General features: G+C 26.2%; 51 protein-coding genes and 1 riboswitch (1 of these 52 cut by a window edge). Of the genes, 37 read left to right on the top strand and 14 right to left on the bottom strand.

Going from position 1 to position 57,671, the window contains the following annotated elements; translation table 11 throughout:
* Nucleotides 1-44: 44 nt before the first annotated feature.
* The 7 genes from prdC (at nucleotide 45) to BN346_RS19000 (ending at nucleotide 7,641) form a co-directional block, all read left to right on the top strand.
* Nucleotides 45-1,343 carry a proline reductase-associated electron transfer protein PrdC gene (gene prdC / locus BN346_RS19035; RefSeq protein WP_040330655.1) on the top strand — a complete coding sequence of 433 codons (1,299 nt, stop codon included), beginning with the start codon at nucleotides 45-47 and terminating at the stop codon, nucleotides 1,341-1,343.
* A gap of 415 nt (nucleotides 1,344-1,758) precedes the next feature.
* Entirely contained in the window at nucleotides 1,759-3,846 is a 2,088-nt protein-coding gene (prdA, locus tag BN346_RS19030; RefSeq protein WP_040330654.1) for a D-proline reductase (dithiol) proprotein PrdA, read from the top strand.
* A gap of 28 nt (nucleotides 3,847-3,874) precedes the next feature.
* On the top strand, nucleotides 3,875-4,141 hold the full coding sequence (locus tag BN346_RS19025; protein ID WP_040330652.1) for a CBO2463/CBO2479 domain-containing protein: 267 nt from the start codon (nucleotides 3,875-3,877) through the stop codon (nucleotides 4,139-4,141).
* Nucleotides 4,134-4,859, top strand: coding sequence for a D-proline reductase (dithiol) protein PrdB (prdB, locus tag BN346_RS21270; protein ID WP_081771077.1), 726 nt, complete (start codon nucleotides 4,134-4,136; stop codon nucleotides 4,857-4,859). Before BN346_RS19025 ends, prdB begins: the two co-directional genes overlap by 8 nt.
* A 499-nt stretch (nucleotides 4,860-5,358) precedes the next feature.
* Complete coding sequence (gene prdD / locus BN346_RS19010; RefSeq protein ID WP_040330649.1) at nucleotides 5,359-6,117, top strand: proline reductase cluster protein PrdD; 759 nt, start codon at nucleotides 5,359-5,361, stop codon at nucleotides 6,115-6,117.
* A gap of 41 nt (nucleotides 6,118-6,158) precedes the next feature.
* Nucleotides 6,159-6,629 carry a glycine/sarcosine/betaine reductase component B subunit gene (locus BN346_RS19005; RefSeq protein WP_040330648.1) on the top strand — a complete coding sequence of 157 codons (471 nt, stop codon included), beginning with the start codon at nucleotides 6,159-6,161 and terminating at the stop codon, nucleotides 6,627-6,629.
* 4 nt (nucleotides 6,630-6,633) lie between these two features.
* On the top strand, nucleotides 6,634-7,641 hold the full coding sequence (locus tag BN346_RS19000; RefSeq protein ID WP_040330647.1) for a proline racemase: 1,008 nt from the start codon (nucleotides 6,634-6,636) through the stop codon (nucleotides 7,639-7,641).
* 52 nt (nucleotides 7,642-7,693) lie between these two features.
* Here BN346_RS19000 and BN346_RS21820 read toward each other — a convergent pair whose 3' ends face one another.
* Nucleotides 7,694-7,837 carry a hypothetical protein gene (locus BN346_RS21820; protein WP_158644519.1) on the bottom strand — a complete coding sequence of 48 codons (144 nt, stop codon included), beginning with the start codon at nucleotides 7,835-7,837 and terminating at the stop codon, nucleotides 7,694-7,696.
* Between the two features lie 209 nt (nucleotides 7,838-8,046).
* Nucleotides 8,047-8,228: riboswitch (cobalamin riboswitch) on the top strand.
* Between the two features lie 720 nt (nucleotides 8,229-8,948).
* Here BN346_RS21820 and BN346_RS18995 point away from each other — a divergent pair.
* Together BN346_RS18995 and BN346_RS18990 are read left to right on the top strand one after the other, a co-directional pair.
* A complete protein-coding gene (locus BN346_RS18995; RefSeq protein WP_040330646.1) occupies nucleotides 8,949-9,806 on the top strand; it encodes a YitT family protein in 858 nt (285 codons plus the stop codon).
* 87 nt (nucleotides 9,807-9,893) lie between these two features.
* Nucleotides 9,894-10,175 (top strand): cysteine-rich small domain-containing protein, encoded by a 282-nt coding sequence (locus BN346_RS18990; protein ID WP_040330644.1) that lies wholly within the window; start codon nucleotides 9,894-9,896, stop codon nucleotides 10,173-10,175.
* 56 nt (nucleotides 10,176-10,231) lie between these two features.
* Here BN346_RS18990 and BN346_RS18985 read toward each other — a convergent pair whose 3' ends face one another.
* The 3 genes from BN346_RS18985 to BN346_RS21060 form a co-directional block, all read right to left on the bottom strand.
* Complete coding sequence (locus BN346_RS18985) at nucleotides 10,232-11,107, bottom strand: polysaccharide deacetylase family protein (protein WP_040330643.1); 876 nt, start codon at nucleotides 11,105-11,107, stop codon at nucleotides 10,232-10,234.
* Between the two features lie 23 nt (nucleotides 11,108-11,130).
* Nucleotides 11,131-11,397, bottom strand: a complete 267-nt coding sequence (locus tag BN346_RS18980) for a hypothetical protein (protein WP_040330642.1) — start codon at nucleotides 11,395-11,397, stop codon at nucleotides 11,131-11,133.
* Between the two features lie 460 nt (nucleotides 11,398-11,857).
* On the bottom strand, nucleotides 11,858-12,034 hold the full coding sequence (locus BN346_RS21060) for a DUF1540 domain-containing protein (RefSeq protein WP_074432744.1): 177 nt from the start codon (nucleotides 12,032-12,034) through the stop codon (nucleotides 11,858-11,860).
* 260 nt (nucleotides 12,035-12,294) lie between these two features.
* Between BN346_RS21060 and BN346_RS18975 the strand changes: the two genes are divergently transcribed.
* Together BN346_RS18975 and feoB are read left to right on the top strand one after the other, a co-directional pair.
* On the top strand, nucleotides 12,295-12,537 hold the full coding sequence (locus BN346_RS18975; protein ID WP_040330640.1) for a FeoA family protein: 243 nt from the start codon (nucleotides 12,295-12,297) through the stop codon (nucleotides 12,535-12,537).
* A 15-nt stretch (nucleotides 12,538-12,552) separates the two neighbouring features.
* Nucleotides 12,553-14,673 (top strand): ferrous iron transport protein B, encoded by a 2,121-nt coding sequence (feoB, locus tag BN346_RS18970; RefSeq protein ID WP_040330639.1) that lies wholly within the window; start codon nucleotides 12,553-12,555, stop codon nucleotides 14,671-14,673.
* Between the two features lie 71 nt (nucleotides 14,674-14,744).
* Here the strand turns inward: feoB and BN346_RS18965 are convergent, their stop codons facing one another.
* Genes BN346_RS18965 through atoD form a run of 3 tightly spaced genes read right to left on the bottom strand, consistent with a single transcriptional unit; the run spans nucleotide 14,745 to nucleotide 16,361 of the window.
* Nucleotides 14,745-15,038, bottom strand: a complete 294-nt coding sequence (locus tag BN346_RS18965) for a late competence development ComFB family protein (protein ID WP_040330638.1) — start codon at nucleotides 15,036-15,038, stop codon at nucleotides 14,745-14,747.
* 7 nt (nucleotides 15,039-15,045) lie between these two features.
* On the bottom strand, nucleotides 15,046-15,705 hold the full coding sequence (locus BN346_RS18960; RefSeq protein WP_242838458.1) for a 3-oxoacid CoA-transferase subunit B: 660 nt from the start codon (nucleotides 15,703-15,705) through the stop codon (nucleotides 15,046-15,048).
* A gap of 2 nt (nucleotides 15,706-15,707) precedes the next feature.
* Nucleotides 15,708-16,361, bottom strand: a complete 654-nt coding sequence (atoD, locus tag BN346_RS18955; protein WP_040330636.1) for an acetate CoA-transferase subunit alpha — start codon at nucleotides 16,359-16,361, stop codon at nucleotides 15,708-15,710.
* Between the two features lie 495 nt (nucleotides 16,362-16,856).
* Here atoD and addB point away from each other — a divergent pair, with 495 nt between their 5' ends.
* The 5 genes from addB (at nucleotide 16,857) to ybaK (ending at nucleotide 27,075) form a co-directional block, all read left to right on the top strand.
* Entirely contained in the window at nucleotides 16,857-20,267 is a 3,411-nt protein-coding gene (gene addB, locus BN346_RS18950; RefSeq protein ID WP_040330635.1) for a helicase-exonuclease AddAB subunit AddB, read from the top strand.
* 12 nt (nucleotides 20,268-20,279) lie between these two features.
* Nucleotides 20,280-23,987, top strand: a complete 3,708-nt coding sequence (addA, locus tag BN346_RS18945) for a helicase-exonuclease AddAB subunit AddA (protein ID WP_040330689.1) — start codon at nucleotides 20,280-20,282, stop codon at nucleotides 23,985-23,987.
* Between the two features lie 67 nt (nucleotides 23,988-24,054).
* On the top strand, nucleotides 24,055-25,380 hold the full coding sequence (locus BN346_RS18940; protein ID WP_040330634.1) for an MATE family efflux transporter: 1,326 nt from the start codon (nucleotides 24,055-24,057) through the stop codon (nucleotides 25,378-25,380).
* Nucleotides 25,381-25,699: 319 nt separating this feature from the next.
* Complete coding sequence (locus BN346_RS18935) at nucleotides 25,700-26,416, top strand: hypothetical protein (protein WP_040330633.1); 717 nt, start codon at nucleotides 25,700-25,702, stop codon at nucleotides 26,414-26,416.
* A gap of 182 nt (nucleotides 26,417-26,598) precedes the next feature.
* On the top strand, nucleotides 26,599-27,075 hold the full coding sequence (ybaK, locus tag BN346_RS18930; protein WP_040330632.1) for a Cys-tRNA(Pro) deacylase: 477 nt from the start codon (nucleotides 26,599-26,601) through the stop codon (nucleotides 27,073-27,075).
* Between the two features lie 57 nt (nucleotides 27,076-27,132).
* Here ybaK and yjeM (BN346_RS18925) read toward each other — a convergent pair whose 3' ends face one another.
* Both yjeM (BN346_RS18925) and yjeM (BN346_RS18920) read right to left on the bottom strand, forming a co-directional pair.
* Entirely contained in the window at nucleotides 27,133-28,638 is a 1,506-nt protein-coding gene (gene yjeM, locus BN346_RS18925) for a glutamate/gamma-aminobutyrate family transporter YjeM (protein ID WP_040330630.1), read from the bottom strand.
* A gap of 647 nt (nucleotides 28,639-29,285) precedes the next feature.
* Nucleotides 29,286-30,791 carry a glutamate/gamma-aminobutyrate family transporter YjeM gene (gene yjeM, locus BN346_RS18920; protein ID WP_040330629.1) on the bottom strand — a complete coding sequence of 502 codons (1,506 nt, stop codon included), beginning with the start codon at nucleotides 30,789-30,791 and terminating at the stop codon, nucleotides 29,286-29,288.
* Between the two features lie 845 nt (nucleotides 30,792-31,636).
* Here yjeM (BN346_RS18920) and BN346_RS18915 point away from each other — a divergent pair.
* The 7 genes from BN346_RS18915 (at nucleotide 31,637) to BN346_RS18885 (ending at nucleotide 37,806) form a co-directional block, all read left to right on the top strand.
* Entirely contained in the window at nucleotides 31,637-32,677 is a 1,041-nt protein-coding gene (locus BN346_RS18915; RefSeq protein ID WP_040330627.1) for a zinc-binding metallopeptidase family protein, read from the top strand.
* Complete coding sequence (locus BN346_RS18910; RefSeq protein ID WP_040330626.1) at nucleotides 32,668-33,699, top strand: M42 family metallopeptidase; 1,032 nt, start codon at nucleotides 32,668-32,670, stop codon at nucleotides 33,697-33,699. The genes BN346_RS18915 and BN346_RS18910 overlap by 10 nt, the downstream gene beginning before the upstream one ends.
* 76 nt (nucleotides 33,700-33,775) lie before the next feature.
* A complete protein-coding gene (locus BN346_RS18905) occupies nucleotides 33,776-34,762 on the top strand; it encodes a hypothetical protein (RefSeq protein WP_040330624.1) in 987 nt (328 codons plus the stop codon).
* Between the two features lie 34 nt (nucleotides 34,763-34,796).
* Nucleotides 34,797-35,798: an ABC transporter substrate-binding protein gene (locus BN346_RS18900; RefSeq protein WP_040330688.1), complete on the top strand. Its 1,002-nt coding sequence runs from the start codon at nucleotides 34,797-34,799 to the stop codon at nucleotides 35,796-35,798.
* Nucleotides 35,773-36,537: an ABC transporter permease gene (locus tag BN346_RS18895; RefSeq protein ID WP_040330623.1), complete on the top strand. Its 765-nt coding sequence runs from the start codon at nucleotides 35,773-35,775 to the stop codon at nucleotides 36,535-36,537. The genes BN346_RS18900 and BN346_RS18895 overlap by 26 nt, the downstream gene beginning before the upstream one ends.
* Before the next feature lie 37 nt (nucleotides 36,538-36,574).
* Nucleotides 36,575-37,255 (top strand): ABC transporter ATP-binding protein, encoded by a 681-nt coding sequence (locus BN346_RS18890; protein WP_051540522.1) that lies wholly within the window; start codon nucleotides 36,575-36,577, stop codon nucleotides 37,253-37,255.
* Nucleotides 37,256-37,269: 14 nt separating this feature from the next.
* On the top strand, nucleotides 37,270-37,806 hold the full coding sequence (locus BN346_RS18885; protein WP_040330622.1) for a GNAT family N-acetyltransferase: 537 nt from the start codon (nucleotides 37,270-37,272) through the stop codon (nucleotides 37,804-37,806).
* 49 nt (nucleotides 37,807-37,855) lie between these two features.
* Here the strand turns inward: BN346_RS18885 and BN346_RS18880 are convergent, their stop codons facing one another.
* Nucleotides 37,856-38,767, bottom strand: a complete 912-nt coding sequence (locus BN346_RS18880; protein ID WP_040330620.1) for a patatin-like phospholipase family protein — start codon at nucleotides 38,765-38,767, stop codon at nucleotides 37,856-37,858.
* A gap of 105 nt (nucleotides 38,768-38,872) precedes the next feature.
* Here BN346_RS18880 and BN346_RS18875 point away from each other — a divergent pair, with 105 nt between their 5' ends.
* Both BN346_RS18875 and BN346_RS18870 read left to right on the top strand, forming a co-directional pair.
* Nucleotides 38,873-39,826, top strand: coding sequence for a hypothetical protein (locus tag BN346_RS18875; RefSeq protein ID WP_040330619.1), 954 nt, complete (start codon nucleotides 38,873-38,875; stop codon nucleotides 39,824-39,826).
* A 259-nt stretch (nucleotides 39,827-40,085) separates the two neighbouring features.
* Nucleotides 40,086-40,592, top strand: coding sequence for a GNAT family N-acetyltransferase (locus BN346_RS18870; protein WP_040330618.1), 507 nt, complete (start codon nucleotides 40,086-40,088; stop codon nucleotides 40,590-40,592).
* 106 nt (nucleotides 40,593-40,698) lie between these two features.
* Here the strand turns inward: BN346_RS18870 and BN346_RS18865 are convergent, their stop codons facing one another.
* Nucleotides 40,699-40,872: an HTH domain-containing protein gene (locus BN346_RS18865; protein WP_040330616.1), complete on the bottom strand. Its 174-nt coding sequence runs from the start codon at nucleotides 40,870-40,872 to the stop codon at nucleotides 40,699-40,701.
* 705 nt (nucleotides 40,873-41,577) lie between these two features.
* Here BN346_RS18865 and BN346_RS18860 point away from each other — a divergent pair.
* On the top strand, nucleotides 41,578-42,438 hold the full coding sequence (locus tag BN346_RS18860) for a 4Fe-4S binding protein (RefSeq protein WP_040330615.1): 861 nt from the start codon (nucleotides 41,578-41,580) through the stop codon (nucleotides 42,436-42,438).
* Between the two features lie 52 nt (nucleotides 42,439-42,490).
* On the opposite strand, the gene BN346_RS18855 is transcribed toward BN346_RS18860, so the two are convergent.
* Nucleotides 42,491-43,876, bottom strand: a complete 1,386-nt coding sequence (locus BN346_RS18855) for a radical SAM/SPASM domain-containing protein (protein WP_040330614.1) — start codon at nucleotides 43,874-43,876, stop codon at nucleotides 42,491-42,493.
* 749 nt (nucleotides 43,877-44,625) lie between these two features.
* On the opposite strand from BN346_RS18855, the gene BN346_RS18850 reads away from it, so the two are divergent.
* A complete protein-coding gene (locus BN346_RS18850) occupies nucleotides 44,626-45,177 on the top strand; it encodes a nitroreductase family protein (protein ID WP_040330613.1) in 552 nt (183 codons plus the stop codon).
* 57 nt (nucleotides 45,178-45,234) lie between these two features.
* On the opposite strand, the gene BN346_RS18845 is transcribed toward BN346_RS18850, so the two are convergent.
* Nucleotides 45,235-46,026, bottom strand: coding sequence for a nitrilase-related carbon-nitrogen hydrolase (locus BN346_RS18845; protein ID WP_040330611.1), 792 nt, complete (start codon nucleotides 46,024-46,026; stop codon nucleotides 45,235-45,237).
* A gap of 403 nt (nucleotides 46,027-46,429) precedes the next feature.
* On the opposite strand from BN346_RS18845, the gene BN346_RS18840 reads away from it, so the two are divergent.
* The 3 genes from BN346_RS18840 to BN346_RS21985 all read left to right on the top strand — a co-directional run bounded on the left by BN346_RS18840 (nucleotide 46,430) and on the right by BN346_RS21985 (nucleotide 48,614).
* Nucleotides 46,430-47,278 (top strand): YihY/virulence factor BrkB family protein, encoded by an 849-nt coding sequence (locus BN346_RS18840; RefSeq protein ID WP_040330610.1) that lies wholly within the window; start codon nucleotides 46,430-46,432, stop codon nucleotides 47,276-47,278.
* Nucleotides 47,279-47,428: 150 nt separating this feature from the next.
* A complete protein-coding gene (locus BN346_RS18835) occupies nucleotides 47,429-48,361 on the top strand; it encodes a type I phosphomannose isomerase catalytic subunit (RefSeq protein ID WP_040330609.1) in 933 nt (310 codons plus the stop codon).
* 82 nt (nucleotides 48,362-48,443) lie between these two features.
* Nucleotides 48,444-48,614, top strand: coding sequence for a hypothetical protein (locus BN346_RS21985; RefSeq protein ID WP_187372150.1), 171 nt, complete (start codon nucleotides 48,444-48,446; stop codon nucleotides 48,612-48,614).
* Between the two features lie 45 nt (nucleotides 48,615-48,659).
* On the opposite strand, the gene BN346_RS18830 is transcribed toward BN346_RS21985, so the two are convergent.
* Nucleotides 48,660-49,571 carry an LCP family protein gene (locus tag BN346_RS18830; protein WP_158644518.1) on the bottom strand — a complete coding sequence of 304 codons (912 nt, stop codon included), beginning with the start codon at nucleotides 49,569-49,571 and terminating at the stop codon, nucleotides 48,660-48,662.
* An 884-nt stretch (nucleotides 49,572-50,455) separates the two neighbouring features.
* Here BN346_RS18830 and BN346_RS20740 point away from each other — a divergent pair.
* The 7 genes from BN346_RS20740 to acpS form a co-directional block, all read left to right on the top strand.
* Complete coding sequence (locus tag BN346_RS20740) at nucleotides 50,456-52,396, top strand: sensor histidine kinase (protein WP_051540521.1); 1,941 nt, start codon at nucleotides 50,456-50,458, stop codon at nucleotides 52,394-52,396.
* A gap of 186 nt (nucleotides 52,397-52,582) precedes the next feature.
* Nucleotides 52,583-52,924, top strand: coding sequence for a single-stranded DNA-binding protein (locus BN346_RS18820; RefSeq protein WP_040330607.1), 342 nt, complete (start codon nucleotides 52,583-52,585; stop codon nucleotides 52,922-52,924).
* A 227-nt stretch (nucleotides 52,925-53,151) separates the two neighbouring features.
* Nucleotides 53,152-54,102, top strand: coding sequence for an AAA family ATPase (locus tag BN346_RS18815; RefSeq protein ID WP_040330606.1), 951 nt, complete (start codon nucleotides 53,152-53,154; stop codon nucleotides 54,100-54,102).
* 12 nt (nucleotides 54,103-54,114) lie between these two features.
* Nucleotides 54,115-55,239, top strand: coding sequence for a DUF58 domain-containing protein (locus BN346_RS18810; protein ID WP_040330605.1), 1,125 nt, complete (start codon nucleotides 54,115-54,117; stop codon nucleotides 55,237-55,239).
* Entirely contained in the window at nucleotides 55,236-56,489 is a 1,254-nt protein-coding gene (locus BN346_RS18805; RefSeq protein ID WP_040330604.1) for a hypothetical protein, read from the top strand. The genes BN346_RS18810 and BN346_RS18805 overlap by 4 nt, the downstream gene beginning before the upstream one ends.
* A gap of 258 nt (nucleotides 56,490-56,747) precedes the next feature.
* A complete protein-coding gene (locus tag BN346_RS18800; RefSeq protein WP_040330603.1) occupies nucleotides 56,748-57,083 on the top strand; it encodes a DUF6514 family protein in 336 nt (111 codons plus the stop codon).
* Nucleotides 57,084-57,464: 381 nt separating this feature from the next.
* A protein-coding gene (gene acpS / locus BN346_RS18795; protein ID WP_040330602.1) for a holo-ACP synthase crosses the window boundary here: on the top strand, nucleotides 57,465-57,671 show its 5' portion. The gene runs 168 nt beyond the window's last position; the window shows 207 of its 375 coding nt (coding positions 1-207); its start codon is at nucleotides 57,465-57,467; its stop codon lies beyond the right edge, outside the window.

Here is a 57,671-nt window from a genome sequence, read left to right as displayed (position 1 = left end):
ATAAATTTATGAGTTGTTATATCAATACTCAAGGGGGAGAAAAAATGACTACTATGGTTAAATTTCCTTTAAAAATGCACATAGGAGCTAATTGTGAACCTATTGTTAAATTAGGACAGTTAGTTAAAAGAGGAGAATGTATTGCAGCTCCTAATAATGGTCTAGGTGCTAAGATACATACAAGCATTAATGGAGAAATAAAAGAGATAAATGAGAATGAAATAGTAATCTTAAAGGGTGAAAATCAAAGCACTGATTATGTAAAGATAAAAGAATGTAATAGCATCAAAGAATATGTGTTTGAAGCTGGAATTGTTGGAGCTGGTGGAGCTGGATTTCCAACTCATGTTAAGTTAAATGCAGAAATTCCAGATGGTTGTATAATAGCAAATTGTGCAGAATGTGAACCGCTTTTAAAACACAATATAAAACTTTTAGAGGAAAATCCTCAAGAAGTAATAAAAGGAATAAAATATGCAATGGAAGCAACTAAAGCACCAAAGGCATATATAGGAATAAAATCTAAAAATAAAGATGCAATAGAATCAATAAAAAAAGCATTAGTAAATGAAGAAAATATAGAAATAAAAGAGCTTAAAGATATATATCCAATGGGAGAGGAAAGAGCATTAATACATTCAGTATTAGGTGTATGGTTAGAGCCAACACAACTTCCATTAGAAGCAGGTGCTGTAGTTTTAAATACAGAAACACTTGCAAATATAAAAAGAGCAGTTGAAGATAGAAAACCAGTTATAGATAAAGATATAACTATAGCAGGAAAATTAAAAGATACAGAAAGTAGAATATTTTTCAATGTTCCTATTGGAACAAAGATTGAAGAACTTGTAAATGAATGTGGTGGAATTGATGGAGAATATGGCGAATTAGTTATTGGTGGACCTTACACTGGAAAATCAGCAAAACTTGAAGAAGCTATAGTAACAAAGATTTCTGGAGGAGCAATAGCAACAATAGAGTTCCCAGAGTTTAAGGGAAATGTAGGTCTTTTAGTTTGTGCATGTGGTGCAAATGAAGATAGACTTAGAGATATTGCTTCAAAAATGCATTCAAATGTAGTTTCTGTAATGGATTGTAAGAATATAGTTAAAATAAAAGGTGCTAATAAATGCAAAACTCCTGGAGATTGTCCAGGACAAGCAGCCGTAGTAATGCAATTTAAAAAGGATGGAGCAGAAAGAATAATAATATCAAATTGTAGTGATTGTTCTAATACTGTTATGAATTCTGCACCAAAATTAGGGTTACCAGTTTATCATCATACAGATCATGTATTTAGAACTGTTAATCATGAATTAACAAGAAGGTTAGAGATAGAATAAAAAAATAATGTGCTAAATAAAGCTTTATAAAGATATGGGTTCAAGTTTAAAAATTAAATTACTCTTATTTCAGTTGAGAAAGAGAAATTTTAAATATAGTACCAAAATTAACAATTAACCATGAAAACTATGGTTAGTAAGAATATTATAATGGGGAATTTATTCTCCAAAATAAACTTTTTATGGATAAATATTATATTAATTTTATTTGGAGTACAAATAAAACATTGTAGCGGGGATTTCAATCCCCGGTGATATTCATCATCATTATTAATTCATCATTGTTAATTGATTCCAAACATGATAATAAAATAAGCTGTAAGATTAGTAGTATCAATTGATAAATTTATTATTTTAAATTTGAACTTGTAACCCTATAGATTTAGATAACATGTATATAGTAGGAGGAAGAATTATGTCAATGAGCAAAGAACATGCAGAAGCTTTAAAAAATGAAGCGGCTGTTGTATGTTGTAGAACAGAAGCTGGAACTATAATTTCAGCAGATAACCTGGAAGATCCAGATATATTCCCAGATATGGTTGATTCAGGATTATTAAATATTCCGAGCAATAATTTAAAAGTTGGAGAAGTTATAGGTGCAAAACTTTTAAAAACTATAGATTCATTAACTCCAATAACACCTGATTTAGTAGAAGGTGCTAAAAAAATTGAAGGATCAGTAGAAGAAAAAGAAGTTTCAATAGATGAAAATGCTAAGGCTGTTTTAAAATTAAATAAAAAAGCTGGAGACACTATAAAATTAAGTGATTTAGAAAACCCTATGTACTTTGGACAATTAGAAGATTCATTACTTATAAAATTAGATGATAGTGTATTAACAGTGAAAGAAGCTATAGGAAAAGTTTTAAAAGTAGATGCTCCAGCATTAAGTACAGTATGTAAAAATATAGTTGAAGGTTATGAAGAAGAATGTTCTGCAGAACAAACAATAGTTTCTTCTGTAAGCAATGGAGTATTAAAAATAAAAATTGCTGAAGGAAAAGGTATTGATATAGAAGTTCCTCTAATGGCTGGAACAGTATCAAATTCAGTAGCAAAAGAAGTAATAAAAGAAGAAAAAATTAATGATTTAAAAGTTGAAAATAAAGAAGAAAAGAAAGCTGTATTAGAGCCTAGAGCTGTAAGAAGCTTAACTAAGAAACATTTTAAAATAGAGAAAGTTGAATTTGGAAAAGAAACTAAAATAGATGGAACAACATTATATATAAGAGAAAATATATGTGATGATGCAGTAAATGAAAGCGATTTAGTTAAATCAATAAAAATTGAAATAATAACACCAGATAAGTATCATACATATTCAGAAACAATTATGGACGTTCAACCAATAGCAACTAAAGAAGGAGAAGCTAAGGTAGGTAATGGAGTAACTAGAACTTTAGATGGAGTAATAGTTATGGTTACAGGAACAGATGTTGATGGAGTTCAAATTGGTGAATTTGGTTCTTCAGAGGGAATCTTAGATGAAAATATTCTTTGGAACAGACCAGGTGCTCCAGACAAAGGAGATATATTTATAAAATCAGAAGTTGTTATAGCTAGAGGAATGAACATGGAAAGACCAGGTCCATTAGCTGCACATAGAGCAACTGATTTTATAACACAAGAAATAAGAAATGCACTAAAAGTTGCAGACGAAAGCTTAGTTGTAGATACAGAAGAGTTAGTTGAATATAGAAGACCAGGTAAGAAAAAAGTTGTTATTGTTAAAGAAATAATGGGACAAGGTGCAATGCATGATAACTTAATATTACCACAAGAACCAGTAGGTGTTTTAGGTGGAAAACCAAATGTTGACCTTGGAAACGTTCCAGTTATGTTATCTCCACTTGAAGTTTTAGATGGTGGTATTCACGCATTAACTTGTATAGGACCTGCATCTAAAGAGTGTTCAAGACACTACTGGAGAGAACCACTTGTAACAGAAGCTATGAATGATGAGAATATAGATTTAGCAGGAGTTATTTTTGTTGGGTCACCACAAATAAATGCTGAAAAATTCTATGTTTCTGAAAGACTTGGAATGATCGTTGAATTTATGGATGTAGATGGTGCAGTAGTTACAACAGAGGGTTTTGGTAATAACCACATAGATTTTGCATCACATATTGAACAAATTGGTATGAGAGATGTTCCATGTGTTGGTATGTCATTCTGTGCAGTTCAAGGAGCTCTAGTTGTTGGAAATAAATACATGAAATACATGGTTGATAACAACAAATCAGAAGCTGGAATTGAAAATGAAGTTTTAGGATGTAATACTTTATGTAAAGAAGATGCATTAAGAGCTTTAGGAATGCTTAAATCAGCAATGCATGGAGAAGAAGTTAAAAAAGCAGAAAGAAAATGGAATCCAAATGTTAAAGCAAATAATTTAGAAGAAATAGAAAAAAGCTGTGATATAAAAATAGATAGAGCTTTAAATGAGACTTCAATACCAATGAGTCAAAAAAGATTAGAAAAATATTCTACAAAATAATATTTAAATCTATTTGTGAAAAGAGGATATAGATATGAAATATGGCGATAAGATTATAGAAATGCAAGGAATAATAGTTGAGATACAAGATGGAGCAGTAGCTATAGATTTGAAAGGTAGACTTGGATATATGAAGGTACCTATGAGAATGCTTATAACAGACTATCCTCTACAATTAGGACAAGAAGTAGGCTTTAATATGAGTTTCTTAGAAGTATTAAAAGAGGAGCCTAATGAAAAGTATGTAAGCAATATAGATAGAAAGAATAGAAAGGAAGGACAAAATAATGGATAAAACTGTAGTTAAAAATTTACAGTCAGAAATATTTGTACCTATAACACCACCACCAGTGTGGGCGCCGGTAACTAAAGAATTAAAAGATATGAAAATTGCTTTTGCAACAGCTGCAGGAGTACATTTAAAAAGTGATAAAAGATTTAATTTAGCAGGAGATTTCACTTTTAGAACTATACCAGGAGATGTAAAAACAGAAGATTTAATGGTATCACATGGTGGATATGATAATGCTGATGTAAATAAAGATATAAACTGTATGTTTCCAATAGATAGATTAAGGGAATTACAAAAAGAAGGATTTATAAAAGAGATAGCACCAACTCACATAGGATTTATGGGCGGTGGCGGAAACCAAGAAAAATTTAAGCATGAAACAGGTCCAGCTATAGCTAAAATCTTAAAAGATGAAGGGGTAGATGCTGTAGTATTAACTGCTGGATGAGGAACTTGTCATCGTTCTGCTGTATTAGTACAAAGAGCGATAGAGGAATCAGGGATTCCTACGATATGTATAGCTGCATTACCACCAGTTGTAAAACAAACAGGTACACCAAGAGCGGTAGCACCACTTGTACCAATGGGAGCAAATGCAGGTCAACCACACAACAAAGAAATGCAATTAGGTATTTTAAAAGATACATTAACTAAATTAGTAGAGATAGATAGTCCTGGAAAGGTTATATCTTTACCATATGAATATATAGCAAAAGTATAGTTTGAGTTTTAAGTATAATCTATTACTAAATATGTTAATTTATATATTTTAGTGTAGATTATACTTTTAATTAGGATTGTATAAAATTTAACAAAATAAAAATAGTAACTACATATAGGAATACAAGTTGAAACTTTAAGTTATTCATATTTCAGTTGAGAATTCTAATTAATTTAATTGAAAATGGAAAATTGAAAGTTGAAAATGAATGTAAAATTTGGATTTCCAATTTTAAAGAATGATTTTTTATCAAATTTGCAGAGCAAATTAGTTGAAAACAATATAAAAACGTAGTTTTTAAGCATTTCTATTTTTAGATATTAGGAACGAAGTGAGTAATATCAACTATAACTTTTCACTTTTTACTCTTAACTCTTACTTGGTTCCAAATATAAATATAGAAATAAATTGTAAGATTAGTAGTATCATTTGAGAAAGACATTACTTTAAATTTGGAACCCTATAGTAAAAAATTAAATTGTTTTTAAAGGAGTATAGTATGGACGAAGTTATAGAATTAAGAAAATTAGTTATTAAAACTTTTCATATTGAAAGTATAAAGTTTTCTGATGATACTAGAATTGATGGTAGAACTTTATATATTAAAAATAATATAGCTTTAAATAAATATAACAAAGATTTTATAAAGTGTTTAGAAGTTAATATTATAAATTCAAATGAAAGAAATATTTTTGTTAATTCCATACTAGACTTTGAGCCTATAGCAACTAAAGTTTTAGGTGAAATAGGAGAGGGGATAACTCATGTATTAACTGGAGTTACAGTTATGATTAATGGTAAAGATGAAAATGATGTACAGATTGCAGAGTTTGGAAGTTCAGAGGGAATATTAAAGGAACAAGTAATTTTTGATAGAGCAGGAACACCTTCAAAGGATGATATTATATTACAATTTAATGTAGTTTTAAATGCAGGTATGGGAGTAAAGAGGGAAGCAATAACAGAAATTCATAAAAGTTGTGACTTAATAGTTCAAGAAATAAGAGAAGTGCTTAAAAAGCTTAATGGAAATAACTGTAATGAAAGACATGAGTATTATGACAAGGTAAGAAAGAATCAGAAGAAAGTTTTAATTGTAAAGCAAGTTGCAGGACAAGGTGCAATGTATGACACAGGATTATTAGCGAGTGAACCAGGTGGAGCTATGGGAACTCATTCAATAATTGATATGGGAAATGTACCAGTTATATTGACACCTAATGAATACAGGGATGGTGCGTTAAGAGCTATGCATTAAAATTTTCGGAATCTTTTTAATAAGGTGTGGAGGGATTAAAAATGGGTGTAGGACCATCAACCAAAGAAACAACATTACATCATTTTAGAGATCCACTTGTTGATTTAGTTGATAAGGATTTAGATACTGATTTAATGGGAATAGTTATAGTGGGTACACCTCAAAGTAATAATGAAAAAATGTTTGTAGGAAAAAGAGTGGCTACATTGGCTGAAGCTATGAGAGCTGATGGAGTGATAATTTCAGTAGATGGATGGGGAAATAGTCATGTTGATTTTTCTAATACCATTGAAGAAATAGGAAAACGAAATATTCCAGTTGTAGGCATGAGTTTTGTAGGAGCTCAAGGACAATTTGTAGTTACCAATAGATATATGGATACAATAGTTGATTTTAATAAATCTAAAGAGGGAATTGAGACAGAGATTGTAGGAGAAAACAATATAACAACTTTGGATGCAAAAAAGGCATTAGCATTTTTAAAGTTAAAAATGAGAAAGATGGGGGAATAAAAAAATGAAAATAGCAAGATCTATTCAAGCCATAGATTCACATACAATGGGAGAACCAACACGTATAGTTGTAGGGGGAGTGCCAAGAATTCCAGGAAAAACTATGCCAGAGAAAAAGACATATTTAGAGGAACATATGGATAACCTAAGAACGGCAATTATGCTTGAACCAAGAGGACATAAAGATATGTTTGGTTCAATAATTACACAACCAACTAGAAGTGATGCTGATTTAGGAATAATTTTCATGGATGGTGGTGGATACCTAAATATGTGTGGACATGGATCTATTGGAGCAGCAACTGTTGCAGTAGAAACAGGAATGGTTGAAGTTACAGAACCATATACAAATATTGTATTAGAAGCACCAGCTGGACTTATAAAAGCAAAAGTTAAAGTTGAAGATGGAAAAGCTGTTGAAACATCTATAGAAAATGTACCAGCATTTTTGTATAAACAAGATGTAAAAATAAATCTACCACAAATTGGTGAAGTTACAGTAGATATAGCTTTTGGTGGAAGCTTTTTTATTTTAGTTAAGGCTGCTGATTTAGGAATAGAGATTGACGCTAAAAATTCTAATAAAATTACTGAAATAGGATTGCAAATAAGAGATATAGTAAACAGTACTATAGAAATAAAACATCCAACATTAGAACATATAAAAACAGCAGATTTAGTAGAAATTTATGGACCTGCTAAAAATCCAAAAGCGACATTACAAAATGTAGTAGTATTTGGAGCAGGACAAATAGATAGATCACCATGTGGAACGGGAACAAGTGCAAAAATGGCTACACTTTATGCTAAAGGATTATTAAAAGAAAATGAAGAGTTTGTTTATGAAAGTATACTAGGAACAATGTTTAGAGGAAAAGTTTTAGGAACAACTAAAGTTGGAGATATAGATGCTGTAATTCCAGAAATAACAGCAAGTGCATATGTAACAGGATTTAATCATTTTGTTATAGATGAAAGTGATCCTGTAAAATATGGATTTAAATTAGATTAAGTTTTTTTATATAAAAGGGGTAATAAGCATATTTTTATTATCCCTTTTTACATTAATTAAAGTTAAAAAATAAAATTCTAAGAAAATTAATTACTGTTACTATAATAAAAATTAAAAATACTACATTTAAGATTTTTTTCAATGCAATATCAATTTTACATAGTTTTTCATAGTTTAAGTTTTTTATGAAGTTCATATTTATGCCTCCTTGTTAAAAATACATACATATATTTGAAAAAATATATATACATTACAATAAATTTGCCATAAAAATATAACAGGTTAGTTAAACTTATATTTAAAGAAATATTATAAAATATAGTAGAAGATTTAAAAAATAAAAATTATTTGTTAAAATAAGTTGAAATATATTTAGAATACTGATACAATATGTTTGTCGAGAAAATTTAATAATTGGTTTTAGGTACCTTATTTTTAAGGTTTAATAGGGAAAGTGGTTAAAATCCACTACAGCCCCCGCTACTGTATACGAAGACGAAGCCGTAATATCCACTGGATTGATTTCTGGGAAGGATGGCTTAGGATGACGCGTGAGTCAGGAGACCTGCCTAAAATAGCATGGAGCTTCGGAGGGAAGTGTATACCATTGAGAAGACATATGAATTTGAAGTTCATATATTTTTAGAGTGGAATATTATATACATTTAATATAAAAAAGCCTTCGCAGATGCGGAGGCTTTTTATTTTGAAATCATATAAATTATATCTTCCTTATGATGAGTCCATATCGAAAAGTGCTAGCTAGTTATTATGCTTCAGCCTAAGTATTCCCGTGTATAAAAAATTAGAGTTAACCTTAAAAGAATAATAATAGTTTGCTTATATTAAAAAAGTCCTTAATTTTAACTCACGGCTGAAGCATAGTATTTATATAAAGATTTATGATTACACTTAAAGGTATAAATATGAATGTTCTTGAAATATTAACCCAAAATAATAATTTGCTTATATTATTTAAAAATTAAAAAGTCCTCGAATTTAGTTCAGACTTTAGGTGTAATATAAAATATATCAAGCATTATGCTTTAGCTCCCGAATATATTTGAGATTTAATATGATAAACATTGGAGTTTATTATAAAGTATCAACATTAAATTTAATAAACGAAGAAGTTTATTAAATAATTGCAGTGAATTAAATCTTAAATAAAACTAAAGCATAATGCAAATTTAATTTACATATTAAATTACTTTTATAATAACATAAAAAGGAAAATAAATATACACTATAATGTAAAAATTTTACTTAAAAGTATATTTTTATAAATAAAAGGGAGGAATCAAAAGATGAAAACATCAAAGAAAGAATTGCTATTAAAAATAGTAAAAATTATAATTGGTAGTATAATTTATGCTATAGCAATAAATGTATTTATTTCACCAAATAAGCTTTTAAGTGGAGGGATTGCAGGCATATCACTAATACTTCAGTATATAACAGATGTATCTTCAGGATATTGGGTCTTCATAATAAATTTACCTCTGTTTATAATAGGGTATAAATTTTTGAAAGACAAAGAATTTATATTTTTAAGTTTTATGGGAATGATTTCAATGTCAGGTGCATTGATAGCAACTAAAAATTTAGTTAATGGTTTAATAGTAGAAGATATAGTTATTGCAACATTATTCGGAGCTGTGATTAGTGGAATAGGAATGGGGATAATCTTTAGGCAGGGTGCATCACAAGGCGGAACGGATATTATAGCTATAATAATTAGGAGAAAAAATGGAGCAAAAATGTCTACTTTATATTTTGCATTAAATGGAGTAATTGTTGTTTTAGGTATTGTTGTAACAAGTTTAGAAGTAACACTATACACAATGGCATTAATGTATATTAAATCTATAGTTATTGATAAAGTAATTAATATGTTCAACAATAAGAAAATACTAATGATTGTTACTGAAAAGGAAGAGTTAGTATCAAAACAGATAATGGATAAAATAGGAAGAGGAACAACTTTTCTTTATGGAGAAGGTGCATATACTGGTATAAAAAGAAAGGTTATCTATTGTGTGGTAACAGAAAATGAATTAAATAAAGTTCAAAAACTTATAAAGGAAATTGATGAAAAATCATTAATATCAGTTTCAGAGGCATTAGATGTTCAAGGAAATGGCTTTTTGAAGGCGGCAATTTAATAACATAATTATATTAGATTATTTCTCTTGTCAGTGTTACAATAAAAAAGTAAGATTTAATTATTGTTTATAGGGGGAGAATAAAAAATGACTACAAATTATAAATTTTTTCAGCATAAAGATTGTGAGTATTTTCCATGTCATAAAGTAAAGGATGATAGTAATTTTAATTGCTTATTTTGTTATTGTCCATTATACTTTTTAGAAGATTGTGGGGGAAATAACAAAAATATAAGTGGAATAAAAGATTGTAGTAATTGTATGATACCACATTCAGAAAATGGATATGATTATATAGTTAAGAAAATAGTGGACGTTAATAATAAAAGAGTAGATGACTTCTTTAAAAAGAAAAAAGAAGAAGAATAGAAAAAGATTGTGTTTCAAAGTAACTAAACTTATATTGAAACACAATCTTTTTTATTTTAATTAACTTTAGTAAATTGAATTTTAACTGAATCATGAGATAAACTATCAAATATAAAACCTTGTGATTTTAAACCTTCAATTATTTCTGGTAACGCATTTACAGTAGTATCTTTTGGATCTAAATCATGCATTAATATATTGGCTGTATTTACTGAAGGAGTATTATTTAAAATACTTTTAACAATGATATCCTTTTTTTGTCTAAAAGCAGCAGCATCAGTTGAATCAATGTTCCAATCGAAGAAGGTATATCCAAGATCAGTCATTTTCTGAGCTAGATCAGGCATAAAGTTAGCATTGTTATTATAAGATTTATTTACTAAATTGTTAGAACCACCAGGAAATCTAAGAACTTTAGAAGGTTTTTTTCCTGTTATATTTTCAATAAAGTCATCTAATGCTTTTACATCTGCAATAAAGTTATCTTGATTTTTGTATATTTTTTTATAATTATGAGTAGCTGTATGATTAGCTATAACATGTCCACGATCACTAATTTCTTTATATATCTTATCCATATTGTCTTTTTTATTAACAAAGAAAGTAGCTTTTATATTATATTTATCAAGTATATCTAAGATTTTTAATGTATGATTAGATGGACCGTCATCAAAAGTTAAATATGCTCTTTTTGAAGTTTTAATTACTTCATTTATTTTAGCTTCATTTTGGGATATCTCATTTTTTAGCTTTTCATTTTCAGATAACAATTTAGTCTTTTCGGTTTGAATGCTTTCTATATTGCTTTCTAAAGTTTTATATTTAGATTTATTAAAAAATAGTTGAGATGTAAAATATATATTTATAAAAAAAACAACTAAAATAAGTCCGAGTAAAGATTTTATTATAAAAGAATTTCTTTTAGAATTCATTGTAAAATGTCCCCCTAAATAAATTAATTAGATAGAAAAGTTTTTAATTTTTCATCGATAGTTTTTTTGTTTTCATTAAGCTTTGAGTTTTCTTCTTTTAATTTAGAAATATCGTCATTTAGGACATTTACATCTTTATTAAGCAAGTCCACTTTTGTTGTATAATTCTTAATTTTATTTGATGTGAAAAAAGAAAAAAATACAGAAATTATTAGTAAAACACTTAATAAAATTATAGAATGAATTTGTTTTTTGTAAATTAATTTTCTATTACGTGATGATTTTGTCATTTAGAATTCTCCTTATGTAAATTAGATTATAGATTTAATTAGTAAGATGAAAATATTTTATATAAATTAAATCAAATATGTATATGGAAATAAGCTCAAGTTTAAAATTATTTTTAGATATAAATATACTTGTTAAAAAAAGTTGTTAATTTTAATATGCTTTTGAGCTAGTCTCGCTTGTAGTATCCAAGGTTTAAATTTAATAATTTTGAATATAAACTTTGGAATCTTATATAAAATAATATAAAATAATATAAAGTATATATATATAAAATATATGATAAATCTACACTTTAAATTATAAAATAAAAAAGGTAATCTTTTTTTACAAAGAAGTTACAATGTAAAATATCAAGCCTAATTTAAAATTAGGCTTGATATTTTTAATGAACAATTAAATTTTTACCATGATATTTACACTAATTATAAATTAAAATACTATTTAGTATTTTAAATATTATTAGTGTGAACAACAACAAGATTTTTTTTCAAAACTAGCACAATCTGTACATTCTATTTGTGTAGGATTAGACTCATGAGTACTAACATTTATTTGTGTTAATGTACAATAGTTTTCACTTCCATCGTGATGTTTACATTGATTTACAGTACATCCTATACTTTTATTTGCTGACATTTTAAAATCCTCCTTAATAATATAAATATTTTTTTATCACAGATATTTAATTTAATAATTTAGCGCTAAATTAATTTAATAATTTTGATAATAAATTTGTCATCAAAATCCTTACACAAATAGTATGGCAATTATAAAATTTTATATGTTGCATAAATTTTGGTTAATAAAAATAAAAAAATACAATTATGTAAAATAATCACTTATAAAAGAAAAAAACATAATATATATTAGAGAAATACTAAAAAAAGGAGAAAAAAATGGAGGAAAAAATAATAAAATTAAGTGATACAGATATTGGTGATGAAGTAATTATAAAAGAAATATTATCTACTGGACTTAATAAACAAAGGCTTCTAGATTTAGGATTTGTTCCAGATACAACTATATTTGTGTTAAGAGATTCTCCACTTGGTGAGCCAAGAGCATATTTTATTAGAGATACTTGTATAGCGCTTAGAAAAGAAGAAAGTGAAAAAATAATAGTATATAAGAAGCAATGATTATAGAGGTGTGAAATGGGGTTAACATTTAGTTCAACTAAAAAGGAAAGCTTACAAGATATTAAAATAGTAGAAAAAACAAAAGAAAATCAATTTGTGATTGCATTAGCAGGAAATCCTAATACTGGGAAAAGTACAGTATTCAATAGTCTTACCGGATTGCATCAGCATACAGGAAATTGGCCAGGAAAGACAGTAGTAAATTTTCAAGGAAATTTTAACTATAAGAAAGATGAATTTATATTAGTAGATTTGCCAGGAACATATTCATTACTTGCTACATCAGCAGAAGAAGAAGTGGCAAGAGATTATATATGTTTTGGAGAAGCAGATTTAGTAGTAGTAGTTTTAGATGCAACATGTTTAGAAAGAAATTTAAATTTATTGTTGCAAATAATGGAGATAACTTCTAATGTTTTGGTATGTGTAAATTTAATGGATGAGGCTAAAAAGAAAAATATAACTGTTAATATAGAGAAGTTATCAGAAATTTTGAAGGTACCAGTAGTATCTACTTCAGCAAGAAATGGAAAAGGTATCAATGAATTAAAAGAAGCAATTTATGAATATAGTAAAAAGGAAAACAATAATAATTTTAAAATTCAATATGATGATTTTATAGAAAAAGAAGTAGAAAGATTAGAATTAATTTTATCTAAAAAGTATAATGAATTAAATTATAGATGGATAGCATTAAGATTGTTAGATGGTGATAAGACAATAATAAATTCAATAAGAAAGTATGTAGATGAAAGTTTTTATATAGAGGATAAAGACTTAAGTAATGAAGTTGAATGTTTTATAAAATCAAACTCAAAAATAAGAGATGATATAGCAAAAAAGATATACAATGAATGCTTTGAAGTTTCTAATAAAGTAGTTGAAAAAAGTGGAAATAAAATATTGGAGCAACAAAAAATAGATAATATATTAACATCAAAAAAAACAGGAATACCAGTTATGTTAATATTTTTAACTATAATTTTATGGTTAACTATTCAAGGAGCAAATTATCCATCAGCATTACTTGCGTCTATGTTTGACTCTTTAGAGGTAAAATTATTACAACTATTTAATTATATAGGTGCACCTTTATGGCTTAAAAATATATTAGTGTTAGGATTATACAAAACAGTTGCATGGGTAATTTCGGTAATGTTACCACCAATGGCAATATTTTTTCCAATATTCACTTTGCTTGAAGATAGTGGGTATTTACCAAGGATTTGTTTTAATCTTGATAAAGCTTTTAAAAAAGCACATTGTCATGGAAAACAAGTATTAACAATGTGTATGGGATTTGGATGTAATGCAGCAGGTGTTATAGCTGCTAGAATAATAGATTCGCCAAGAGAACGGCTTGTTGCTATTTTGACAAATTGTTTTGTACCCTGTAATGGAAGATTTCCAACACTTATAGCATTATCTATGATATTTGTAGGTGGAACTTTTGCATCTAGTACAGCTGATTCTATGTTAGCAGCACTTATGGTAATGCTATTAGTAGTTTTAGGAATAGTTATAACATTAGTAGTTTCATATATATTATCAAAAACGATATTAAAAGGAATGCCATCATCATTCACATTAGAACTACCACCTTATAGAAAACCACAAATAGGAAGAGTTATATATACTTCAATTATAGATAGAACTATATTTGTTTTAGTTAGGGCTATAAAAGTAGCTGCACCAGCTGGCATAATAATATATGTGCTAAGTAATGTTATGATAGGTGATATGAGCTTAGTTGCGCATATAGCCAGTTTTTTAGATCCATTTGCAAAAGCGATTGGGTTAGATGGATATATATTAATGGCATTTATATTAGGACTTCCTGCCAATGAAATAGTACTACCGATATTAATAATGGGATATTTATCTAATGGGGTTATGACAGATTTTACAAGTTTAGATATGTTGAAAAATGTTCTAGTTAATAATGGATGGACTTATTTAACACTTTTAAATACCATGTTATTTTCATTATTACACTTTCCGTGTGCAACAACTATATTAACTATAAAAAAAGAAACAGGAAGCAGGAAATGGGCATGGTTTTCATTTATTATGCCTACCATAGTTGCTATAATAGTATGTTTTTTAACAGCAACTATATATAGAATTTTTGCATAGGATGTCATAATGACAATAAAAAGGACTGAGTTATCAGTCCTTTTTTATACTAACACATGAAATATAAAAATTTAATGATGAGGATTAGAAGAAACTTTTTCTATAGCTTGCATTACAGTACATGTAAGAGTAGCAAGTTCTTGTGGGTTTACTTGAAATGCAACTTTTGCATATACAGCCCCTGAATCGGAAGTCACATAATGGGGTTTAACATTATTGAGTGACAATGCCAGCATATCATTTATACATTTTTCACATTTACATATATCTTTATAATCCTCTAAAAGTTTATTTAGTAAACTGCTTACAATAATTTCAGCTACATTAAAAACACCAAGATTTCTTGAGTTTAAAGTAGAACACATTTAAACTTTAGATGTCCATTTTCTTAACATCATCAGGAATGATTAAATCTGCTAATGTAGCATTTTTAACATCCTCAATAGTAGCTTCAGGTCCAAGTTCTCTTAAAACAAGACCATCTTTAGTAACTTCCATAACTGCCATTTCAGTTATTATTAAATTTACTTGATGAGCTGCAGTTAAAGGTAAAGTACATTTTTTTAATATTTTTGGTCTTCCTTTAGCAGTATGTTCCATTGATACGATAACTTTTTTTGCACCAACAACTAAATCCATAGCTCCACCCATACCAGGAACCATTTTGCCAGGAATCATCCAGTTAGCAAGATTTCCTTCTTGGTCTACTTCTAGTGCTCCAAGGATAGTTGCATCAACATGTCCACCTCTTATTATAGAGAAAGACATTGAACTATCAAAGAATGCAGCACCAGGAACTACAGTAACAAATTGTCCGCCTGCATTTATTAAGTCCTTATCTTCTTTGCCTTCTTCAGGAGAAGAACCTATTCCTACGAATCCATTTTCAGATTGTAGAGTTATGTCAACTCCTTCAGGTATATAATTTGCAACAAGAGTTGGAAGTCCTATTCCAAGATTTACTACGTCTCCATCTTTAAGTTCTTTAGCAACTCTTTTTGCTATAATTTCTCTCATCATACTCTTATCCATGATTATTTATCCCCCTTTACGATGTAGTCAACAAAAAGACCAGGTGTAACAACTATGTTAGGGTCTAATTCTCCTGCTTTAACAAGAGTTTCTGCCTCTACGATTACAGTATCAGCAGCTGTTGCTATTAAAGGATTAAAGTTCCTAGTAGCTTCATGGTAATAAATATTACCTTTTTCATCTACTTTAGAACCGAATAATAAAGCGATGTCTGCTTTTAAAGGAAGCTCAAGTAAATATTCTTTTCCGTTAACAGTAAGCTTTTGTTTACCGTCTTCAATTATAGTTCCAAGACCAGTCTCAGTCAAGAAACCACCAAGACCAGCACCACCACATCTAATTCTTTCAGCTAATGTACCTTGAGGATTAAGTTCTACTTCCATTTCCTTTGTGTTCATTAGTCTTCCAGTTTCAGGATTAGTTCCAATATGAGAAGCAATAACTTTCTTTACTTGCTTATTAACAACTAATTTACCAATTCCTTTATCAGGATATCCAGTATCATTAGCGATGATAGTTAAATCTTTTACCCCTTTTTCAACTAGAGCATCAACTAATTTTTCAGGTGTACCAGCAGCTAAGAAGCCACCAATCATTACAGTCATGCCGTCTTTAATATGAGAAATTGCTTCCTCAATGTTAACAATTTTGTTCATAACACATACCTCCAAATTTTTACTAAGCATCTTCAAAACAATAGATTAGAGTATTAATTGTTATGTTAGGTGCATTAAGTAAAATCAAAATATATAAATATATTTTGACATAAGTATAAAATAATAAATTTATAGAAAATTTATTATTTTTAAACTATACTTAATAAATATACTATTCTATAAATATAATTAAAAATCCTTCTTTTATGTCAAATTTTATAAAAAAAATATTATATTTTTTAAAAACATAGTATTTCATTAAAAATAGATAAGGTAAGTAAATTAAACTAATGTCGAATAAGACAAGGATTTACAGCGAATTAGTACTGTTGTTTCTATAGAATTTAAAGATATAATTAGATAGAAACAATAATAGCTTTAGTTTATTTATATATTAAAATATAAATATTACAATTTGATAATTGTATGAGTTGAAGTTTAAAGGAAAGGTGGTGTTGTTGTTACAATAATACATATTATTGTAACAAGTATAGTATGACACTAAGATTGATATTAGGAAGAGCTGGTAGTGGTAAAAGTTATACTTGTATAGATGAAATAAAGAAAAGAAATAAAGAAAATAGTAAATCAAAGTTAATACTTTTAATTCCAGAACAGTTCTCTTTTAGAGCTGAAAAAATGCTTATAGAGAATATTGGTTGTACAGGAATAAATAATGTATTTGCACTTTCTTTTAAGAGACTTGCATATACAATATTTAATGAAGTGGGTGGTGTTACACATAATAATTTAACACCTACAGGAAAAGCAATTATAATAAATAAAATTTTAAATGAAGAGAGAGAAAATTTGAAAGTATTTTCTTTGTCAGCTAGAAAAAATGGATTTGTAGATACAGTTGTGTCTATGATAGATGAATTTAAAAATTATAATATTGCACCAGATGAGATTTCACTTTTAAAAGATAGTTTAAGTGAAAACCCATTACTGTGTGATAAGATTTCAGATACTGCACGTATATATGGAAGGTATAATTCCTATTTAGAAAAAGGATACTTTGATCCAGTAGATGATTTAAGTTATTTAAAATCTAAGATAAAGGAAAGTAGCTTTTTAGAAAATGCAGAAATTTGGATAGATGAATTCTATGGTTTTACGCCTCAACAATATGGAATAATAGAGGAATTATTAAAAAAATGTCCTAGAGTAAATGTAACATTACCTTATGGTGGGAAGAATAGTGTGATTTCAGAAAGTAATGATTTAGCTGAAAGTGATGCTTTTTATCCAGTATTCTATACAGAAAATCAACTGTTAAAAATAATAGCTGAAAATAATATAGGATATGATAAACCAGTAATACTAAAAGGTAATGATAAAAATAGTAACAATTATAGATTCAAAAACAATGATGAACTTGGGTATTTAGAGAAAAATTATTTTAATGTTTTAGCTAAAAAATATGATAATGAAGTAAATAATATAAAAGTATTTAAAGCAATGAACACTTATTCAGAAATTAAATATATAGCAAAAGAAATATTAAAATTATGTAGGGAAAAAGATTATAGATTTAAAGAGGTAGCTGTTATAGCAAGAAACTTGGAATCTTATGAAGACATAATAAAAGTAGTATTCTCAGAATACAATATCCCATATTTTTTAGATGAGAAAAAAGATATAAATACAAATCCTATAGTAATTTTAATAAAGTCAGTGCTAGAAATTTTAAGTAATAATTTTTCATATGAAACTGTTTTTAGATATTTAAAAAGTGGGCTTTTAGGAATAGATAAAGAAGAGATAGATTTATTAGAAAACTATGTTTTACAATATGGTATAAAAGGAAAGAAAAAATACTTAGATGATGAGTGTTGGAGTGATGAAAGATTAAGAGAATGTAAGCATAACTTTTTACTTCCAATATTAAACTTGAAAAGTAAAATAAAATCTAAAAATAAAATAGATGATATTTGTAAGTTTATATTTGAATACTTAGAGGAAATTAATTTAAAACAAACAATAGAATATGAAATTAAGAAATTGGAAGAAGAGAACAATTTAAATGCAGCCAGTGAATATAGTTCAATTTGGAATTTAATACTAGGATTATTAGATGAACTAGTTGAAATTTTAGGTGAGGAATTATTATCATTGGATGATTTTGTTGAGATATTTAATATGGCAATTTCTACTCATGAGATTGGATTAATACCTCCTACATTAGATAGTGTAACAATTGGAAGTATTGAAAGAATAAGAACAGAGGAATTAAGAGCTGTATATGTAATTGGTGTTAATGATGGTGTATTCCCAATGGCTACTATAGAAGAAGGAGTATTTAGTGATTTAGATAAAACTATATTAAAAGATAATGGAATAGTTTTATCTAAAGATACAAAAGCATTAATGTTTGAGGAACAATTTTTAATTTATGCAGCATTAACACTTCCAAGTGAAACTCTTTATATTTCATATCCTATTGCAGATTTTGAAGGTAAATCAATGAGGCCATCAATGATAATTTCAAGGATAAAAAGTTTATTTAATATAAATGAAAAAAGTGAAATCGTTGAGAGTTTAAAGGAAAAAGATATTGATGATATAGTAGCTAAAGTTCCAGCATTTAATGACATGATTATAGAAATAAGAAAATACTTAGATAGTGAAAAAATTTCAGAGGAATGGAAAGAAGTATATAGATATTTTAAAGATGACTTAGAATATCAATTGATTATAGATGGAATATTTGAGGGATTTTCATATAAAAATATTGCAAGTTCTATTAGTAAGGAAAAGGCTGAAAAACTATATGGTGATGGAAACTATTTTAGTGTATCAAAAATAGAAAATTATGTGCGTTGTCCATTTGGTTATTTTGTACAATACGGATTGAAGGCTAAAGAAAGAAAATTATATAGTTTTACTGCTCCAGATTTAGGTAGTTTTATGCATAGTGTTTTAGATAAATTTTCCAAACAAATAGAAAAAGAAGGCATAAAATGGAGTGATTTAAACTATGATGAGTGTAAAAATAGGGTTGAAAATATAGTAAATGTAATTATGAGTGAGGATAAAAACTTCATATTAAATAGTTCATACAGATATAGATATATAAGTGAAAGATTAAAAAGAGTTTTAATTAGAGTTGTATCTGTAATAGCTAAGCAGATTACTTTAGGATGTTTTGAACCGTCTGGATATGAAATATCTTTTGGATTAAACGATAGTGACTATCCGCCAATAGAAATAGAAATTTCAGATGGAAGAATTATAAAGCTCATAGGTAGAATTGATAGAATTGATAAATTAGTTGAGGGTAATCAAGCTTATTATAGAATAATTGATTATAAGTCAGGTATTAAAAGCTTTAAATTAAGTGATGTGTATTATGGTTTACAAGTACAACTATTAACGTATTTAGATGCAATATTAAATAATCAAGAGGCTAGAAATGAACATGCTAAAGCAGCTGGTGTACTATATTTTAAGTTAGATGACCCTATAATAAAAATAGATGAAAATGAAAGTGAAGAAAAAATAAGAGAACAGATATTAAAAGAGTTAAAGATGAATGGGTTATTACTTAAAGATGTAGAAATATTAAAAGATATGGATAAGACATTAGATGAAACTGGAAAATCACTTATAATACCTGCATCCATAAAAAAAGATGGTGAAATTTCATCTACATCAAGTGTTATATCAAGTGAGGGATTTAATACACTAAGGAAACATGTTAGAAATGAAATAAGCAAAAATTTTGAGAAAATGTTAAGTGGAAATATAGAAATTTCACCATGTAAGACAGATAGTGAAATTCCATGTGAGTATTGTAAGTTATCTTCAATATGTCAATTTAGCTTAGAATTTGAAGAAAACAAGTACAGAGTAATTGGTGGAAAAGATGATAAAGAAATACTTAAAATTTTGGAGGAGGATTAGAAAGTGGCAAGTATGAAATTTACTAAGGAACAAGAAGCAGCTATATATACAAGAGATGCTAATTTATTAGTTGCAGCAGCTGCAGGTTCAGGTAAAACAGCTGTATTAGTAGAAAGAATTATAAAAATGATAACAGATAAAGATAGGCCTATAGATATAGATAGGTTGCTAGTAGTTACATTTACTAATGCAGCGGCCTCAGAAATGAGAGAAAGAATAGGAAAAGCAATATCAAATGAAATTAGTAAAAATCCAACTTCAATATATTTACAAAGACAATTAACATTATTAAATAAAGCTAGTATTACAACAATACACTCTTTTTGTCTAGATGTTATAAAAAGAAATTTTCATATGATAGATTTAGATCCTAATTTTAGAATTGCAGATGAAACAGAAACCTTAATTTTAAAGCAAGAATCTCTAGATGAAGTTTTTGAGGAAATGTATGAAGAAAAGGATGAATACTTTCTAAAATTAGTTGAAAGTTATTGTAATAATAAGAATGACTTAAGTTTGTTTGAAATGGTTTTAGATTTATATAATTTTTCAATGAGTAATCCATATCCAGAAAAATGGCTTAATGAAAAAAGTGAACTTTTAAATATAGAAAAAAGTGACTATTTAAATAGCGAATCAATAATAGAAATGTTAAAAATTGATATTAAAACAAAAATAAGTGAAGCTTTTAATAATATAAATGATGCAAAAGAAATAGTGGATAGAACAGAAAGCTTATTAAAATATCAATCAGTAATAGATTGTGATTTTTTCTTTTCACAAAATATAAAAGATAATAGTAATGATTTAGATAAAATTAGAGATTTATTTTTGCAACTAGAATTTAAAAAGATGCCAACAATAAGCAAATGTCCAGATGTAGAATTACAGAAATATGTTAAAAAGAATAGAGATAACTATAAAGCTTTAATGAATGAAATAAAAGAAAATATAGAAAAAATTTATTCAAATTCTAATTATGATGATTTGGAATATATTTATCCACTAATTAAAAAGCTTTGTGAGTTAGTTATAAAGTTAAGAGATAGATATAGTGAAAAGAAAAAAGAAAAAGCTATAATTGATTTCAATGATTTTGAGCATTTTGCACTTAAAATATTGACTGAAGAAGTAGATGGGAAGATAGTACCATCTAAAGTTGCAGAAGTTTTAAGGGAAGGTTATGATGAGATACTTATAGATGAGTATCAAGATTCAAACTATATTCAAGAATATATATTAAATATGATTTCAAAAAAACATATTGGAATTAATAATATATTTATGGTTGGAGATGTAAAACAAAGTATATATAGATTTAGAATGGCTAAACCAGAATTATTTTTAAATAAGAAAGAAACCTATAGTTTAGAAGAAGGAAAAGAAACTAGATTAATAAAATTATATAAAAATTTCAGAAGTAGAAAAGTAATAATAGATTCTGTAAATTATGTTTTTAGAAATATAATGAGTAAAGAATTAGGTGAACTTGATTACAATGAAGAAGAAGAATTAAATTTAGGTGCTGATTACAAGGAAATAGAAAGTGGTACTTGTGGAGGGCCAACAGAAGTTATATTAATCAATAAAGATGAACTTTTAGAACAAGTAGAAGACGGTGATGATGAAGAACCTTTAAGTAGCATAGAATTAGAGGCTAAAGTAGTTGGAAAAAGAATACTAGATTTAATTGATGAAAAAAATCAATTTAAAGTATTTGATAATGATTTAAAAGATTATAGAAATGTTAAATACAAAGATATTGTTGTATTATTACGTTCTACAAAAAAATGGGCTCCAGTATTTGCAGAAGAACTTAAAAATTTGGGGGTTCCTGTTTATAGTGACGCAAATGATAGTTATTTTAATAGTTTAGAAATAAAAATTATGTTAAGTCTTTTAGAGATAATTGATAATCCAATACAAGATATACCATTACTTTCTGTACTTAGATCACCAATAGTTGGCTTTACATCAGAAGAAGTTGTAGATATTAGATTAAACAGCCCAGAGACATCTATATTTGAAGCATTAAAACAGTATATTGAATTAGGAGAAAATGATGAATTAAAAAATAAAGTTAAAAATTTCTTAAGTAGATTAAAAGTATGGAGAGATAAATCGTTGATAATGCCAATATATGAACTTGTATGGAGTTTATATATGGAAACAGGATATTATGGATATGTAGGAGCTATGCCTGCAGGCATAAAAAGACAAGCAAATTTAAAGATGTTATTTCAAAGGGCCAAACAATATGAAAGCACAAGTTATAAAGGATTATTTAATTTTATAAACTTTATAAATAAATTAAGAACTAGTAGTGGTGATTTAGGTTCTGCTAAGATTATTGGCGAGAATGAAGATGTAGTTAGAATAATGAGTATTCATAAAAGTAAAGGTTTAGAATTTCCGGTTGTATTTTTAAGTGGAGCCGGAAAAAAACCAAATACAATGGATATTAGAAATAAAATATTAGTTCATCAAGAATTAGGATTTGGTCCACAAATTGTAGATATAGAGAAAAGAGTATCACATTCTCCACTGATAAGAGAGATTTTAAAAAGTAAAATAGAAAAAGAAAATTTATCAGAAGAAATGAGAGTATTATATGTTGCTTTTACTAGAGCAAAAGAAAAATTAATTATTACAGGCGAAGTAAAGTCTATAGAAAAGTCTTTAGAAAAGTGGAATAATGCCGCTAAAAATGGAAAAGAAAAAATTCTTGAAGGTTACTTATTAAAAAATAATACTTATTTAGATTGGATTATGCCAACTATAATAAAACATCCAGATGGAAAGTTTTTGACAGAAGATTTAGATAGGGTAACAGGTACTGTTATACTGAATAATGATGTACTTTGGAATGTAAGATTTGCTAAACAAGATGATTTATATAAAGAAGATAAAATTTTAGATGAGCTTGATATAAAAGAAAAGTTAAATAAATTAAATTCAAAAGAATGTAATGATGAATTAGCAAGTGAAATAATTAATAGATTAGATTTTAAATATAAGTACCAATTAGCAACAAATATAAAAACTAATATTACTGTTTCGGAGATAAAAAGGTTAAATAATTTAGAGTTAGAGGAAGAATTTGTAGAAAATAAAAAGCTTACTTCTGAATATATAAAACCAATAGTTAATAGACCAAGATTTTTAGAAGAAAAAAAGGAACTAACTCCAGCTGAAAAAGGAACTGCAATGCATGCGGTTATGCAAAGATTAGACTTTAACAAGATAAGCAAGCATGAAATTGAAGAGCAAATAGAATTTATGGTTTTAAAAGAATTACTTACAACTGAGCAAGCTAAATCTATAAGAATTAATAAAATAGAAGCATTTTTAAAATCTAAATTAGGTAAAAGAGTTATAGAAGCAGATAGTAGAAGTGAATTATTAAGAGAAGTTCCATTTAGTATTGAAGTAAGTGTAAAAGAGGCTTATAAAGAACTTGAAGGAATAGAAAGTGATAATTACAATAATGATTATCTAAAAGTTCAAGGAATAATAGATGGATATTTTGAAGAAGATGGGAATATAATACTATTTGATTATAAAACTGATTATGTTACAGAGGAAACTAAGAATCAAATTATAGAGAAATATAATATTCAATTAGAGTATTATAAAGATGCTATAGAAAGAGGAACAGGGAAAAAAGTAACAGCTAAATATTTATATCTATTTTCAATTGATGAAGCAGTTGAATGTTAAGATGGAAAAGTTTTAATATTATCAACTAAGTTTAATATACAAATATAGTAGAAAAAGAGGGAAAGAGATGAGAAAATTAGATTTATTAGAAGGGGATATAAAAAAAATCCTATTACACTATTTAATTCCGTCGGTGTTGTCTATGTTAGCAGTTTCAGCTTATGTATTTGTGGACACTGCATTTGTTGGATATGGAGTAGGAAGTACAGCACTTGCAGCACTAAACATATCAATACCAATATATAGTGTATTTACGGCATTACATTGTACTATAGGAATAGGGGGAGGAACGTTAGTTTCAATAGCTATAGGAAAAGGTGATGAAAAAGAAAAAAATAAAGTTTTTTCAATAGCAGTAATTATGGCAATAATTGTTGGAATTATATTAACGATTATAGGGGTTATATTTCCTAAAAATATTGCTTCACTTTTAGGTGCTACTGAAGAAATTAAACCTTTAGTTTCAATATATATAGGGATAATTAGTGCAGTATCATGGGCTTTTTTATTAGTGGGAGTATTAAGCGCGTTCATTAGAAATGATAAAAATCCTAGACTTGTTATGATTGCATCAATAGTATCAAATTTAGCAAATGTAATTCTTGACTATGTATTTATATTTATTTTTGATTTAGGTATAGCTGGGGCTGCATTAGCTACAGCTATATCTCCAATAATAAATTTATTAATTCTTTCTACGCATTTTTTAAGACAAAGAGGAACTCTTAAATTTTCAAAAGTAGCTATGGAAAGTAAAATTATAAAACGAATAGTGAAAAATGGATTTGGAAGTTTTATACTTGAAATATGCGGAGGAATTATCATATTCATATTAAATAATATTTTTATGAAGCTGGGTGGAGAATTATATGTAGCTGCGTATGGCATAATTGCTAATATTGCATTTTTAGGCATAGCTGTGTTTGAAGGAATAGGTCAAAGTATACAACCAGTTGTTAGTGTTAATTTTGGAGCTAAAAAAAGAAAAAGAATCTTAGAAAGTTTAAAGTATGCAGTAATATTATCAATGAGTTTTGGTATATTTATATATGTGATTTTCCTATTATTTCCAGAAACAATTCTTAAACTTTTCACAAAGGATGATTTACAATTAATAAATATAACAGCGAAGGCAATGAGAATATATTTCTTTGGATATGCACTTATGGGTGCAAATATGGTATTTTTATATTTCTTACAATCTATAGAGGAATCTAAGATGGCAATATTTATATCACTAAGTAGAGGTATCATATTTGTAATTTTAGGATTAATAATACTTACACCTGCATTTAAAATAAATGGAGTATGGTTTAGTGTTTCATTTTCAGAAATTTGTACTTTTATATTAGGTATATTTATTTTAAAAAAGGATTTAAAAAGGAATAATTAAGTAAATTTATTTAGGGAGATAATAATCTCCCTTTTTTATTATACGTTATAGTATGAAGTAATCTAAGCAAATATGCGTAATATAGTTTTAAAATTAGTACATAGAGATAATAAGTAGAATTTGAAGGGTAACATTAGGTATTTAACTTTGAACTAAATAGTGTAATAACATATAATGAAGATAGTTTATGGAAAATATATGAATAAATATGATTATATTTACAGTACTGAAATTATGATTTTATTTTGATGATATATGAAAAGTCTTATTAATAAGTTAAAAAAATACTACTTAATATAAGTAGTAGTGAGGTGAGAAAATGGAAAAAAGCTTGTTAAGTATAGATTGGGATTACTTTATTAAAATAAGACCAGAATGGTGTGGCTCATATATTGAAAATGAAAGATGTTTAGTAGATATATGGTATAAAAGATACATAGAAGAAAATATAAGAGGTATAAATTTAGAAAAAGAGATTTATATCAATACAAATACTAAAAGATTTTGGAATTTTATTAAAGAACGATTTAACTTAAAGAAAGACATTGAGGTATTTATATCTGATTCACATAAGTTTTCATACAAAATTGCAAAGGACAATAAATGTGATAATATAATTTTATTTGATGCCCACAGTGATTTAGGGTATGGAGGTTTATCGTCTTTAGAATTTGAACTAAATTGTGCAAATTGGTTAGGTAAATTATTTAAAGATAATATAATTAATAAATCAACTATAATATATAGTCCATATACAATGGAACAACCTAATGATTTTAGTGAACTTAATAGTAAGTACAATATTGAATATGTTATGAATAGATGGGATATAGAGTATGAACAATTTAAAAATAGTGAAATATCAGCAATTCATATTTGTAGATCTGGGGCGTGGAGTCCACCATGGTTAGATAAAAAATTTTACGAGTTTATAAGAAATTCAGAATTAAAGGTTAGAAAGCTAGAGGATATTACAAGAGACTGGAATCCAAAAAAATTAACATTCTCTGATGAAATTAATTACTTAATAGGGTAAGAATTTGACTTTAAACCCTACAATAAAGTGCTTCCTTAACAATTAATTATAAAATGAGATATTAATCTATCTCTATAAAATTAAAAGGATTAGACGTATAATATGTTTAATCCTTTTAATTTTACTTTTTAAAAAAATATTTGGTAAAATAATAGTACTTATAGGATTAAGGAGGTAACAAGATGGCTCAAGCAAAAACTAATGCAATGAGAATATTAGATAAGGAAAATATAAAATATAATATTAGTACATATGAAAATAAAGATGGAAAAATAGATGGTGTATCTGTAGCCAGTAAAATAGGAAAAAATGTAGAAGAAGTGTTTAAGACGTTAGTGCTACAAGGACAATCTAAAGAAATATATGTTTTTGTTATTCCAGTAAATGAAGAATTGGATTTGAAGAAAAGTGCTAAAGTTGCTGGAGAAAAAAAGGTTGAAATGATTCATGTAAAAGATATAAACAAATATACAGGTTATATAAGAGGTGGTTGTTCTCCAATAGGTATGAAAAAACTGTATAAAACATTTATACATAGTACAGCAGAAAATCTAGAAACTCTAGTAGTAAGTGGTGGAAAAATAGGTATGCAAATAGAACTTTCACCAAAAGATTTAACAAATATTATAAATGGGAATTTCCAAGATATAATAAAATAAAGTTGGATATAAAAAGTAAAAGCATTGACTTATATAAGTCAATGCTTTTTATTTATTTTATAATTGTCCAGCCTTTTTCTTTTTGTCATATCTAGAATATAAAACTAGAGCAACAATTGTAAAGAATATAGGTCCAGCTACACTCCATATAGTTGTGAACCAATCTCCGTTAAGAGCAGGTTCTACAATTGAAAATACGTTAGCAAAACCAACTGTAGCAGTAACAACTATAGTAAAGATTGTTATTAATCCTTTACCTTTAAACATTTCAAATGGTCTATCTAAGTTTTGTTTTGACTTAAATGCAATGAATGCACCAGATAAGAACATATAAGGTATAGTCATTGAAACGTTAGTCATAGCTATAAGTACATCAAGGAATTTGCTTGCTGCTTTTCCTCCGAAAGATACTAGAAGTATAATTACTATAACAATCGCAGCTTGTACTAGCATAGCTGTTTTAGGCATTCCATTTTCTATTTTACAAAGTTTTTCAGGTAATAATCCTTTTGGAGAACCTTCTATTAATTGTTTTAAAGGAGCATAGCTTAATGTGAAGAATGCACCAAGTAAAGCAAGTAACATTGAAAGTCCAACAAATCTAGCAGTCCAGTTACCTACTTGGATAGCTACTGCTTCTGTAGCACCAAATACAGATGCTAAAGTAAATCCTAAGTTGTTCATTACAACATAACCAACGTTAGCTTTATTAACTGTGTCTGGTGATAGAGTTGCAGACCAGTTAGTGAATACTCCTATACAGAAAATTCCAATAGAGTATCCAACAGCAATTACGATAGCTGCTATAGTTAATCCTTTAGGGAAGTTCTTTTCAGGATTTTCAGTTTGGTCAACAAGACCACCAACAACTTCTGTTCCTCCAAATGCAAATATTGCATAAACTAAGAATGAAAGCACTGCTATAGGTGATGCATATGCTGGATTTGGAGATTTCACGAATGAAGCCATAGATTCGATTGGTTGAGCTAATTGTCCTTTATTCATTATTAATACAATTATAGCTCCTCCAATAAGTAATATATTAAGTAAAGCAACTGCTGTACCACCAACAGATGTTATTTTCTTTATTTTATCTAATCCTTTAGATCCGAAATAAGTTATTGCTATTATTATTAATATACCTAATATACCTAAAGTTTTAGTTGTATCTAGTCCAAATAATGACCAGTTACTAGTATTATCGTATCCAGAAATTGCATTTGATACTGGAATCCAAATACTTGATGATACGTTAACCATCCATATTATTTGAGCTGAGTACCACATAAAAGTAGCAATGAATGCATATCTTGGTCCAACAGATTTTTCCATCCAAGAGTAAATTCCACCTTTTTCACTTTTAAAAGTAGAACCATATTCTGCAATCATAAATGCAAATGGTATAAAGAATATTATTGCTGATATTATGTAGAAGGGAATTGCACCATAACCCATTAAATAAAACGATCTTGGCATGTTGTTAAATCCGTAAACAGATGTAAAGATCATAAGGATTAAGGCCATAAGTGATAACTTTTTAGAGTCATTGTTATTTGATGACATTTTTGTTTCCTCCTTAACAGTTTATTAATTTATTATTACAAAAATAAATTATACACCATTCGACAAAAAATACAAGAAAAATTTTTCTCTTGCACTAATTGATTTAATTTAAAATATTCAAAAAAAAGAATAAATAAAATCAAAACAAATCAATCAAAACGAAAAATATGCAACTTTTTAAATGAATATATAGAAAAATACAATATAAAAGTAGTATTTCTAAAAGTTTAAAAAATAATTCTTAAAAATAATTACCAAAAATTACATGGACGTAAACATGAGCTATTTGAAGGAATAGGATGAAAATGCGTCAAAATTTTATTCAAAAATTGAAACAAATACATGTTTATTTAAGAAAGGAAAAGATAAAGTTGAAATTATTGATGAAGAGATAATTCAACTAATTGTCGAATAATTTAAAATTGAAAATAAATAGAGATAATAATTTCAATATTAAATTATAGAACAAAATTACAAAAAAAATATAATTATACTTTAAAAAAAATGAAAGTTTTATGTAATATTGATTTTCTAATTTTTATAGAAAGTAAAGGTATAAAATCAAGTAAATATGAATATTTCTTTAATTTATAGTAATATACAAAAAATAAATGCACTAGATTTATTTAATCTAGTGCATTCTTATTTTAAAGTTTTCCTAATTTTTTATTTCTTTCATATCTGCTATGAAGAATTAGTGCAATAAGTGTAAATACTATAGGACCTGCTACACTAGCTATGGTTGTAACCCAATCTCCATTAATAGCTGGTTCTATTATTGAGAAGAAGTTTGCAAAGCCAACAGTAAATGTAACTATTACAGTGAAGAATACTATTAAACCATTTTTATTGAATATAGAAAATGGCTTGTCAATTTCTTTTTTACGTTTAAATGCTATAAATGCACCAGAAAGAAACATATAAGGAATAGTCATTGAAACATTAGTCATAGCAACAAGTATATCAAAAAACTTATTCATTTTACTTCCGCCAAATGAAACACAAGCAATCATTATTATAACTATAACAGCCTGTACTATCATTGCGTTTATAGGCATTCCGTCTTTAAATTCACAAATTTTTTTAGGAAGTAATCCTTCAGGACAACCTTCTATTAATTGTTTTAATGGTGCATAACTCATTGTAAAAAATGCTCCTGTTAAGCAAAGAAGTAAAGAAAGTCCAACAAATCTAGCAACCCAGTTTCCCATTTGAATGGCTACAGCTTCACTTGCACCAAATGCAGCACCAATTTGATAGCCTAAGTTATTCATAATTACATAAGAAACATTTGCCTTATTAACAGTTTCACCAGAAAGAGTAGCATCCCAATTAGTGAACACACCTATACAGAATAATCCAATTGCATAACCAATAGCAATTATGATTGCAGAAACAGCAATTCCTTTTGGAAAATTCTTTTCAGGATTTTCAGTTTCATCAACAAGACCACCAACAACTTCAATACCACCATATGCAAATATTGCATAAACTAGAAATGATAACATTGAAATTGGAGTTAAATATGATGGATTTGGTGAATCAATAAATGAACGCATTGATTCTATTGGTTGAGCAAGTTCTCCATGATTTCCAATTAAAACAAGTATAGCTCCTACGAAAAGTAATATGTTAAGTAGTGCAACAGCAGTACCACCGATAGATGTTATTTTCTTAATTTTATCAAGACCTTTAGTTGACACAAATGTTATAACAATAATTAAAATAATAGCGAGTATTCCTAAAGTCTTAACACTATCTAATCCAAATAATGACCAAGTATTAGTCTTATCTTTTCCATAAATAGCATTTGAAAATGGTATCCAAATACCAGATGATACATTCAACATCCAAATAATTTGAGATGTATACCACATAAATGTAGCAATAAAGGCATATCTAATACCTACGGATTTTTCCATCCAAGAGAAAATACCACCTTTTTCACTTTTAAATGCAGCCCCATATTCTGCAATCATGAAAGCAAAAGGTATAAAGAATATAATTGCTGAAATAATGTAGAATGGAATAGAACCATACCCCATTAAATAAAATGATCTTGGCATGTTGTTAAACCCATAAACAGATGTAAAGATCATAAGAATTAGTGCCATTAAAGATAGTTTTTTAGTTTCATTACTTTTTGATGACATTTTATTTCCCCCCATTTTGATACTTATAACTTTTAGTTAATTATATATTTAAAGAAATAAGTTAGTAAGTTTATATAAATGTAAGATATGTACGATTAATCATTTTAAATTTATATGTATAAAATTTTATGATAAATATACAGTTACATTTAAATATAAAGCTAAAATATTTCAATAAATGCATCCCAAAGTAAAAATATTTTATAAAAAATTTTTTTGAAAACTTAAGAAAAATATAGGAATATAAAAAACTCCCAAAACAAAAATCACATTAAGTTTTAATTAATATTTTAATAAGTATTATATTTTAAACAAAATCTGTTAAAGGATTAACTTCAAAACTATGATCTATTGTAAATATTATACACCTGTTATTACAAAAAACAATACAAGATTTCCAAAAATTCAAATTTTTCAATTTATATAATATTCAATTGAAAAAAAATAATAAATTATAAAATAATAATAAAAAATCATATATAAATACGTATAAAATATTAAAAGTGTTAAAAAGTTGTTAAGTTTTTTAATACTAATATATGTTTATGTTGATTAAATGTGAATTTATTTTCTTAATATGAAGGGAAAATAGGTAATAAACAATAAAAATTTAATAAAAGTTTGATTTGAATAAAATTGAATGAAAAAAATATAGAGATTTGTTGTAATATATGAAAACATTAGAATATAATTAACAATTTATTAAAAATAAAAGTTAAACAAATAACAAACTTAAATAAAAAATGGTAAAAAATAAAAAAAAATAGTGATATGTATTTAATAATGGTATTATGATAAAATTAATTTATTAGAAAATTAAGAATAGTAAGAAGGGAGAGGGGATTATGGAGGAAAAAATTTTACTAAAAGAATTATGTGAAAGTCATGGACCAAGTGGAAGAGAACATTGGCTTTTTGATATTATTGATAAATCTTTTGGAAAGTTTGGAAGTGTTACAAGAGACAATTTGAACAATGTAATTATAGAGAAAAAAGGCAATGGAAAAGGAAAAATAATGATTATGGCTCATGCAGATGAAATTTTCATGGTAGTTACAGCTATTGGTGAAAATGGATTTTTAGAGTTTACTGGTAGAGGGATAGATCCTAAAGTGCTAGTATCTCAAGAAGTTATAATACATGGAAAAGAGGAGATTATTGGTATTATAGGGGTAAAACCTCCTCACTTAATGGATGCAGAAGATAAAAGTAAAGCTGTTGAAATGAAGGATTTAAGAATAGATACAGGATATAGTAAAGAAGATATAGAAAAAAAGATAAATGTTGGAGATTTTGTTACTATAAAAAGAAAGTTTGTAGAACTTTTAAATGATAATGTTTCAGGAAAAGCATTAGATGATAGAGCATCAATTGCATCATTATATACCTGTGCAAAAGAACTTGAAAATATAAATCATGATTTAGATGTTTACTTTGTTTGTTCGTCACAAGAAGAAGTTGGACATAGAGGGGCAAAAACAGCAAGTTTTGGAATAAGACCAGATATAGGGGTAGCTATTGATGTGGGATTTGACAATAGTATATTAGGCGATAGTGATTCTAATACAGGATTAGGTGATGGAGGAATGATTTCCATAGGACCTAATATACATCCAAAATTAAGAAAATATGTAGTAAATGTTGCAAAAGATTATAATATTCCTTATGGGGTAGAGGTTTGTCCAGGAGCAACAGGAACTGATGCTTGGGATATACAAACAGCAGCAGATGGAATTCCAACATTACTATTTTCTATTCCTCAAAGATATATGCATACATCAGTAGAAGTAGTTAATATGAAAGATGTTCAAAATGTAGGAAGACTATTAGCTAAAGTTATAGGAAAAATAAAATATGAAGATTTGGAGGGGATATTATGTTTCTAGCTAAAGAGCTTGAAAAGGGAAATTTGTTAGATAAATTAACTTCTGCATCTGGACCTTCAGGATATGAAGGTGAAGTAAGAAAAATAATAAAAGATGAAATAAGTTCTTTTGTAGATGAACTAAAAGTAGATAAAATGGGAAATATAATAGCCCATAAAAAAGGAAATGGACCTAAAGTTATGATAGCAGCTCACATGGATGAAGTTGGCTTCATAATTACTGGATATAATAGTGATGGAACTTTAAAGTTTAGCGGGCTTGGTGGAGTAAATCCATTATCAATGCCTTCAAAGTTGGTTTTTATTGGAGAAGAGAAAATACAAGGAATTATTGGTGCAAAAGCAATACATCTTCAAAGCAAAGATGAAAGAAAAAAAGCATTTACTTACGGAAATTGCTGTATAGATATTGGAGCTAAAAGCAAAGATGAAGCAATGAAAATGATAGATTTAGGAGAATTTGTAGTATTTGATAATGAATATGATTGTTTTGGAGACAAGCTTATAAAAGGCAAGGCTTTTGATGATAGAATGGGATGCTTAGTTCTAATTCAGGCATTAAAAGAAAATTATAATTGTGATTTGTATTGTGTATTTAATGTACAAGAAGAAGTTGGAGAAAGAGGCGCTTATGTATCAGCTTTTAATGTTAAGCCAGATGTAGCAATTGTTTTAGAAGGAACAATATGTGCTGATATGTGTAATATAAGCAAAGAAAATAGGGCAACAGAAATAGGTAAGGGACCAGCTATATCAATTATGGATAGAACAAGCATATTTAATGAAGAAATGGCAAGAAACATTATTGAGGTAGCTATCAAAAATAATATACCATATCAAAGGAGAAAAGCCATAGCTGGTGGGAATGATGCTGGTATAATTCACACTGTTGATGAAGGAACAAGTAAAATAGCAACTATTTCAGTTCCATGCAGATATATACATTCAGCTATATCAGTAGCATCACAAGAAGATTATTTAAATACATTAAAACTTTTGAAAACATATTTAAAGACAATGTAATTAAATTTATATGTAAAATTATTAATTTATAAAAATGATTAGTTAATATACTACATTTAAAATAGGGAGGAAAATTATGGACATGTTATTAGAAAAAATGATAAATACATTTACAACAAGTAGTCATGAAGAAAGTATGAGAAATAAGATAATAGATGAAATAGATATATTAGGATTAACTTATGAAATAGATAAAATGGATAACTTAATAGTTAAATTAGGAACAAAATCTAAAAATAATAAAGATATAATGTTAGTAAGTCATATGGATTCTGTTAGTTTAATAGTTACATTCATAGATGATAATGGATATGCAAGGGTTGGAACAATAGGTGAATTTAATTTTGAAGATTGGATTGGCAATATAGTTGAGTTTGCAAATGGAACTATAGCTAGAGTTTGTGCAAGTAAAAAAGAACCTAAAATATCAGATATATATTTGGATGTATTTTCTAGTAGCAAGGAAGAAACTCTTAAAAAGATACAAGAGGGAGATGTTGCTATACTAAAAAAAGATGTAGTTAAAATTGAAGATAAAGTTATTGGTTCAACATTGGATTCAAAAATTTCTTCATATATATTATTAAATACACTAATAGAAATAACTAAGGATAAAGAAAAAATAGAAAACTTAGATCATGAAATCTCATTTGTTTTTTCAACAGAAAAACAATTAGATGGAAGAGGTGCAAGAGCTGCTGCCTATAAATTAGATCCAAGTTATTGTATTGTTATTGATGTAGAAGAAGCAAATGACACATTAGGTGGAGATAGCAAAGTAAAACTAAATAAAGGTGTAGGTATACATGTTTTAGATAGAGATTTAATTGTACATCATGAAGTAAAAGAAATGTTAGAAGAATCATGTAAGGATTTAAAAATAGATAATCAATATATTTTTAATGAAAAAGGAACTAATGGAGGAAGAATTCATAAAGAAAGATGCGGTATAAAAACAGGGGCATTATCAATACCAATGAGATATAAAAATACATTAAATGAGGTAGTTAAAATAAAAGATATAGAAGATGCTATAAAAGTTTTATTAAAAGTTGTTGAATAATATTCATAATTCAAAGGAAGAAGGATTTGAAAGTATGGTAAAAAAAAGAGTATTATTAGCATTATTAGCAGGGGTAATGATATTAGGTGGATGTCAATCAGAAAATAAGGGTTCGCAAAATAAAGAAAAACCAAATGAAACTCAAAAATCAGTTGTTCAAGTTGTGGTTCCAGATGGACTACCTGCAATAACCATATCAAAAATGATAAAGGAAAATCCAGTACTAGATGAAAATGTTGAAGTAAAGTATAGTGTAGAAAAAGGTCCTGATGGACTTGCATCTAAAGTACTAGGTGGAGAAGCGGATATTGCAATAGTACCATCTAATTTAGCAGCACAAAGTTACAATAAGGGATTAGGATATAAATTAGCAGCTACAGGTGGATTTGGTTCATTTTCATTAATTGGACAAGGTGAAATAAAAACATTAGAAGATGTTAAAGGTAAGGAAATAACAAGTATTGGTAAAGGGTTAACTCCAGACATAGTATTAAAATCAATACTTAAGGAAAAGGGAATAAATCCAGACAGTGATGTAACATTAAATTATTTAAGTGGGGCAACAGAACTTGCACCAACATTTTTAGCTGGAAAAACTCAAGTAGCACAAATACCAGAACCAATGCTTACAAAAGTGTTAAAGAAAAAAACAGATACAAATATAATAATGAATTTAAATGAGGAGTGGAAAAACACATTTAAAAGTAAAAATGGATTTCCACAAAGTAGCTTAATAATAAAAAAAGATTTAATTGAAAATAATAAAAAGTTTGTTGAAAAATTTATAGATGAATATGAAAGTAGTATAAAATTTGCAAATGAAAATACTGATAAATTAGGTGAATATGTTGAAGCAGCTGGTATATCTATAGAAAAAGAAATATTAAAAGATGCAATAAAAGGTGCTAACCTTAAATTTGTAAGTGCTGAAGATGGAAAAGAAGATTATGAAAAATATTTTGATGTATTAATGAAATATGATTCAAAAGTTATAGGTGGAAAACTACCAGATGAAGAAATATACTTTAAAAAATAATAAAACCAAAACATTAGGAGTAGTTTTACTCCTAATGTTTTGGTATTTAATATATTATTTTGTTGGCAATAGTATAATAATTCCATCACCAATTGAAACGGTTATAGAAATTAAGAGTATAGTTTTAGGTGAAAAATTTTTATTTATTATAGGAAGTACTTTTGCTAGAACTATAATAGCATTTATAATGGCAGTTGCATTAGCAGGAATTCTAGGCATTTTATCAGCAGTTAGCAATGTTATATATAATTTTTTAATTCCAATTTTAAAATTGCTAAAGACTATGCCAACTATGGCAATGGTAATATTAGCACTTATATGGTTAAAAAATGATAAAGCACCAATATTAATGGCTATATTAGCTATATTTCCAATAATATATGAAGGAATTCTAAATAATATTTTAAATGTAGATAAAAAGATTATTGATATGTTAAATTTATACAATGTAAGAACTATAGATATTATAAAAAAAATATATATTCCGAAAACAATTAGTGGAATAAAACAAATATTCTCATCAACACTAGGGTTATGTTTTAAAATTATAATAGGTGGAGAAATACTAGCATCACCAAATAATTCTATTGGTAGTGAAATACAATTACAAAAAATATATTTAAATACAGCAGGTGTATTTGCATGGATATTTATAATTATTGTTTTGTCTATGATACTGGAATTAATCATTTTTTATTTTCAAAAGATGTTAATATATAAATTAAAAAATAGAAACTAAAAGTTATTATTTTAAAAGAATTTTGGGAGAAGTTGGAGTGGATGGAATTTTAATAAACAATATTAGTAAGAAGTTTAATGATATAGAAGTATTAAAAAATGTTTCTATGAAATGTGAAGCTAATAATGTAACATGCATACTTGGACCATCAGGTTGTGGAAAAACGACGTTATTAAATATTATTACCGAAAGTATAAGTGATTATGATGGGAAAGTACAGGGATATGATAAGAATAAAGTAGCGTTTATATTTCAAGAAGATAGATTGATAGAGTGGTTAACTATATATGAGAATTTAAGTTTAGTATTAAAAAGGAAGTTTACAAAAGAAAGTTTAAAAAAAGATATTGAAGATGGATTAAAGAGTATTGGAATGGAGAAATACTTAGGGTTTTATCCAAAAGAATTAAGTGGTGGAATGAGACAGAGAATTAGTATATTGAGGGCTTTTTTATATAATGGAGATTTATTAATAATGGATGAGCCATTTAAATCATTAGATATTAGAAATAAGAAACTGCTTATAGATGATTTTAAAAGGTTAAGAATTAAAAATAAAAATACAGTAATATTTGTAACACATGATTTAGAAGAAGCAATAGAATTAAGTGATAAAATATATGTTTTTTCAGATAAACCTACTAAAGTTAAAGCAGAAATCATGAATGATAGTAATAAAGATGTTAAAAATTATATAAGAAATTTAATGTTAGAATAAAAGGAGAAATTGATATGTATTATGGAGAAAAAGTTAAATTAAGAGCATTTGAAATAGAAGATGCAAAAGTACTACATAAATTTATAAATGATTTTGAAGTAAAGAATAATTTAAGTTTAAAAACACCATTACCAATAAGTTTAATAGAAGAGGACGAGTTTATAAGAAAAAATAAATGTAATATTAATGGTAGTTTAAATTTTGCAATAGAGGATTTAGAAAGTTCTAAATTAATAGGATCTTGTGGACTTGCAGATATAGATTTAGTCTCAAGACATGCAAAATTAGGCATAATGATAGGAGACAAAGAATACTGGAATAAAGGATATGGAAAAGATATAATAAGAACATTGTTAAATATTGCATTTAATCAAATTGGATTAAATAAAGTAAAACTTGGAGTATTTGAGTATAATAAGAGAGCAATAAAGTGCTATGAAAAAGTTGGCTTCAAAATTGTAGGAGTAGAAAAAGAAGATATATATAGAAATGGAAGATATTATGACCATTATATTATGGAAATATTTAAGAGAGATATAAGAGAAAGATAAAATTAAAAAATATAAAGCATATTTAATATTTAAATATGCTTTATATAGGCTATTTTAAAAAATAATTTTCAATAAATGAATAACAATCAGATAAATCTATACTATCACCTATAAGTTTTAGCAAAGGAACCTTGGTATAGTCATCTAATTGAATATCATGTTTTATTATTGGATTTAATCTAAAGTAATTTTTTGAGAGCAACTCTTTACAATAAAAATCTTCTAATGGTTGATTATTGTCAAGAAGTATTGAAATAAGAGGAGTTTTAACTTTAGAAAATGGACTAAAAATCCATTGAAGGGATCCCCAATTATGAGTATTTGCATTAATTTTCTGAGGATATACTCCAGTACCTATAGATAAAATTCTAAAATCAGAAATTTTATGAGCATTACTTTGATTATGAATAACAGAAAACATAGAAGCTGCTGTAGGACTGTTTAAAATTACACCACCATCAATAAAATTATTGTGTGATGGAAAATATGTTGGTGCAGCAGAACTTGAAAGTGCCACATCGATAACTTTAAAATTTGATGTAGGATTTTGGGTTAAATTATTAAAAAATACAATTTGCCAATTATTGTTGAGAAGGCCATCTGTTTTAAATGCAGGCACTAGAACATATTTTTTTAAATCTGATAATAATAAGTCTTTAGGAAAAGCTGTATAAAGACTTTTTTTAAGATTTTTGTTAGAATATTTAGGTCTAAATAGATTTAAGTGAGATGGAGTAAAAATTTTTTTTGAGTTAATAGGGTTATAAAAAAAATCAATTTGGGAAGGATCACGGCCATAAGCTAAAGCCAGTGCTATTAATGAACCAGTGGAAGTTCCTGCAAACATATTTGTATCTTCAATTAGTGTAGGATATTTATCACAAAGTCTTTTAAAAAGTTTAGCTGAAAGAGCTCCACGTATACCACCACCATCAAATGAAATAATTCTAAAAGTAGACAAGACAAAAACCTCCTAAATTTATCAATTATATATATGTTATTAAACGTGAATAATAATTGTGATAGATTTAAACTAGATATTTAAATGTGAAGGGAGATGAAATGAGTGTTTGAGGAATTAAATATAAAACTTAGAGAAGAAAAAGAAAAAATTATTTTAAAGAAAAGATTAGAAAGTGATTTATTCACATTAAAATATGATTTGATATGTAAATTAGATATGCTAGAAATTTTAAAGCAAGATTTAGAAAAAGAATATCTTGATATAAAGAGACTGGAAGGAATATCGTTAAGTGGTTTTGTAGCAAGTATACTTGGCTATAAAGAAGAAATGCTAAAAAAAGAGGAAAATGAATATTTAGTTGCAAAAATAAAGTATGATGAAATAAATCAAGAAATAGAAAGTTTAAATAAGGATATCGAAGCTCAGGAGAAAAGGTTAGAAAATTTAAGTGATTGTGAAATAAATTACAAGGTGCTTTTTAAACAAAAAGAAGAAGAAATAATGTTAATGGGAAATGAAGAAATAAAAGAAAAATTAAATAGATTAAATAGGAATATAAATAATAAATTAACTGAAGTTATAGAAGTAAAAGAAGCAATAGTAGTTGGTGAGCAAACTCTAGATACAATTCATGATGTTGAAAAATATTTATACAATATAGAAACTTTAGATCATGAAGAAAAACGAAGTATAGGATTATTTTCAATAATAATAGAACAAGAGAATATAGATGATGTACAAAATAAATTTAATAAATTGCAATATTTGATAAATAAATTTATAAAAGAACTGAGAGATATAAATAGTAATATAGATTCATATATAGAAAAAATTAGAGAATTTTGCTCATATGGTTCATTTGAAGTATTCTATAATAATATTTCTAACAATACAAAAATAGAAAATAAAATCAAGGAATTTTCAAATAAAATTATATTATTAAAAAATAGTGTTGAAAATACTATGAAGTTTTTACATGATAGAAAAACAAGAGAAGAAGTAAAAATTGAGAGATTAAAAAAATGTCATGAGGAATTTATAGAGAAAAGCATATAAAAATAGAAGTTTATATATTTTTTAATTGAATTAAGGAGATAAGTTGAGGTTACAAGTACAATGTAGTGAGAAAGTCAATTAAATCTCGTTAAAGCATATAAACATGATTTTGAAAAAATACATAATCATGTTACAATTTACACGATTTGGAGACTTGCTATAAATTTAGTTTATAGCAAGTCTTTTCAATACATGCAAGAGATAAAACATAAATTATTTTTTGTATGCGATTTACTATGATTTGGGAGGATTTGTATTGATGAATTGTAATGATTTAGAACTGCGTCAAGAAGTTTTTAAATCTGATGCTTTAAAAATTATTAGTTGGCTAGATGATGAAGAAGTTTCAAAATACTTAAATGAAAGTAAAAATGTTACTAAAAGTATAGAACGGGTAATTTATACAACTAATATACCAATATTAACTCATTTATTTAACCGAAATGGGAGTTTTTATATGATAACTATAGAGGACGAACCAGTAGGGTATTTAAAGCTTGTACCTAAAGGGAAAACTGTAGAAATGGTTATAGTTATAGGTGATAAAGAAAAATGGGGGATGGGATTGGGAAGTAACGCAATTTTTCAAGGCTTAAAAGAAGCATTTTTTAATTGGCGTTTTGATGAAGTAATAGCAAAGATACATTTTGAAAATGAAAGGTCTAAAAATGCATTTAGAAAAGTTGGATTTAAAGCAGATAAGAAGCTACCAAAAGAAATGCAATATTCAATGAATATGAAAACGTTTTTGAAAAGTATTTGTTAGAGTTTAACTAAGAGCTATAACAATAAAATAAATTAAAAAAGTACTATGCATAACAAGCAAAGTACTTTTTTAATTTAAATTATATAAATGAAATAAAATATGAAAATTATTTAGCTGCATAAAAACATCTTTTTGGAGATTCTATTTTCTCATCAGCTTTTAAAGCTTTTATTGCTTTATCAATTTCCTTTTTGTCTATACCTGTTTTTTCAGCTATTTCTCCAGCTTTCATAGCTCCATTTTCTTTTAATGTCACTAAAACTTTTTCCATGATTTCCATAAAAGCACCTCTCGATAATGATTATTATTTAATAAGAATTATAACACAATTAAAATATTTATCAAGAAAAATATTTTAATTGTTATTGAAATTAGTATGTATAATTTTTATACATTGATAAAAACAGAAATATGTATAATTATTTAAGTTACTATTTTAATCTAAAAATTTTAATAGAATATGAATGTCTACAAGGTTGCAATTATCCATAATATCTAAAGTTTAGAAATAATAACTTTTAAAGAAATATATTTATATCAAAAAATTTTAGATTAAAATCTAATTTCATGGATTAGTAAATTTAATCATAGCCTTAAATAAATCATTAATAAAAATAATGATTATAATTAAGAAATTTCATTGAGAAATAAGTAAAAAAAATTAAGAAAAGATAGTTAATGTCTATGAAAAGCATATCAAAAAATTTATAATTATTATGAAATTAGGAATTTATAGGTAAAAACCAAGAGATAAAATTTTTAAATCTTGTAGGAATCCAAAGCTGAAAATAAAATTACTGTTATGATAATTAAAAATGAAAAAATTATTCTCAAAAATGAAATCACATGAATAAATATTATATTGATTTTATTTGATATACAAATAAAACATTGTATGTAACAAAATATCATATTGGAAACCTATAACAAGTTGAAAGTAAGGTTTTAGTTTAAAAGCCTATAGCGTGAGGAAGGGGAGTTAAATATGTCACTAAAAATAACAGATAAAGAAAAGAAGGAATTAAAAGGACAAGCCATATTAGCCCAAAAACAAGAAGGATATTTTGCAGTAAGAATACTTAGTAGAGTAGGTAACTTTACATCAAAAGAACTTGTATCAATTGCCAACATAGCTGAGAGTTATGGAAAAGGATATGTTTCTGTAACAAATAGATTAACAGCTGAAATTCCATATATTAAATATGAAGATATAGAAAAAGTAAAAGAAGAAATAAAGAAAAATAATTTAGTTAATGGTGGAACAGGAAAGAAAATTAGACCTATAATGGCATGTAAAGGAACAGTATGTGTTCATGGACTTATAGATACTCAAAAACTAGGTGGAGAAATACATGATAAGTTTTTTGCTAAAGAATTAGCTGCAAAATGTAAAATAGGTGTAGTTGGATGTCCTAATAACTGTGGTAAAGCACAATTAAATGATATAGGAATTATGCCACAAGTTAAAACTGAAATTAATCATGAAAAGTGTGTTGCTTGTGGTAAGTGTACTACAGTATGTAAGGAAAAAGCATTAATTAAAGAAGGTAAAGAAATTATATATGATAAAGATAAATGCGTAAATTGTGGAAAATGTGCAGATGTATGTCCATTTAAAGCAATAGATAAGATAGAAGAAGGAATAGCTATTTATTTAGGTGGGAGATTTGGAAGAAAAGCAATGCTTGGAAAGCCATTAAATAGATTATTTAAGGAAGATGAAGTAATAGATACTATAGAAAAAATATTAAATTATTATAAAGAAAATGCAAATTCATTAGAGAGAATAGGAAAAATGATAGAAAGAATTGGATTTGAGGAAGTTGAAAAAAACATATTAAAATAAATATAAAAACTTATTGTGATTTTCACAATAAGTTTTTATATTTATTATTATATTATCCACGAGCCATTTCATAATTACCAGTACCATTAAACTCTTCTTCAAAAGCTTTATCAGCAAGTGGTTTAAATTCAGCAGCGTGTTTATCTATTTTTTCCATGAATTCTGGGCTACTTATCATTATTTCAGCACTTGGATGAGTAGGTTTAGCACCAGTAACTTTTACTATTTCTCTAATTTGAGTAGTATTATCTATCATAGGACAAGGCATTAATAAATTTTTATTATAAGGGTGACGTTTTCTCAATTCCCTGAAATAGTCACAACTTAAAGCTTCTACTAAAGGTTTTCCTTTTACATTTTCAGTTGCAAAGTGAGAGAAAATACATGGTTCTAAGTCTTCTTTTGAGTTTATATGGCAATAGTATTTTCCTGCTACACAACCACCTACATAAGGTGCATCATTAAAGAAATCTATAGGGAAAAGTTTCATTTGACTTCTAATTTCTCGAGTACGTTTGCCAAGTTTTAATCTTTCTTCAGGTGTAAGCATATATTGAATATCATTAACAGGATTATCACCTACAGGCATAAACATAAAGTACCATGCCATTTTAGCACCTTTAGAAGATAACATATCTATAAATTCATCAGATGTAACAACATCTATATTATTATTAGCAGTAGCACTAGAGGTTCCAAATGGAATGCCTTTTTCTCTTAATAAATCCATTCCCTTCATTACTTGATCAAAGATACCCTTACCTCTTCTACTGTCAGTTTCAGTTGCAAAACCCTCTACAGAGAACATAGGCATAACATTGCCAAGTTCTTGAAGTTTAGTAGCTAAATCTTCATTAAATAATGTACCATTAGTAAATGGCATGAAGTAAACATCGTTATATTTTTCATAAATGTCTAACATATATTTATTAAAGAAAGGTTCACCACCTAAAATTACCATATAATAAATGCCCATATCTCTAGCTTCTTTAACTAATCTTTCTACTTCTTCAAAAGGAATGTCATCCTTTTTGCTATAATTTGCAGCATAACAGCCTGTACATTTTAAGTTGCATCTCATAGAAGGGCTTATAAGAATAGTAAAAGGAACTTTCATATTATGTTCTTCACCAACTTTAGCTCTTTTTTCAACTCCATACCAAAGTGCATTAGCAACAATGTTTTTAAAGAACTTTTTCAAACAATTTTTATTAGTTGTTTTTAATATGTTTACTACATAATCTTGTATTTCTTTTGAATTAGAATAATGATAATAAACATCTTCAATAACCTTAGCAGTATATTCATCACGAATATGTTTCCTAATTAATGAGAAGATTTTTTCAATGTTTTGTTCAGGATTTTTATCTAATAGTTCTAACACTCCGGAAACTAATTGTTCTTTTGCTTTTTTTTCTAAATTATCTTTAAAGCCCATAACTATACCCCCTAATATAATTATACAAAGACATTAAAATGTAACTTTCATTTTTAATGTCTAAATAAATTAAATGTAAAAAATAAATTCTATTTATTATAAGTAAAATAGTATATATGTTAGTAATTTATTATATGAATTAAAAATATCAAAATATTCCGAAATAATCCCTGAAATATACCTTATATTCAATTTATAAGTTAAAATATAAAATTGGAAAATATATTTTAAAATTAAAATAAGCTACAATTAATATATCTATTTTAAAATATAATAAAAACCTTTATGATAATTGATAAAATTTAGTTGTTACTATAGCATGTCCTCATTTAAGCATAATCAAAATTAATAATATAATATTATTTATATATATAAAAAAGAACTAAAAAATATAAATAGCTATAAAAAAAAGTGTGGCGGCTAAATTAATTTAATTATCAATAAAGATAATATATATACTTACAATTATATTAACATGTATAATATTAAATATTAATTATCGTTTTTGGTGCAAAACAACCAATTTATTTGAAAAATAACCAAATTATTGAAATAAATCAATAATTCACAGAATTGCTTCACAATTCTAACTATATAAAAGGTTTAGAATACTACTTTAGATGATATATAGTGTTCAATATAATGTAATTAGTTTTAAAATATGGATTAGAAATTATGTATATGATAAAATTAGTGTATATTTAATTAATATACAAAAATACTATAATAGTGACAAATTGGAGGTTTTTATGAAGAATAACGAGATGATAAATCTTATAAAAAGAAGAAGAAGTATAAGAAATTTTAAAGAAGAACAACTAAAAGAGGATGAATTAAATCAAATATTAGAATGTGCTATATATGCACCAACTGGATGTTATAATCAGCCATGGCATTTTACGATAATACAGAATAAAGATGTATTAAATAAAATGAGTGAAATATCAAATGAAGAAATGAGTAAAAGTGATGATAAGTGGTTATCTAATAAAGGAAAGAAAAATAAACCATTATTTTTTAATGCACCAACAGTAGTTGTTGTATCAGGAAAAGAAGATGCATATTCACCATTAACAGACTGTAGTGCAGCTATAGAAAATATGTTATTAGCTGCAGAAAGTTTAGATATTGGATCATTATGGTGTGGGTTAGTGTCACATTTTTTTGAAAGAAAAGAAGTTGAAGTATTAAACATACCAGAAGGGTATAAGCCTTACTATGCAATAGCACTAGGATATAAAGATGGGGAAACTCCAGAACCATTAGAAAGAAGAAGAGATATTTTTACATATATAATATAACAAATGAGAATATTATTTATGATACCAGTTTAGAGCGCTAAACTGGTATCATAAAGTTTAATCAGTGTAAAAAGAAGTATATAAAGTAGGCTTTCTATCATTTTTTATTGGAAAGTTTTTTTGAGTGCTGGTAACTAAATCAGAATTGATTTCTGCAAAAACTAAACCATCAGTATCATATAAACAGTCTAAAAGTTTACCAGTAGGAGTAAAAATGCAAGAACATCCATTGTATGAAAGATTATTTCCATTACCAAATCTATTAATTCCAGCTATATAGCATTGATTTTCAATTGCTCTAGCTTGCAACAATAGTTTAAAGTCAGAAATTCTTTCAATTGGCCAATTAGCAGCAACTGTTATTAGATGAGCTTTATTAGAAGCTGCTTGGAATAATTCGGGAAATCGCAAATCATAACAAATAAATGGACTTATGATAATATTATTTATTGAACAATAACTTATTTTTTTACCAGGAATGAAATATAAATTTTCATTTGAAAAAGAAAAAGGATGTATTTTAGTATAATTACATAGAATAGTATCATTATTAACAATACAATAATTGTTTTTGCCGTAAATTTTACCATTAAGATTAAATTTTTCTATATATCCAAATCCAATAGAAATATTAAAAAAATTAGAGAATTCTTTCATTTTTTTTATTGTGAAGTTATCATCTTCAGCTAATTTGTCTATATTAAAAGAAAAACCTGAAAATGACATTTCGGGGAATAATATCAAATCGCAATTTGAAGATTTGGCATCAGAAATAAAACGTTTAGCACTATTAAAATTACAGTCTTTATCTTCCCAAATTATATTGGTTTGAGCTAAAGCTAGTTTCAATTTTAAAACCTCCTTTACTTATATAAGTATAAGTAAACAAATTTGAATTTAAAACTTAAATATAGTGATTAAAAAAATTTTATTTTAAGACGATTAAAATAGAGAATTATTTTTTAGAATGTACAAGTTAAAAAATCTTCAACTTAAAAATTAATTTAGTAATATCATATGAGAGTGTTAGATATTAATTATATATATTAACAAATTTAAGGTAAATACAATTCTAAATTTGATTTTAAAAGCTTGTATAAAAATAAATAAAACATTATGTTAACTTTTAAATTCAAATACAAATGACTAAAAAAATAATAATATAATAAAAGAAAAGTTACAATAATATTATATAACATGGGGGTAATTTTACTATCTTATCTTATGAAAAAATACGAAAAGGGAGAGCAAAATGAGTATAACTGATTATATATTAAAAATGATAGCAAGATATAAACAACATAACGTATCTGCTTTAGCGTCACAATTAGCATATGATTTACTATTATCATTTTTTCCATTTTTAATATTTTTACTTAGTTTGCTAGGACATAGTTTTTTAAATGCCAATGAGGTTTTAACGGCACTTCAAGTAGTCATGCCTCATGAGGTATATATGCTAGTAGCAAATACAGTAAGAAATGTACTACAAACAAGAAATAGTAAACTTTTATCGGTTTCTCTTGTTTTTACGTTGTACACAGCATCTAGAGGATTTAGAGCAATAACATATGGATTAAATAGAGCATATGAACAAAGAAAAAAGAGGAATTATTTTAATTTAATTATCGCATCTATAATTATGATGATATCTTTTGTAGGACTTATTATGTTTATATTAGCATTTTTAGTTTTTGGAGAAGCAATAAGCAATGGACTTCAAAAGTGGTTAGGATTAAAATGGATATTGTTTGATTATATACATCTTCTAAGATATCCAGTAGCACTATTTTCAATGATATTTGTTTTAGCTGCTATGTATAGATTTATACCTGATAGGAGAAGTACTTGGAGAGAAGTATTGCCTGGAGCCATATTTGCAACAGTTGGTTGGTTGGTTTCAAGTTTTGCATTTTCTTTTTATGTAAGTAATTTTAGCAAATACTCATCATTATATGGAACAATAGGTGTAATAATAGTGTTAATGTTATGGCTATATCTTACATCTATAATAATTTTGTTAGGTGGAGAACTTAATGCAATATTAATAGAAGAAAGTGAAATGAATAATAATAAATATATCATAAAAAAATATAAATAGAATTAAATCTATATAGTAAAAAGAGGAAAGTAAATTCAAATTTACTTTCCTCTTTTTTATGTAATTAATTAACAAATTCAGCATAAGATATATTGTGATATTTAAAAAAATTATGAATTTGATTTATAAATTTAAGATGGAGGTGCGTAGATGTATCCATTAAAATTTAAGTCTATATATTTAGAAAAAATATGGGGAGGTAGAGGATTAGAAGAATTTAAATTAGATGTTCCCCAAGGTGAAATCGGTGAGTCATGGGAAATTTCATGTCATGAAGATGGTAAAAGTGTAGTTACAAATGGTATTTATGAAGGAAAAACTTTAAAAGAAGTAATAGAAATTGAAAAAGAAGCCTTAATTGGAAAAAAAATAAATTGCTATAGATTTCCTATATTAATAAAATTTATTACAGCTACAGATGATCTGTCTATACAAGTTCACCCAGATCAAAAATATGCAGAAGAAAATGAAAATGATAATGGAAAAAATGAATGTTGGTATATACTAAAAAATATTAATCATGGAAAAATAGTTGTGGGAATTAATGTGAAAAATGAAAATGAATTTCAAAATATCATAAAAAATAATGAAATAGAAAAAAAACTTAATTATATTGAGCCACATGAGGGAGAAGTATATTATATAAAATCAGGATTAGTACATGCAATAGGAAAGGGAATAACATTATTAGAAATTCAACAAAACAGCAATTTAACATATAGAATATATGATTATGATAGAGGCAGAAAATTGCATGTAGACAAAGCATTAGATGTTGTAAATTTAAATATTAAATGTAATTCTGAAAAATATTCATTTCATAAAATGAAGGGATATAATATCTATAAGTTTAAGGAGATTAATGATTTTATAATAGAAAAGTATGAAATTGAAAAGTTATTTATGAGCAAAAGCGATGAGGATAGATTTGAAGTTTATATATGTATTGAAGGGAAAGGTATAATAACATACTCAAATGGTACGGAAACAATAAAGATGGGCGACAGTATAATGATACCTGCACAATTAGGTGAATATGCAATAGTAGGAAATATACAATTGATAAAAGTTAAGGCTCTATAAAATAGTATAAAAAAATGAATAAATTTATAAATTTGAGAATAGTATGTTATACAAAGATAAATACGAAATGGGGGATTTAGAAATGGGAAAACAATATAGAGGAAAGGCGTTATGGAAATTGCCAACAAGAGGAAGAGGAACTTGTCCTATATGCAAAGCAACTAGAATTAAATTACTATATGATTTAACAACTGAGGATGGGACTAAAATAAAAGTTTGTAAAAGGTGTCAAAATAAAGTTAAAACTAAATAATAAATAAAAAAATAAATCTACAAGTAGAGTTGTAGATTTATTTTTTTAGAATAAGGGGTCTTTTTCAAGTGGTTTAATGTCTTCGTATATATATTTATGAATTTGATTAGCAGTTTCAGTTTCATCAAAACTTAAATACCATATGTCATCCACAATTTTTCTATCACAATAACCATCTACAGGAAACCTTTCTTGATCTAAATTTGATACAGTGTTAAGAGCCGAGTATCCTATATTTATCATTTCTTTTTTTGTTAGGCTAGTTGAAAACATTGGTGCTATTTTAGAAATTGTACTAGGTATTTGAGTAACTTCCATATTTTTTATTTTTTCTGCTAAAAGTTCGCAAACTTTTCTTTGGCGACTAGTACGTTCAAAATCTCCATTTCCAAGATCTCTTATTCTACTATAAGAAAGGGCCTGCATACCAGTCAGATTTATTTTGCCAAAAGAGTTTAAGGTTTGAACAGGTTTCCCAGTAATAGCTGAAGCTTCGTATTGATATTTATTTATTAGTTCCATTTCATCTTCATTAATATCAATTGTTATTCCACCAAAGTAGTCTATTATATCAATAACTGATTCAAAATTTACAGTGACATAATCTTTAATATCTAATTCAAAGGTTTGATTTATAGTTTTTACTGCTAGTAGTGGACCACCATATGCATAGGCATGATTTAGTTTATCATATCCATAGCCATCTATATTTACATAACTATCTCTCATTATAGAAATCAGTTTTAATTCGTTATCAATAGTATTAATACTAACTACTAATATGGCGTCTGAACGACCTTTATCATTAGTAGAACGATTATCTATTCCAAATAAGGCAATATTAGTTATTTCATTATTAGAAGGTTTATTATTTTCACCATTTGAATTCATTTTAGAATTTGATATACCGAGTTCATCAGTATCATTAGTAAAATCTTCAGTATTTACTTTATTCAATATATTATATGAGTATATGAATAGCGGAATTAAGATTAGTATAATGATAAAAGAAGAAAGAAATAAAATTTTTTTATTTTTTTTCATAATTAGTACCTCATAGATTAATAATAATTTGACACTTTATATATTTATATAAAACTATAGAATAAAATATGAAAGTTAGAATTAAACTTTTATAACGTACAAAGTAGTATATTTATAATATGTCTAAATTGAAGAATATTTATTATTAAAAATAAAAAATTTTGAAAATAATTACTTCTATATAGTAGAATATATTTTGAAAGGGATTTTATTTTAAAAATTATTTTTAAATAAAGGTTATATTAAAGGAATATAGAATTTTATATAGGGAAACAAGTTGAAAAATGAAATTTTTCTTATTTCAATTGAGAAAGAGATGTTTAAAAAAAGTGTACAAAAATTAATAATTAAACGATAAACAATTGACAATGAAGGATAGAAGTGAAGGGTAAGTTTTTTAATCAATTATTTAAACATAATATAAAAATTTAATTTTTAGTTATTTCTATTGATGAAGATTAAGAATAAAGTGAATAATATTAAACATCATTGTTAATTGCTAACTGTTAATTGGTATAAACATAATAATAGAATTAATTGAAATATAGTTATTGTCATTTGATAAAGTTATTATTTTTGATTCAAACTTGGAAACCTATAAATTTAAGTTAATTGAGCGTTGGAGAGTTAAAATTTGATGGAAAAGTAAGTTTTATATTTTATCAATTTACAGAATGAATTTATTAGCTTGTATAATGACTCTCCACTCAAAGATGATTCCAAAATTATAAATTAAATAAAAATTTGGAATTGCTATTTGGGATTTTATACTTAAGGTAAAAAGTGGGGGAGATTATATGATTTTAAATCAAGAAGATTTGAATTTTTTTGATGATTTGGACGATTCAATAGTTATTTTGAAAAAAAATTCAGAAATAATATATAGCAATAAATCTTTTAAGAACTTTTATGATGAATTAATTAAAAAAAATACATTTAATGATTATAGTGAATTTGATAAAGAGTTGAATAGAAAAATAGAAAAATGTTTATTAGATGAAGACATCAATCAAAAAAATTCAAGTTTTATAAAACGATTAAGATTAAATGATGATGTTGATATTTATTTAAATAAAATAAAATTTGATAATACGGATAGTATATTGCTACGATTAAAAATGATAGAACAAAATTCATATGAGAATACTAGTGAAGACAAAAAAAACATTATAGACAAAAATCAAATATTAAGAAAAACACTAATATACTCACCCAATATATTAATAATAAAGAAGGATAGAAAGATTGTGTTTTTAAACAAATCAGCAGAACAATTATTAGAAATAGGGAATTCACGAGAGGTTATAGGAAAGGATTTTTATGAGGTATTAAATTTTAAAACTAAAAAGAGAAGTTATTATAGTGATATTTTAGAAAATGAAGGACATTATTATAGTACATTGCCTGTTTCGCAAGTAAAACTTAAAACATATAAGGGAAGAGAAATTTATGCTGATATATGTTTTATGTCATTTTTTGATTCAGATGAAGAATTTAGTGTTTTTATAGCCAAAGATATAAGTACAAGGGTTGAAATGGAAGAAGCATTAAGAAAAAATGAAGAATACTATAAAAAACTTATAAAATTTCTTCCTTATGGAGTAGGAATATTAACTAAAGGAAAAATAACTTTTGCAAATGATAATTTAGTAAATATATTAGGGGAAACAAGTATAAATGCTTTAATAGGAAAAAAAATAAATGATTCAATAAAGGATAAAGATACAATAAATGAAATGAATAGAATCGGTGAAAATAGTTTATCAGAGGTTAAATTTAGAGAGGTTACATTAACAAGAAAAGATGGAAAAGAAATAGAAATAGAAATTGGAGCATCACCATTTCTATTTGAAAATCATTTGTCATCTATAATTGTTTTATGTGATATAACAGAAAGAAAAAATGCAGAGAGAGATAAATTTAAGTTAAAGCAAGCATTAAAATATGATAAATTAAAAACTGAATTTATAGCTAATATTTCACATGAATTGAAAACACCATTAAATATAATACTTAGTGTAGTTCAACTTTTGGAACTTAAAGAAAAAGAAGAATGTAGCATAGGTGATTCAAAAAGGTATTTAGGAGTAATGACACAAAATTGTTATAGACTTTTAAGACTTATAAATAATTTAATTGATATAAGCAGAATAGATGTTGGATATTTAAAAATGGATTTTGGAAATTATGATATAGTAAAAATTATAGAAGATATAACTCTTTCAACAGTAGATTATATTGAAAGTAAAAATTTAAATTTGATATTTGATACAGAAATAGAGGAAAAAACTATAGGTGTTGACAGGGAAAACATGGAAAGAATAATGCTTAACCTTTTGTCAAATGCAATTAAATGTTCCAAAGAAAATGGCACTATATGGGTAAATATCTATGATAATGGTGATTTTATAGATATATCTGTTAAAGATAATGGTATAGGAATTCCAGAAGATATGCAGGAGAAAATTTTTGAACGATTTGTCCAAAGTACACCATTATTTACAAGACCACATGAAGGTAGTGGAATAGGATTATCATTAGTTAAGTCTTTAGTAGATGCACACGGAGGAAAAATATCTGTTAAAAGCAAAGTAGGAGAAGGTAGTGAATTTACTATAAGTATGCCAAATAGATTATCAAAGAAAGATAATCCACATATAAATTATAAATTTATTGGTACAAATAAAAATAGCAGTGTAGAAAAAATAAAAATAGAATTTTCTGATATATACAATTAATAAAAAATGAGATTCACTTAATAAAGTGGTAAATTTAATTTAAAATTAAATTCAAAAGTATTGTTAAATATAGCTTTTATTTTTAAAATAAGTTTAAAAATAAGTTTATTGGATAGAATTTTAGAAAATATAAGAATTTAATATAAGGTGAATTTAGTGCTTGATTATTAAGTGGAGGTAATTTATATGAATAGAATTGTTTTAGTAGGAAGAATAACAAAGAAACCAGAGCTCAAATCATTAGATGGAAACACTAAAGTCTTTACTAGAATAATGTTAGCAGTAGATAGACCGTATAAAACTGCAACAGGAGAAAAACAAGTTGATTTTATTCCGGTAATTTTATGGGGTAAAAAAGCTGAGATTGTTTGTGAATACTTAGACAAAAGTAGTGTTGTAAGTGTTACTGGCAGATTACAAACGAGAGTATTTGAAAATAATGAAGGCCAAAAGAAATACATCTCTGAAGTTATAGCAGATGAATTTCAATTTATGAGTTATAAAAAGACTGATACAGAAATAGGATAAAAAGGTTCGTGTATATGCACGAATCTTTTTATTTAAATATAATTAATAAAACGAAAAAGTGTATGAAATAAATATGTAAATGCGACATGATTGTAATATTTACTAATTTTAACTTTTTGTGTATAATATAAAGAAAAGTTAAAAAAAAGAATGTTAAAAGTTAAAAACATTCAAAAAGTTTAAGTTGAGTTAATAATAGAGGTTTAAATTTAGAGGGGGGATTTGAAATGAAAGTAGAAAAATTTAAAGAATTTAAGGAAAAAATGATTCAAAATATTGGAAAAGTTATAATTGGTAAAGATGATAAGATTGAAAAAATAATAGTTGCATTTATAACATCAGGTCATGTACTTTTAGAGGATGTTCCAGGACTTGGTAAAACAAAATTATCAAAAAGCTTAGCTAAAACATTAGATTGCACTTTTAAGAGAATACAATTCACTCCAGATTTATTACCATCAGATTTAACAGGCATATATTTTTATAATCAAAAAAAAGAAGAATTTGAATTTAGACAAGGTCCACTTTTAAGTCAAATTGTATTAGCAGATGAAATAAATAGAGCAACCCCAAGAACACAATCAGCATTATTAGAGTGTATGGAAGAAAGGCAAATTACAGTTGAAGGAAACACAGTAAAGTTGGAAAAACCATTTTTTGTAATAGCAACACAAAATCCAGTAGAACAATTTGGAACATTTCCATTGCCAGAAGCACAACTTGATAGATTTTTCATGAAAATATCATTAGGATATCCGACTTATAGTGAGGAAAAAAATATAATGGATTTATTTAATAAGAAAGATCCATTAGAAGAATTAGAATCTGTGATAAGCATGGAAGAAATACAATATGTTCAAGAAAATTATAGTGATGTATATGTTAGTAATGAAATTAAAGAATATATATTAAACATAATAGCGGCAACAAGAAAGCATCAAGAAATTGAACTAGGATGTAGTCCTAGAGCCACATTAAATTTAATGAAAGCATCTCAAGCTTATGCAGCTATCAATGGAAGAGATTATGTTATAGCTGAAGATGTTAAAGAATTAGCTATAGATATAATAGCGCATAGAATAGTACTTAGAAATGAAGTTAATATTGAAAAAAATAGAGAAATAAAAGTAATAAATAAGATATTAAGTTCAGTAGATACTCCAATAGAAAAAATTTAGGAGTTGATATATATGATTTCAACATACATTTTGTTTTATTTAATAATTTTATTATTTTTATTAGTAGCATATATAACAAGAACTATAGGTTTTAATAATTTAATTATACGTAGAGAGATTGATAATAATAGAATTTTAGAAGGAGAAACTTGCAAGATATCAACTATTATAGAAAATAAAAAAAGATTTCCAATAGCTTTTTTAATTTTAAGAGAGTATATGACACAAGGCATAGAGTATGAAGGTGAGGAAGTAAAATTATGTGATGAAGGTAGAGTTACTCATGTAAGTAAATATAGAGTTGGTGGACGTTCAAGAAAAGTTAGAACTTATAAAATAAAGGCTAAAAGAGGCGCTTATTTAATAAAAGATTTAACGGTTGAAATATCAGATGTTTTTGCAATGAATACAGAAACAAGGGAATTTAAGGAATTAATAGAGCTTTTAGTATACCCTAAGGTTATTCCATTAAGTAATATTAATTTTGATGTAACTAATTTTAGCGGAGATAATACAGTAAGACGTTGGATACAGAAGGATGATTTATATGTTAGAGGAATAAGAGAATATGGTGTAGAGGATAGAATGAAGGATATACATTGGAAATCTAGCTTGAAGATGAGTAAGTTAATGGTTAAAGATTATGATTTTACTGCTGAAAGTGAGTTAGTAATAATTTTTAATATTCAATGTAATAAAAATCATTGGCAAAATATAGATGAGGAATCTATTGAAAATGGAATAAAAATAGCTGCATCATTAGCAGTAAAGTCTATAGGTGAGGGAATATCAACAGGTTTTTGGACAAATGCAAGAATAATATCTAATGAAAATGAATTTCAACAAGAACTTAGGCCAATGGCTAATAACTACAAAAGGATATTAGAATTATGTGCAAGAATTCACTATGGAATGTTATATAGTTTTACTGATTATATTAAGATGCGAGCTAATAATTTTGAAAGAAGTTGTACTTATATAATAATAACTTCTTATTTAGATGATGAAAGTTTACAATTATTAAAGGAAAAAAGTAAGGGTGGAATAAATTTAAAAATAGTAGATACATCTAAGAATGGAGATGTAAAAAATATAAAGGGAATAGAAAAAATATGTTTTAAGGGGATGAAAATATGAGTTGGCTTAAAGAAGTAAAATTATTATATTCATCAACTTTGATAGTTATTTTTTTTACAATAATAAATTGTTTTTCAAGTGTAGTTTCTAAAACTGTTTTAAGTTATAATTTAATATCAATTTGTATTTTGATGATGGTAATAATATCGTTTTTATTAGAAAAAGCAAACAATAAAGGTGTAATTTTCATAGGTTTAATAATCACAAGTTTATTAATTTATTTTTTAGATTATGAAATTATGTTTATACCATCAATAATATTTTCAAACTTTTGTATACTATTTAATTTATATAAGTTAGGAGAATATAGATGCTATATAGAATGTAAGAATATATTAGGAATTTTAGGGTTTGCATCATTATTGCTTACTACGATGTTTTCATATTTAACAGGGAATGGTGTGTTAGCTTATAATATGAGAGCATATGTATTATATTTTGCTTTATTCATTATTAATTTGAGGGAAACCATGAGATATGATAATAGTATTTTTAATAAGAGAGCAAAATACTATAACATATCAATGATTATATTAGCAATAATGCTAACTATGAATAATTTTATGATAAATGTAATAAAAGGAGTAATTAAATTAATTTCTAAATTATTGAATATTATTGCTCAAGCATCAATAAGTTTGCTGAAGGTTCCATTAGAAGGTATATTAAAATTTCTAAGTACACATAATAATCTCACAGAGATAAAATCAAAAAGTAAACTAGAAACTACTAAGGTAAAAAGCACTACAAATAATCTATCAATAAATTATGAAATACTAGAACCTATAATAAAAATAATAATTACTATAATATTATTATATTGTATATATATATCAATTAAAAAAATTGTTGAACAGTTTATTGTTAAAGATGATGAAAAAACATATGAAGAGTATTCAGAAAAACTATACAACACTATGAGCAAAGAGAAGATAAGCAAAAAATATATAAAAAATATATTTAGAAATAAATTTAATGTTAAGGAAGAAATTTTGTACAATTATATGAAATTTGAGAATGATACAAAGAAAATAGGAATATTTAAAAGTTATATGACACCAACTCAACTTAAAAATATATATGAGATAAAAGTTAGTGAAGAAACAAAAATTGATAAGTTTACAGAGATTTACAATGAGGCAAAATTTTCAAATCATGAGATTAATAATGAAAATCTATATGACTTTAAAAAAAATTATAAAGATATAAAAATGAGGATTGTAAAAAAGAAGTTACAAAAAGGTGGTTAAGCATTTTACAAAAAGGTTAAGAAATATAAGCAAAAAGTTTTAGCAAAAAACTTAAAAATTCGACAAAAAAATATAAAAATTAGAGACTAAATCAATTAAATATTATATCAAAAATATCATATTTAGCAATACTAATATTAATATGTCAAAATGAAGCGAGAAAATAAAAACTCGTTAAACATTAACTGACATATTTTTTTTTTATAAAGTGATAGAATCAAGGCATAAAAAATGTGTTAGTTTGAGGGGGTTATACTAGTGGTTGTAGTTGAAAGTATAAAAAATATGATGGAGAATGAAAATGTAACTTATGAATATATTTACAAGTTATTAGAAAGCGATTATTCATCTGAGTTAAATCAACGGATAGTTAAATCAAAGGCATATGGAGTAGAAGTAGAAAGAAAAGATATTGTTAATGGACAAGTTATTTCAACATGTAAGGATTTTATAAAGTATATAAGTCCTAAAAAGGAAAGAGTTACAGAGTTAGTTAAGTTTTTGAAAAATAATACAGTATCTCCAATACATTTAGTTGATGTTATAGAAGAATGCATTGAAGGGTATATATCAGATTTTAATGATATAAATTAGAGAATACTCAATAATCAATTATAGTGTAGTTATTTAAAAATGGTTTATAAATTATAAAATATGGACTTTATGTTTCATTAATAAAATAATAATTTTTATAATAAGAGTAAAATAGAGTAGTTCTAATTTTACTCTTATTAATAAGTAAAAATTTTTAAAATTATGAATATATTTTTACTAAAATTTATTTAAAATAATCTGAAATTGCAATATGACTTGTGTAAAACCTATTATAATAATAAATTTTATGATAATATATAAATAAAAAGTTTAAAGTAAAAAATTGATAATAAGGGGTGATTTTAGAAATTTCTTAGTTAAAATAACATAAATAAGTATAGAGAAATTTTTAGTGTGTTATGTGTTAAGTGAGGTGGTTAAGTGATATCTGGTATTGGAGTTGATATAGTAGAGATACATAGAATTGAAAAAGCAGTAAATAGAACTAAGAGTTTTTTAGAAAAAACATTTAGTGAAGAAGAATTAGAATTTTTCAAGAATAAGAAACTTAGAATAGAACAAATAGCAGGAAGGTTTGCCGCCAAAGAAGCTATATCGAAAGCTTTAGGTACTGGATTTAGGGGATTT

It is taken from the genome of Clostridium ihumii AP5, from assembly GCF_000612845.1.
GTDB lineage: Bacteria > Bacillota > Clostridia > Clostridiales > Clostridiaceae > Clostridium_J > Clostridium_J ihumii.
Note: the sequence above shows the minus strand (reverse complement) of the source record. Positions and strands in the feature narration are given on the sequence as shown.

Bases quoted from the DNA above. Each gene is read 5' to 3' on its own strand.
- prdC (WP_040330655.1), top strand. From the start codon at position 45: ATGACTACTATGGTTAAATTTCCTTTAAAAATGCACATAGGAGCTAAT.
- prdA (WP_040330654.1), top strand. From the start codon at position 1,759: ATGTCAATGAGCAAAGAACATGCAGAAGCTTTAAAAAATGAAGCGGCT.
- prdD (WP_040330649.1), top strand. From the start codon at position 5,359: ATGGACGAAGTTATAGAATTAAGAAAATTAGTTATTAAAACTTTTCAT.
- BN346_RS19005 (WP_040330648.1), top strand. From the start codon at position 6,159: ATGGGTGTAGGACCATCAACCAAAGAAACAACATTACATCATTTTAGA.
- BN346_RS19000 (WP_040330647.1), top strand. From the start codon at position 6,634: ATGAAAATAGCAAGATCTATTCAAGCCATAGATTCACATACAATGGGA.
- BN346_RS21820 (WP_158644519.1), bottom strand. From the start codon at position 7,837: ATGAACTTCATAAAAAACTTAAACTATGAAAAACTATGTAAAATTGAT.
- BN346_RS18995 (WP_040330646.1), top strand. From the start codon at position 8,949: ATGAAAACATCAAAGAAAGAATTGCTATTAAAAATAGTAAAAATTATA.
- BN346_RS18990 (WP_040330644.1), top strand. From the start codon at position 9,894: ATGACTACAAATTATAAATTTTTTCAGCATAAAGATTGTGAGTATTTT.
- BN346_RS18985 (WP_040330643.1), bottom strand. From the start codon at position 11,107: ATGAATTCTAAAAGAAATTCTTTTATAATAAAATCTTTACTCGGACTT.
- BN346_RS18980 (WP_040330642.1), bottom strand. From the start codon at position 11,397: ATGACAAAATCATCACGTAATAGAAAATTAATTTACAAAAAACAAATT.
- BN346_RS21060 (WP_074432744.1), bottom strand. From the start codon at position 12,034: ATGTCAGCAAATAAAAGTATAGGATGTACTGTAAATCAATGTAAACAT.
- BN346_RS18975 (WP_040330640.1), top strand. From the start codon at position 12,295: ATGGAGGAAAAAATAATAAAATTAAGTGATACAGATATTGGTGATGAA.
- feoB (WP_040330639.1), top strand. From the start codon at position 12,553: ATGGGGTTAACATTTAGTTCAACTAAAAAGGAAAGCTTACAAGATATT.
- BN346_RS18965 (WP_040330638.1), bottom strand. From the start codon at position 15,038: ATGTGTTCTACTTTAAACTCAAGAAATCTTGGTGTTTTTAATGTAGCT.
- BN346_RS18960 (WP_242838458.1), bottom strand. From the start codon at position 15,705: ATGGATAAGAGTATGATGAGAGAAATTATAGCAAAAAGAGTTGCTAAA.
- atoD (WP_040330636.1), bottom strand. From the start codon at position 16,361: ATGAACAAAATTGTTAACATTGAGGAAGCAATTTCTCATATTAAAGAC.
- addB (WP_040330635.1), top strand. From the start codon at position 16,857: ATGACACTAAGATTGATATTAGGAAGAGCTGGTAGTGGTAAAAGTTAT.
- addA (WP_040330689.1), top strand. From the start codon at position 20,280: ATGAAATTTACTAAGGAACAAGAAGCAGCTATATATACAAGAGATGCT.
- BN346_RS18940 (WP_040330634.1), top strand. From the start codon at position 24,055: ATGAGAAAATTAGATTTATTAGAAGGGGATATAAAAAAAATCCTATTA.
- BN346_RS18935 (WP_040330633.1), top strand. From the start codon at position 25,700: ATGGAAAAAAGCTTGTTAAGTATAGATTGGGATTACTTTATTAAAATA.
- ybaK (WP_040330632.1), top strand. From the start codon at position 26,599: ATGGCTCAAGCAAAAACTAATGCAATGAGAATATTAGATAAGGAAAAT.
- yjeM (WP_040330630.1), bottom strand. From the start codon at position 28,638: ATGTCATCAAATAACAATGACTCTAAAAAGTTATCACTTATGGCCTTA.
- yjeM (WP_040330629.1), bottom strand. From the start codon at position 30,791: ATGTCATCAAAAAGTAATGAAACTAAAAAACTATCTTTAATGGCACTA.
- BN346_RS18915 (WP_040330627.1), top strand. From the start codon at position 31,637: ATGGAGGAAAAAATTTTACTAAAAGAATTATGTGAAAGTCATGGACCA.
- BN346_RS18910 (WP_040330626.1), top strand. From the start codon at position 32,668: ATGTTTCTAGCTAAAGAGCTTGAAAAGGGAAATTTGTTAGATAAATTA.
- BN346_RS18905 (WP_040330624.1), top strand. From the start codon at position 33,776: ATGGACATGTTATTAGAAAAAATGATAAATACATTTACAACAAGTAGT.
- BN346_RS18900 (WP_040330688.1), top strand. From the start codon at position 34,797: ATGGTAAAAAAAAGAGTATTATTAGCATTATTAGCAGGGGTAATGATA.
- BN346_RS18895 (WP_040330623.1), top strand. From the start codon at position 35,773: ATGAAGAAATATACTTTAAAAAATAATAAAACCAAAACATTAGGAGTA.
- BN346_RS18885 (WP_040330622.1), top strand. From the start codon at position 37,270: ATGTATTATGGAGAAAAAGTTAAATTAAGAGCATTTGAAATAGAAGAT.
- BN346_RS18870 (WP_040330618.1), top strand. From the start codon at position 40,086: ATGAATTGTAATGATTTAGAACTGCGTCAAGAAGTTTTTAAATCTGAT.
- BN346_RS18865 (WP_040330616.1), bottom strand. From the start codon at position 40,872: ATGGAAATCATGGAAAAAGTTTTAGTGACATTAAAAGAAAATGGAGCT.
- BN346_RS18860 (WP_040330615.1), top strand. From the start codon at position 41,578: ATGTCACTAAAAATAACAGATAAAGAAAAGAAGGAATTAAAAGGACAA.
- BN346_RS18855 (WP_040330614.1), bottom strand. From the start codon at position 43,876: ATGGGCTTTAAAGATAATTTAGAAAAAAAAGCAAAAGAACAATTAGTT.
- BN346_RS18850 (WP_040330613.1), top strand. From the start codon at position 44,626: ATGAAGAATAACGAGATGATAAATCTTATAAAAAGAAGAAGAAGTATA.
- BN346_RS18840 (WP_040330610.1), top strand. From the start codon at position 46,430: ATGAGTATAACTGATTATATATTAAAAATGATAGCAAGATATAAACAA.
- BN346_RS18835 (WP_040330609.1), top strand. From the start codon at position 47,429: ATGTATCCATTAAAATTTAAGTCTATATATTTAGAAAAAATATGGGGA.
- BN346_RS21985 (WP_187372150.1), top strand. From the start codon at position 48,444: ATGGGAAAACAATATAGAGGAAAGGCGTTATGGAAATTGCCAACAAGA.
- BN346_RS20740 (WP_051540521.1), top strand. From the start codon at position 50,456: ATGATTTTAAATCAAGAAGATTTGAATTTTTTTGATGATTTGGACGAT.
- BN346_RS18820 (WP_040330607.1), top strand. From the start codon at position 52,583: ATGAATAGAATTGTTTTAGTAGGAAGAATAACAAAGAAACCAGAGCTC.
- BN346_RS18815 (WP_040330606.1), top strand. From the start codon at position 53,152: ATGAAAGTAGAAAAATTTAAAGAATTTAAGGAAAAAATGATTCAAAAT.
- BN346_RS18810 (WP_040330605.1), top strand. From the start codon at position 54,115: ATGATTTCAACATACATTTTGTTTTATTTAATAATTTTATTATTTTTA.
- BN346_RS18805 (WP_040330604.1), top strand. From the start codon at position 55,236: ATGAGTTGGCTTAAAGAAGTAAAATTATTATATTCATCAACTTTGATA.